The organism is Haemophilus haemolyticus M19501 (assembly GCF_000222025.1).
In the GTDB taxonomy this organism is placed as follows: Bacteria; Pseudomonadota; Gammaproteobacteria; order Enterobacterales; family Pasteurellaceae; genus Haemophilus; species Haemophilus haemolyticus_G.
In genome coordinates this window covers 230,686-278,406 of record NZ_AFQO01000015.1, presented here as the reverse complement: position 1 = coordinate 278,406, position 47,721 = coordinate 230,686, and the positions used below count along the sequence as shown (strand labels likewise).

Annotated in this window: 38 protein-coding genes and 2 tRNA genes (1 of these 40 only partly in view); 29 read left to right on the top strand and 11 right to left on the bottom strand. The window is 39.0% G+C overall.

Features of this window, described 5'->3' with window-relative positions:
* The 5 genes from GG9_RS09205 to GG9_RS00970 form a co-directional block, all read left to right on the top strand.
* A partial coding sequence (locus GG9_RS09205; protein ID WP_192805826.1) for a YadA-like family protein occupies nucleotides 1-4,173 on the top strand: 4,173 nt, incomplete at its 5' end.
* Between the two features lie 232 nt (nucleotides 4,174-4,405).
* Nucleotides 4,406-5,047, top strand: coding sequence for a 5-oxoprolinase subunit PxpB (gene pxpB / locus GG9_RS00955; RefSeq protein WP_005632623.1), 642 nt, complete (start codon nucleotides 4,406-4,408; stop codon nucleotides 5,045-5,047).
* Nucleotides 5,044-5,973 carry a 5-oxoprolinase subunit C family protein gene (locus tag GG9_RS00960; protein WP_005632621.1) on the top strand — a complete coding sequence of 310 codons (930 nt, stop codon included), beginning with the start codon at nucleotides 5,044-5,046 and terminating at the stop codon, nucleotides 5,971-5,973. The genes pxpB and GG9_RS00960 overlap by 4 nt, the downstream gene beginning before the upstream one ends.
* Entirely contained in the window at nucleotides 5,960-6,697 is a 738-nt protein-coding gene (pxpA, locus tag GG9_RS00965) for a 5-oxoprolinase subunit PxpA (protein ID WP_005632619.1), read from the top strand. The genes GG9_RS00960 and pxpA overlap by 14 nt, the downstream gene beginning before the upstream one ends.
* Before the next feature lie 46 nt (nucleotides 6,698-6,743).
* A complete protein-coding gene (locus tag GG9_RS00970) occupies nucleotides 6,744-7,937 on the top strand; it encodes an NRAMP family divalent metal transporter (RefSeq protein WP_005632617.1) in 1,194 nt (397 codons plus the stop codon).
* A gap of 70 nt (nucleotides 7,938-8,007) precedes the next feature.
* Here GG9_RS00970 and argG read toward each other — a convergent pair whose 3' ends face one another.
* The 5 genes from argG to erpA all read right to left on the bottom strand — a co-directional run bounded on the left by argG (nucleotide 8,008) and on the right by erpA (nucleotide 13,644).
* Nucleotides 8,008-9,342, bottom strand: a complete 1,335-nt coding sequence (gene argG, locus GG9_RS00975; RefSeq protein WP_005632615.1) for an argininosuccinate synthase — start codon at nucleotides 9,340-9,342, stop codon at nucleotides 8,008-8,010.
* Between the two features lie 176 nt (nucleotides 9,343-9,518).
* Nucleotides 9,519-10,391: a phosphoribosylaminoimidazolesuccinocarboxamide synthase gene (locus tag GG9_RS00980; protein WP_005632612.1), complete on the bottom strand. Its 873-nt coding sequence runs from the start codon at nucleotides 10,389-10,391 to the stop codon at nucleotides 9,519-9,521.
* A 168-nt stretch (nucleotides 10,392-10,559) separates the two neighbouring features.
* Nucleotides 10,560-12,938 (bottom strand): penicillin-binding protein 1B, encoded by a 2,379-nt coding sequence (gene mrcB / locus GG9_RS00985; RefSeq protein WP_005632610.1) that lies wholly within the window; start codon nucleotides 12,936-12,938, stop codon nucleotides 10,560-10,562.
* 6 nt (nucleotides 12,939-12,944) lie between these two features.
* On the bottom strand, nucleotides 12,945-13,298 hold the full coding sequence (locus tag GG9_RS00990) for a YacL family protein (RefSeq protein ID WP_032825156.1): 354 nt from the start codon (nucleotides 13,296-13,298) through the stop codon (nucleotides 12,945-12,947).
* 1 nt (nucleotide 13,299) lies between these two features.
* Entirely contained in the window at nucleotides 13,300-13,644 is a 345-nt protein-coding gene (gene erpA / locus GG9_RS00995; RefSeq protein WP_005632606.1) for an iron-sulfur cluster insertion protein ErpA, read from the bottom strand.
* A gap of 136 nt (nucleotides 13,645-13,780) precedes the next feature.
* Here erpA and map point away from each other — a divergent pair, with 136 nt between their 5' ends.
* The 4 genes from map to wecA all read left to right on the top strand — a co-directional run bounded on the left by map (nucleotide 13,781) and on the right by wecA (nucleotide 21,300).
* Complete coding sequence (map, locus tag GG9_RS01000; RefSeq protein WP_005632605.1) at nucleotides 13,781-14,587, top strand: type I methionyl aminopeptidase; 807 nt, start codon at nucleotides 13,781-13,783, stop codon at nucleotides 14,585-14,587.
* A 93-nt stretch (nucleotides 14,588-14,680) separates the two neighbouring features.
* Entirely contained in the window at nucleotides 14,681-17,272 is a 2,592-nt protein-coding gene (glnD, locus tag GG9_RS01005; protein WP_005632604.1) for a bifunctional uridylyltransferase/uridylyl-removing protein GlnD, read from the top strand.
* 494 nt (nucleotides 17,273-17,766) lie between these two features.
* Nucleotides 17,767-20,079 (top strand): YadA-like family protein, encoded by a 2,313-nt coding sequence (locus GG9_RS01010; RefSeq protein ID WP_005632603.1) that lies wholly within the window; start codon nucleotides 17,767-17,769, stop codon nucleotides 20,077-20,079.
* Nucleotides 20,080-20,232: 153 nt separating this feature from the next.
* Nucleotides 20,233-21,300: a UDP-N-acetylglucosamine--undecaprenyl-phosphate N-acetylglucosaminephosphotransferase gene (gene wecA / locus GG9_RS01015; protein ID WP_005632602.1), complete on the top strand. Its 1,068-nt coding sequence runs from the start codon at nucleotides 20,233-20,235 to the stop codon at nucleotides 21,298-21,300.
* Between the two features lie 130 nt (nucleotides 21,301-21,430).
* Here wecA and GG9_RS0108965 read toward each other — a convergent pair.
* The 3 genes from GG9_RS0108965 to orn form a co-directional block, all read right to left on the bottom strand.
* Nucleotides 21,431-21,506, bottom strand: a tRNA-Gly gene (locus GG9_RS0108965).
* Between the two features lie 24 nt (nucleotides 21,507-21,530).
* A tRNA-Gly gene (locus GG9_RS0108960) sits at nucleotides 21,531-21,606 on the bottom strand.
* Between the two features lie 93 nt (nucleotides 21,607-21,699).
* A complete protein-coding gene (gene orn, locus GG9_RS01020; RefSeq protein WP_005632601.1) occupies nucleotides 21,700-22,248 on the bottom strand; it encodes an oligoribonuclease in 549 nt (182 codons plus the stop codon).
* A 70-nt stretch (nucleotides 22,249-22,318) separates the two neighbouring features.
* Between orn and rsgA the strand changes: the two genes are divergently transcribed.
* The 7 genes from rsgA to GG9_RS01055 all read left to right on the top strand — a co-directional run bounded on the left by rsgA (nucleotide 22,319) and on the right by GG9_RS01055 (nucleotide 29,225).
* Nucleotides 22,319-23,359 (top strand): small ribosomal subunit biogenesis GTPase RsgA, encoded by a 1,041-nt coding sequence (gene rsgA, locus GG9_RS01025; protein WP_005632600.1) that lies wholly within the window; start codon nucleotides 22,319-22,321, stop codon nucleotides 23,357-23,359.
* 163 nt (nucleotides 23,360-23,522) lie between these two features.
* Nucleotides 23,523-23,780 (top strand): phosphocarrier protein Hpr, encoded by a 258-nt coding sequence (gene ptsH / locus GG9_RS01030; RefSeq protein WP_005628404.1) that lies wholly within the window; start codon nucleotides 23,523-23,525, stop codon nucleotides 23,778-23,780.
* 79 nt (nucleotides 23,781-23,859) lie between these two features.
* Nucleotides 23,860-25,587: a phosphoenolpyruvate-protein phosphotransferase PtsI gene (ptsI, locus tag GG9_RS01035; RefSeq protein ID WP_005632598.1), complete on the top strand. Its 1,728-nt coding sequence runs from the start codon at nucleotides 23,860-23,862 to the stop codon at nucleotides 25,585-25,587.
* Between the two features lie 60 nt (nucleotides 25,588-25,647).
* Nucleotides 25,648-26,148, top strand: a complete 501-nt coding sequence (crr, locus tag GG9_RS01040; RefSeq protein WP_005632596.1) for a PTS glucose transporter subunit IIA — start codon at nucleotides 25,648-25,650, stop codon at nucleotides 26,146-26,148.
* 341 nt (nucleotides 26,149-26,489) lie between these two features.
* Nucleotides 26,490-27,689 (top strand): mannose-6-phosphate isomerase, class I, encoded by a 1,200-nt coding sequence (gene manA, locus GG9_RS01045; RefSeq protein WP_005632594.1) that lies wholly within the window; start codon nucleotides 26,490-26,492, stop codon nucleotides 27,687-27,689.
* Nucleotides 27,690-27,768: 79 nt separating this feature from the next.
* A complete protein-coding gene (locus tag GG9_RS01050; protein ID WP_005628412.1) occupies nucleotides 27,769-28,686 on the top strand; it encodes an SPFH domain-containing protein in 918 nt (305 codons plus the stop codon).
* Between the two features lie 83 nt (nucleotides 28,687-28,769).
* Nucleotides 28,770-29,225: an NfeD family protein gene (locus tag GG9_RS01055; RefSeq protein ID WP_005632591.1), complete on the top strand. Its 456-nt coding sequence runs from the start codon at nucleotides 28,770-28,772 to the stop codon at nucleotides 29,223-29,225.
* Between the two features lie 89 nt (nucleotides 29,226-29,314).
* On the opposite strand, the gene GG9_RS01060 is transcribed toward GG9_RS01055, so the two are convergent.
* Complete coding sequence (locus tag GG9_RS01060) at nucleotides 29,315-30,082, bottom strand: TOBE domain-containing protein (protein ID WP_005632589.1); 768 nt, start codon at nucleotides 30,080-30,082, stop codon at nucleotides 29,315-29,317.
* Between the two features lie 137 nt (nucleotides 30,083-30,219).
* On the opposite strand from GG9_RS01060, the gene modA reads away from it, so the two are divergent.
* The 10 genes from modA to GG9_RS01100 all read left to right on the top strand — a co-directional run bounded on the left by modA (nucleotide 30,220) and on the right by GG9_RS01100 (nucleotide 42,390).
* Nucleotides 30,220-30,984 (top strand): molybdate ABC transporter substrate-binding protein, encoded by a 765-nt coding sequence (gene modA, locus GG9_RS01065; RefSeq protein ID WP_005632587.1) that lies wholly within the window; start codon nucleotides 30,220-30,222, stop codon nucleotides 30,982-30,984.
* Nucleotides 30,985-31,105: 121 nt separating this feature from the next.
* Nucleotides 31,106-31,834, top strand: coding sequence for a molybdate ABC transporter permease subunit (gene modB / locus GG9_RS01070; RefSeq protein WP_005632585.1), 729 nt, complete (start codon nucleotides 31,106-31,108; stop codon nucleotides 31,832-31,834).
* Nucleotides 31,821-32,876, top strand: a complete 1,056-nt coding sequence (gene modC, locus GG9_RS01075; protein WP_005632583.1) for a molybdenum ABC transporter ATP-binding protein ModC — start codon at nucleotides 31,821-31,823, stop codon at nucleotides 32,874-32,876. Before modB ends, modC begins: the two co-directional genes overlap by 14 nt.
* Before the next feature lie 252 nt (nucleotides 32,877-33,128).
* On the top strand, nucleotides 33,129-33,734 hold the full coding sequence (locus GG9_RS01080; protein ID WP_237702627.1) for a fimbrial protein: 606 nt from the start codon (nucleotides 33,129-33,131) through the stop codon (nucleotides 33,732-33,734).
* 78 nt (nucleotides 33,735-33,812) lie between these two features.
* The gene (locus GG9_RS01085) at nucleotides 33,813-34,520 is read left to right on the top strand and encodes a fimbria/pilus periplasmic chaperone (protein ID WP_005632579.1); all 708 of its coding nucleotides are present in this window, start codon (nucleotides 33,813-33,815) and stop codon (nucleotides 34,518-34,520) included.
* 234 nt (nucleotides 34,521-34,754) lie between these two features.
* The gene (locus GG9_RS01090) at nucleotides 34,755-37,337 is read left to right on the top strand and encodes a fimbria/pilus outer membrane usher protein (RefSeq protein ID WP_005632577.1); all 2,583 of its coding nucleotides are present in this window, start codon (nucleotides 34,755-34,757) and stop codon (nucleotides 37,335-37,337) included.
* Nucleotides 37,338-37,352: 15 nt separating this feature from the next.
* The gene (locus GG9_RS0108955) at nucleotides 37,353-37,973 is read left to right on the top strand and encodes a fimbrial protein (RefSeq protein WP_237702626.1); all 621 of its coding nucleotides are present in this window, start codon (nucleotides 37,353-37,355) and stop codon (nucleotides 37,971-37,973) included.
* A gap of 13 nt (nucleotides 37,974-37,986) precedes the next feature.
* Nucleotides 37,987-38,619, top strand: coding sequence for a fimbrial protein (locus tag GG9_RS0108950; RefSeq protein ID WP_237702625.1), 633 nt, complete (start codon nucleotides 37,987-37,989; stop codon nucleotides 38,617-38,619).
* Nucleotides 38,612-39,847: a fimbrial protein gene (locus GG9_RS01095; protein ID WP_005632574.1), complete on the top strand. Its 1,236-nt coding sequence runs from the start codon at nucleotides 38,612-38,614 to the stop codon at nucleotides 39,845-39,847. The genes GG9_RS0108950 and GG9_RS01095 overlap by 8 nt, the downstream gene beginning before the upstream one ends.
* Nucleotides 39,848-40,362: 515 nt before the next feature.
* The gene (locus GG9_RS01100; RefSeq protein ID WP_005632572.1) at nucleotides 40,363-42,390 is read left to right on the top strand and encodes a BCCT family transporter; all 2,028 of its coding nucleotides are present in this window, start codon (nucleotides 40,363-40,365) and stop codon (nucleotides 42,388-42,390) included.
* Nucleotides 42,391-42,426: 36 nt separating this feature from the next.
* On the opposite strand, the gene GG9_RS01105 is transcribed toward GG9_RS01100, so the two are convergent.
* Nucleotides 42,427-43,902, bottom strand: coding sequence for a leucyl aminopeptidase (locus tag GG9_RS01105; protein WP_005632570.1), 1,476 nt, complete (start codon nucleotides 43,900-43,902; stop codon nucleotides 42,427-42,429).
* A 106-nt stretch (nucleotides 43,903-44,008) separates the two neighbouring features.
* On the opposite strand from GG9_RS01105, the gene lptF reads away from it, so the two are divergent.
* From lptF to GG9_RS01120, 3 genes are all read left to right on the top strand, one after another.
* Complete coding sequence (lptF, locus tag GG9_RS01110; RefSeq protein ID WP_005632568.1) at nucleotides 44,009-45,103, top strand: LPS export ABC transporter permease LptF; 1,095 nt, start codon at nucleotides 44,009-44,011, stop codon at nucleotides 45,101-45,103.
* Nucleotides 45,104-45,108: 5 nt separating this feature from the next.
* The gene (gene lptG, locus GG9_RS01115) at nucleotides 45,109-46,185 is read left to right on the top strand and encodes an LPS export ABC transporter permease LptG (RefSeq protein WP_005632566.1); all 1,077 of its coding nucleotides are present in this window, start codon (nucleotides 45,109-45,111) and stop codon (nucleotides 46,183-46,185) included.
* An 86-nt stretch (nucleotides 46,186-46,271) separates the two neighbouring features.
* Nucleotides 46,272-47,114 carry a patatin-like phospholipase family protein gene (locus GG9_RS01120; protein WP_032825170.1) on the top strand — a complete coding sequence of 281 codons (843 nt, stop codon included), beginning with the start codon at nucleotides 46,272-46,274 and terminating at the stop codon, nucleotides 47,112-47,114.
* A gap of 44 nt (nucleotides 47,115-47,158) precedes the next feature.
* Here GG9_RS01120 and GG9_RS01125 read toward each other — a convergent pair whose 3' ends face one another.
* Nucleotides 47,159-47,721, bottom strand: the 3' portion of a protein-coding gene (locus GG9_RS01125) for a PqiB family protein (protein ID WP_005632561.1). 2,080 nt of this gene lie beyond the right edge of the window; the window shows 563 of its 2,643 coding nt (coding positions 2,081-2,643); its start codon lies beyond the right edge, outside the window — the gene reads right to left on this strand; its stop codon occupies nucleotides 47,159-47,161.

Sequence of the window (47,721 nt, the reverse complement as noted above, 5' to 3'; positions counted from 1 at the left end):
GCTCAAGGTGGAAATACCAATACTGCCGACCGCGGTAAAGTAACTGTTAAGGCTTCAAATGGCGGACAAGCAACCGCAGATGACAAGAAAAAAGTGGCGACTGTTGGCGATGTTGCAGATGCTGTCAATAGTGCTTCAACTTTCGTGAAAGTGGGAAGTACAACTGATGATATTGAAAATGATGCAGCAGGCGAAAATGAAACTGAAGACCAAGCTCTCAAAGCAGGCGACACCTTAACCTTAAAAGCGGGTAAAAACTTAAAAGTTAAACGTGATGGGGCTAATGTAACCTTTGCTTTGGCGAAAGATATTACTACGGAGAATGCGACTTTTAGTAACAAGTTATCTATTGGTGGTGCTACTACCGCTGGAACTACAACACCAAAAGTAGATATTACTAGCACGGCTGACGGCTTGAAGTTCGCTAAAGAGCCTGCGGGTGTGAATGGCGACACTAAAGTTCACTTGACTAATATCGCTTCAACTTTAGATGACCATCGTGTAGGTGGAAATACAACGCATCTAGATAAAGAGGTTAATGAGGCACATCGTAATCGTGCAGCAACTGTTGGCGATGTGTTAAATAGTGGTTGGAATATTCGCGGTGTTAAACCGATGTCTACAAGCAATCAAGTAGAAAGTGTTGATTTTGTTGCAACCTACGATACGGTAGATTTTGTTAGTGATGGAGAAACAACAACTGTAACGGTAGCTCAAAAAGATAATAAGAAAGGTGCTGAAGTTAAAATCGGTGCGAAGACTTCTGTTATCAAGGAAAAAGACGGTAAGTTGTTTACTGGAAAAGAAAATAAAGATACAAACAATGTTGCGAGTACTACGGCGAGTGATGATACAGACGCAGGTAATGGCTTAGTGACTGCAAAAGAAGTGATTGGTGCTGTAAACAAAGCTGGTTGGAGAGTTAAAACAACAGGAACTCCTGCTGCAGGTAAAGATGGCTTTGAAACTGTCACATCAGGCACAAATGTAACCTTTGCTGATGGTAATGCAACAAAAGCGACTGTAAGTAAAGATGATAAAGGTAATATCACTGTTAAGTATGATGTAAATGTTGGCGAAGTCTTAAAAGACAATGAATTCCTCACACAAGATGGCAAAAAACTTGTGAAGATTAATGATGAATACTTCAGCGAGGAAGATATTGATCCTGCAACAGGTAAGCCAAAAGAAACTAATGGTAAGAAAGTTGCTGCTAAATATAAAACAGTGGGTAATCAAATCTTAACCGTCGGTGCTGATGGTAATACTTCGGGAAGTGCCGTTACTTTAACTAACCAAAATCAAGGTGTGGTTACAGGTAGACAGGTGGCAGAAGCCATTGCGAAGTCTGGTTGGAATTTAGGCTTGGCGAATGATAAACAAGCTGTTTCTGCCTTTGCTACTACTGGTGGTGGCAAAGCCTTATCAGATGTTACGCTTGAGCGTGTTAATGCAAACGACAATGTGCGTTTTGCAAATGGTAAAAATACCGTAGTGAAAGCGGCTGTTGTGACAGATGTGGATAAAGAGGGTAATCAAGTTACGAATACTTATGTCCGCACAGATGTAACTGGCTTGCCTGTTCAATACACGACAGCAGATGGCAAAGCAGTAAGTAAAGTGGGGGATAAATACTACACTTTAGATGACAAAGGCGAGCCAGCTACTGAAGTAACAGAAGTTGATAAATTAAGTGTGAATTTGGTAAGTCCAACTGCAGATAGCAATAAGCCAACGGCTTTAGGCAATCTTGCAAATGGTGCGAAAACCTTTGATGCTCCAAAAGCTGAAGATGGCAAAGAATTGGCATTGGCAAATGATGGCAAGTATTATCCGAAAGAGAAATTAGGGGCTAATAATGCGGCACCGACGGATGGTACAGCTTCTGTGAAAGTGGCTAACCCAGGCAAGGCAGGATTGGCAGACTTGGCAAATTCAACATCAAGCAATGCTGCAACTGTGGGCGATTTGAAAAACTTGGGCTGGCAGATTTCTGCAGGCGATAGCTACAATGATCAAGTGAGAAATGCCGATAAAGTTAATTTCAAAGGTAGTAACGGTATTAGTGTTTCTGGTAAAACACTAGATGACGGTACGCGCGAAATTACCTTTGAATTGGCGAAAGGCGAAGTGGTTAAATCGAATGAATTTACCGTTAAGAATGCCGATGGTTCTGAAACTAACTTGGTTAAAGTTGGCGATAAGTATTACAGCAAAGAGGATATTGACTTAACAACTGGTCAGCCGAAAGTGACAGCTGGCAATACAGTTGCTGCGAAATATCAAGCTCAAGGCGATAAAATTGTTTCTACTGACGGAAACAATACCGAAGTTACTCTAACCAACAAAGGTTCTGGCTATGTAACAGGTAACCAAGTGGCTGATGCGATTGCGAAATCAGGCTTTGAGCTTGGTTTGGCAAGTGAAGCTGATGCGAAAGCGGCGTTTGATGATAAGACAAAAGCCTTGTCTGATACTAAAGCGGAAACTGTAAATGCCCACGATAAAGTCCGTTTTGCTAATGGTTTAAATACCAAAGTGAGCGCGGCAACGGTGGAAAGCACTGATGCAAACGGCGATAAAGTAACCACAACCTTTGTGAAAACCGATGTGGAATTGCCTTTAACGCAAATCTACAACACCGATGCAAACGGTAAGAAAATCGTTAAAAAAGCTGATGGAAAATGGTATGAACTGAATGCTGATGGTACGGTAAGTAACAAAGAAGTGACACTTGGTAACGTGGATGCAAACGGTAAGAAAGTTGTTAAAGTAACCGAAAATGGTGCGGATAAGTGGTATCACACCAATGCTGACGGTACTGCGGATAAAGATAAAGGGGAAGTGGAGAGTAATAAAGTTTCTACCGATGAAAAACACGTTGTCCGCCTTGATCCGAACAATCAATCGAACGGTAAAGGCGTGGTCATTGACAATGTGGCTAATGGCGATATTTCGCCAACCAGTAAACAAGCAGTAAACGGCAGCCAGATTTTCGCATTGACCGGCAATAAAGCTCCGAATATCACTAATGTGACGGTAGAAAATAAAGTTGATGGTAAGACTACGACTAAAGTCTATAACAATGTTGTAGTGGGAGACGACGGTAAACCATTATTGACCACTTATAATGTGGAGGGCAGAAAAGAAGTCATCACTAATTCAGTGGTTGAAGCCATCTACAATATGAATGAACAAGGGATTAAGTTCTTCCACTCCAACGACGGCACTGCCAAACGCAGAGAGGAACGAAGCAATGAAATCGATTCCAGCGCAAGTGGCATATTCGCGACAGCGATTGGCGCGAAAGCCGACGCGGCAGGCAATAATGCCATTGCCTTAGGCTATGGCTCAAAAGCCTTACGCGATAACACGGTGGCGATTGGTACGGGCAACGTTGTGAATGCGGATAAATCTGGTGCATTCGGCGATCCGAACTACATCGAAGATAAAGCCAGCGGCAGCTACGCTTTCGGTAACGATAACCGTATTACTTCTAAAAACACTTTTGTGTTGGGTAATAGTGTGAATGCGAAACGTGATGCAAATGGCAATGTACTGACCGAAGAAAAAGAAGTGGTTGGAAAAGACGGTACGAAGACGAAAGTAACCGTGCCGCAAGCCTTAGGCGAAACCGTAGAAAATTCTGTTTATCTCGGTAATGCTTCAACTGCGACAAAAGATAAGGGTAAAAACCTGAAATCCGACGGTACGGCGGGTAACACTACAACTGCTGGCGCAACGGGTACGGTAAAAGGCTTTGCTGGCGCAACGGCGCACGGTGCGGTTTCTGTCGGCGCAAGCGGCGAAGAAAGACGTATCCAAAACGTCGCGGCAGGCGAAATCTCTGCTACTTCAACCGATGCGATTAACGGAAGTCAATTGTATGCCGTGGCAAAAGGGGTAACAAACCTTGCTGGACAAGTGAATAAAGTGGGCAAACGTGCAGATGCAGGTACGGCAAGTGCATTAGCCGCTTCACAGTTACCACAAGCCTCTATGCCAGGTAAATCAATGGTTTCTATTGCGGGAAGTAGTTATCAAGGTCAAAATGGTTTAGCTATCGGGGTATCAAGAATTTCCGATAATGGCAAAGTGATTATTCGCTTGTCAGGCACAACCAATAGTCAAGGTAAAACAGGTGTTGCAGCTGGTGTTGGTTACCAGTGGTAAAGTTGGATTATCTCTCTTAAAAAGCGGCATTTGCCGCTTTTTTTTATGGGAAGTATTATTGTTTCAAGTAAATGAATTTGTGTTAAATTTCCTTTTGATGGTTAAAGTGCAATGTTTTTAAATTGAATTAAAGAGATGAAAATAAAGACTTGACAAAACCTATAAATATCCTTTAAAAGAGAGCTGTAACAAAAAAATAACAAATCACATAACATCATATAAAGGGTATCTTATGAATATCGTTCCGATCAGTGAGTCGGCGGTGGTTTGCTCTTTGCCACCTCCAGCTTCCATTCAACAACAACGCCAATTATGGGCGTTTGCTCGTCAATTGCAATTAGAACAAGATATTGTAGAAGTTGTCTTGGGAATGAATAATCTTACGGTTTTTACCGATTTTTTCGTGGATTTTAAGCCACTTGTGCAACGTTTAGAACAACTTTGGGCTGAATTGAAAGTATCGGATTTTCAAGGGCGTCATATTGAAATTCCTGTTATTTATGGGGGAGAGCGAGGTCAGGATTTATCTGACGTTGCGAAATTTCATCAGACGACACCAGAGCGGATTATTCAGATGCACAGTGAGCCCATTTATACTGTGTATATGATTGGCTTCCAAGCGGGCTTTCCTTATTTGGGTGGTTTACCTGAAAACTTACACACGCCACGCCGCGCTACGCCAAGAACGGTTGTGCCTGCCGGTTCTGTTGGTATTGGGGGCGCGCAAACGGGGATTTATCCTTTTTCTTCGCCAGGTGGGTGGCAGTTAATCGGTTATACTAAACAAGCACTTTTTGATAAAAATCAAGCACAACCAACCTTATTACAAGCTGGCGATACTGTGAAATTTATTGTGGAGGGGATTGAACTATGATTGATATTCTTGATGTGAAATCCCACGCGACCATTCAAGATTTAGGGCGTTTTGGTTTACGCCGATTTGGCATTAGCCATTGTGGGGCAATGGATAAATTAGCATTACGTGCGGGCAATATTTTATTGGGCAATGCAGAGAATGTTCCTGCCATTGAAGTGCCTTTAGGCGGTATTACATTGCAATTTCAGCAAGATATGAATTTTTGTGTGACGGGTGCTTTTTATGAAATGATGTTAGATGATAAGCCCGTTTTTGCTTATTGGCGTTATCAAGCGCGAGCAGGTCAAATATTAAAAATGGCACGTGCAAAAATTGGAATGTATGGTTATTTATGTGTTCAAGGTGGTTTTGTTTTGCCTCAAGCATTGAATTCTTGCAGCACGGATTTGAGAACGCAAATAGGGGGCATTGAGGGGCGTTGTTTGCATGTGGGCGATCAACTACAAACGGCAAATGATCATATTTTGCGTAGCGAAATTGGTATTGCGCCGATTCCGCTTCGAGATGTTATTCGTGCTTTGCCATCTTCTGAATATCAGGCGTTTAAACGAAAATCCCAATATTATTGGTGGCGAAATGAATGGACGTTACAAACTAACAGTGATCGTATGGGTTATCGTTTTCAAGGTCAGACATTAGAATTAAAGCAGCCGTTGGAAATGCTATCTCACGCCATTCAGTTTGGTAGCGTGCAAGTTCCACCAAGTGGTCAGCCTATTATTTTGATGGCTGATGCGCAAACCACAGGCGGTTATCCTAAAATCGCTAATGTGATTGATGCTGATCTTGGGGCTTTGGCACAGGTGCGTTTAGGTTCAACGATTAAATTTGAAGCGGTTAGCTTACAAGAGGCTGCTAAATTACGCCGTAAAAATGAAATATACCTTGATCAAATTAGGAGAATTGTTGATGAAAAAAATTGATTTAAATGCAGATATTGCAGAGGGTTTTCCTTTTGATGAAAGTTTATTGAAGTTGCTTTCTTCTGCAAATATTGCCTGTGGCTTACACGCTGGGGGCGCAAAGGAAATGCAAAGTGCGGTCAAATTTGCGAAAGAAAATAAGGTGCGTATTGGCGCGCACCCTAGTTTTCCTGATCGCGAAAATTTTGGTCGTACGGCAATGGCGTTGTCTTCACAGGAATTAATCGTATATTTGCGTTATCAATTGGGGGCATTAAAAGCGATTTGTGATGGCGAGGGGGCGGTAATTAGTTATGTTAAACCTCACGGTGCGTTATATAACCAAGCAGCAAAAGATGAAAAAATAGCGCGTGTAATCGCAAAAACTGTTTATCAATTTGATCCGAATTTGAAATTAATGGGGTTAGCGGGCAGTTTAATGTTGCGCATCGCAGAGGAAGAAGGGTTGCAAACCATTTCTGAAGTGTTTGCCGATCGACATTATATGCCTGATGGGAGCTTAGTGCCTCGTTCTCAACCAAATGCAATGGTAAAATCTGATAAGGAAGCCATTCAACAAGTTTTACAAATGGTAATAAAGGGGCAAGTCAATGCCATTGATGGAAGCTTTGTGCCTGTAAAAGCAGAAAGTATTTGCTTACACGGCGATAATCAACATTCTTTACATTTTGCTAAACGCATTGTGGAAGAATTAGAAAAAAATCATATAAAAATAACGGCATAAGCAGCCGAATAAACACATAACATCAACTTAACAATGGAGGTGCTTTATGGCATCAATTACTCACAGACGAAATGCGGTTTTAGGGGCGGCTTTTTTAATGGCGACATCCGCTATTGGGCCTGGGTTTTTAACTCAAACCGCAACCTTTACCAATACTTTATTAGCGAGTTTTGGCTTTGTTATTTTATTATCAATTTTGTTAGATATTGGTGCTCAACTTAATATTTGGCGAATTGTTATTGTGTCTGGAAAACGTGCGCAAGATATTTCTAATGCGGTTTTTCCGAAAGCAGGGTATTTTCTTGCTACGCTGATTGTGATGGGCGGGCTGGCTTTTAACATTGGTAATGTTGGCGGCGCGGGGCTTGGTTTAAATTCTATTTTTGGTATAGTACCAGAAATGGGCGCAGTGATTAGTGGCATTATTGCTATTTTGATTTTTTTGCGTAAAGAAGCGGGCTTATTAATGGATCGTTTTGCGCAATTAATGGGCTTTATTATGGTTGCGCTCACGTTTTATGTCATGTTTAAAACTGAACCACCTGTGGCTGAAGCAGCCTATCATTCCTTTATTCCAGAACAAATTGATCCTATTGCTATTGTTACATTAGTGGGGGGAACCGTAGGCGGTTATATTACTTTTGCAGGTGCGCATCGTTTATTAGATGCGGGCATTCAAGGCGAAAAAGCAATGGCTGAAGTGAGCCGTAGTTCTGTTTCAGCCATTTTAATTGCTTCAACAATGCGTGTTGTATTATTTCTTGCGGTGCTTGGCGTGGTGTCAAAAGGTGTGTCTCTTAATCCTAAAAATCCAGCTGAAACGCCTTTTGAATATGTAGCAGGCAATTTTGGTCAAGTATTATTTGGAGTGGTTATTTGGGCTGCGTCTATCACATCGGTTATTGGTGCGGCTTATACTTCAGTTTCTTTCTTAACGACCCTTTGCCCAACCATTGAACGCAATCGTAATCGTTGGATTATTGCTTTTATTGTGATTTCTACTGTTGTTTTAGTCACAGTGGGAAAACCTGCTGCGGTATTAGTCTTTGTGGGAACATTAAATGGCTTAATATTGCCAATTGCATTGGCATTAATTTTGTTAGCCGCTTATCGAAGTGATATTGTTGGCACTTATAAACACCCTGTTTTTTTAGCTTTTTCAGGCTGGTTTGTTGTGATTATTATGGCAATATTAAGTGGAAAAACGATTATTTCTTATATTTCTAGTTTTTTTAGCTAACTAATATTTTGTGAAAGGATCTGCATTTCATGATGTTAAATATCAGTCATTGAAATGCAGATTTTATTATTTATTTTTTGCCTAATTGTGGCAATACGGAATCTTTAATTGCGCTTAATAAACCTGTTTGAGCATAGATACCAAGTTTACCTCGGGTGTCTGATACATCTAAATTACGCATAGTTAATTGACCGATACGATCAATTGGATCAAATGGCGCATCTTCCACTTTTTCCATACTTAAACGCTCTGCTTCGTAGGTTAAGTTTGGTGATTCGGTATTTAAGATAGTGAAGTCGTTACCACGACGAAGTTCAAGCGTTACCGTACCCGTAATTGCTTTTGCCACCCAACGTTGTGCTGTTTCACGCAGCATTAATGCTTGCGGATCAAACCAACGACCTTGATATAACAAACGGCCTAAACGGATGCCATTAATACGATATTGTTCGATGGTATCTTCATTGTGAATACCGGTTACTAAACGTTCGTAAGCGATATGCAATAATGCCATCCCTGGTGCTTCATAAATACCACGAGATTTGGCTTCAATAATACGGTTTTCGATTTGGTCAGACATCCCTAAGCCATGACGACCACCGATACGATTGGCTTCTAGAATAATATCAACTGCATTATCAAAACGTTTACCATTTAATGCGACAGGGACGCCTTCTTCAAAAGTAACGGTGACTGTTTCTGGTTTAATTTCTACATTGTCATCCCAAAATGCGACACCCATAATTGGTTTAACAATTTTCATGCCTGTGCTTAATTGCTCTAAGTCTTTTGCTTCATGGGTTGCACCCAGCATATTGGAATCGGTCGAGTAGGCTTTTTCAACAGACATTTTGTAGTCAAAACCATTTTCGATAAGGAATTGAGACATTTCTAAACGACCGCCAAGTTCTTCAATGAATTGCGCATCTAACCAAGGTTTGTAGATTTTTAAATTAGGGTTTGTTAATAAGCCATAACGATAGAAGCGTTCGATATCGTTACCTTTGAATGTAGAACCATCCCCCCAAATATTCACATCATCTTCTTTCATTGCTGCAACAAGCATTGTGCCTGTTACTGCGCGACCAAGAGGCGTTGTATTGAAGTAAGGAATGCCGCCTGTCGAAATATGGAATGCGCCACATTGAATCGCTGCAATACCTTCGTGAGCAAGTTGAGCACGACAATCAATTAAGCGAGCATTTTCTGCACCATACGCCATCGCTTTTTTAGGGATTGCGCTGTAATCATCTTCATCGGGTTGCCCTAAATTGGCGGTGTATGCATAAGGCACCGCGCCTTTTTGACGCATCCAAAGTAATGCCGCGCTGGTGTCTAAGCCGCCAGAGAACGCGATACCGACTTTTTGCCCTTCAGGTAAATGTTGTAGAATTGTATTTGACATATCTTTTCCTTGTTTATAATTTAGATTGAATAATTAATCACTTTATTTGAATAAAAAGTCATTTAAATATAACCGCACTTTTTATGTTTGTCTAGCCTTTTATGTATTAAGACTAAAAATCTTTAGTTGTCATCATGCATAAAAATCCCCGCTGTAAATAGCAGGGATTTTGATCTCTATTTTGTTAATAAATCCAGCGCTTCCTGATATTTATCAACTGTTTTCTGAATAATATTTTCTGGCACTTTCGGTGCAGGAGCTTGTTTATTCCAGCCGCTATTTTCTAACCAATCGCGTACAAATTGTTTATCGAATGATGGAGGATTAATCCCTTCTTGGTAAGTATCGATAGACCAAAAACGGCTAGAATCTGGTGTTAATACTTCATCCATTAAGGTGAGCGTGCCATTTTCATCTAAACCAAATTCAAATTTTGTGTCGCAAATAATAATACCTTTAGTCAGTGCATATTCTGCAGCAGCAGTATAAAGTGCGATAGCTTTTTCTTTTACTTGTGCGGCTAAATCAGCCCCGATGAGTTTTTCACATTCTGCATAGCTGATATTTATATCGTGATTGCCGACGGCTTCTTTACTTGATGGGGTGAAAATAGGTTCTGGTAATTTACTGGCTTCAACTAAGCCTTCAGGTAATTTTAATCCGCAGATGGTTCCAGTTTGTTTGTAATCTTTTAAACCACTGCCAGTTAAATAGCCACGTACGATAGATTCAATTTTAATGGGATTCAAACGTTTACACACTACAGCGCGATCTTTGATTAAATCAGCTTCTTCTTTTGGTAACACATCATAAACACTCTCGCCAGTGAAATGATTCGGCATAATGTGAGCAAGTTTGTTAAACCAAAAATTGGAAATTTGTGTCAGGATTTCGCCTTTTCGTGGAATGGGATCATCTAAAATAACATCAAACGCGGATAAGCGGTCAGAAGCAACCATTAGCATGCGTTTATCATCGATTTCATAGAGATCACGTACTTTACCTGAATAGATTTTTTTTAGACTTAAAGTGGGGAGTTGTTGTGTCATCGTTTTGCACCTGTATGAAAGTAAAAACTGGCGCGTATTGTACCGCACTTTTAAATCAAATAAAGCAAACGTTTGACTATTTTTAAAAAGAAATAAAAATCCCTGAAATTTCAGGGGAAGTATAGGGGGCAAAATGTTTATTATTGGAAATTTAGTAAATCCTATTAATTATTGAGCGGGTGGATTGGGATTATCCAATACGTCCCACAGACTTTCTTGTGGTGGTGTAGTTGTTTCTGTTTCTGTTTCTGTTTCTGTTTCAGTTTCTGTTTCAGTTGGCGTAAAAGACGGAGAGGCTATTTCGCCACAGAAATTCTGACCATTATTTAGCCAAACAGGAATTGTTCGATAACTCTCGCAATCCCAGCCACCGTATTGATTTATCCCCACCCATTTCACTGTTGCAGGAGGCTTAATTGCTAATTTTTCAATATTCGTACGGCTTAAATAATCTTTATAAATTTGCAATGCACCAGAAGCACCAGTGAGTTTGGTTTCGCCATTATCATCGCGACCAAGCCAAACTGTGCTGATATTTTTTCCGTCAATTCCCACAAACCACGTATCGCGAGCTTCATTGGTTGTGCCTGTTTTGCCTGCTAAATGTAAATCAGCGTAATCTTTTTGCAAACTACGTGCAGTGCCTCGTTCAACAGTTTGTTGCATTGCAAATAATGTTTGGAATGCCGCTTCTTGTGGCACCACTTGTTTTACGCTTTTATCGTGTTGAAAAATTAGGTTACCTTGACGATCAGTAATGCTATCTACGGTTGTGAGCGAAATTCGCCCCCCTTGATTGGCAATAGTTTGATAAAGTTTTGTGACATCATAAGGCGAGATGGTATAAGAACCGAGCAACATCGCAGGCACTTTAGGAATTTCCACATTATCCCAGCCCATCGCTTTTTGTGTGTTAATAATTTTACTCAAGCCGACTTTCATTCCAATATTCACTGTCGGAATATTTAAAGAACGGGCTAAGGCATCCATTAACATTACCGAACCGCTATATTTTTTGTCATAGTTGCGTGGCTGCCACGGCGGGCTACCTTTGACATTAATCGTAATTGGCTGGTTATTAATTGGGGTATTTAAACGGAACTGTTCTGGATTAGAAAGTGCGGTCAAATAAATCGATGGTTTTACTAAAGAACCAATCTGACGTTTTGCCATTAATGCACGATTAAAGCCTGCATATTGCGTTTGCAAACCGCCAACCACGGCACGAATTTCACCTACGCGGTAATCCGCAACAATCATGGCGCCTTCTAAATATGGATTTTTAGTTTTCAGTTGTAGTTGTGAAACTGTGTTCACCACTGCATTTTCTGCTTGAGATTGTTGTTTTAAATCCATTGTAGTGAAAATCCGTGCACCAAGTAAACTAGATATTTTATGTTCGCCCAGTTCACGGCGTAAATCTGCTTGTAAAGTTTGAATAAACGCAGGATATTTACGCGAGATTTGCCCTTTTTTTTGTACGCCTAAAGGCCGCTGACTTAATAATTGATAAAGTTCATCGCCGATCATTTTATGCTCAAGCATGAGCTTTAAAACAATGTTGCGACGTTCGAGCGCGTTTTGTGGATTTCGCCACGGATTATAAAGTGAAGGCCCTTTGACCATACCAACTAAAAGGGCAATTTGATCTAAGCTAATTTCACGAATCGAACGACCAAAATAAAATTGGCTAGCTAATTCAAAACCGTGAATTTGCGTATCGCCATTTTGCCCGAGATAAATTTCATTGAGATAGGTTTCGAGAATACGGTTTTTATCGTAACGCCAATCTAATACCAATGACATCAAGGCTTCGTTGGCTTTGCGTGTAATGGTGCGTTCGCGCGATAAAAATAAATTTTTTACTAACTGTTGAGTGAGCGTACTGCCGCCTTGTACAGTTTGACCTGCTCGAATATTGGCAATTAATGCGCGGAAAATCCCCACTGGATTAATGCCATTATGTTCATAAAAGCGGCGATCTTCCGTTAAAATTAATGTATCAATTAATAAACGGGGGTAATTTTGCAAAGGAATGGCTAAACGATCTTCGTTGTCTGATTGCAACATCGCAATCAACTTTGGCGCAAGACGAAATTCATCAACAGTTTTGACTGTGACTAAATCTTCAATGCGAGATAACTTATTATTGTTAAAACGCAAGCGCAAAACTCGCTGTGGTTCTGCTTTATCGGGGAAAGGAAAAGCGCGGCGAAGAACTACAATGGTATCATCTTCCAATTTGAAATCACCCGGTGCGGCTACCATGGTCGTTTGGCGATATTCGTTATCTAATAAAATTTGAATCACTTCATCGAAAGCGAGATTATCTGAAATTTTCACACTTTCAATGCGACTATACACTTCAGCAGGCAGACGCCAAATTTGCCCGTCCATTTTCGAACGGATTTGCCAATCTAAATATCCGCCATAAAATACGGTTAATACCGCACCAGTAAACGCGACTTTTAATAGAAAGTTTCTGAAAGAACAGCGTTTTTTCGGTGTTTTTTCTTCGGGATTTTTTGGAACGTTTTCGGTGGTCATAGTCGGTTAAGAGATAAAATCAACATAAGCTTCAAGGAAATGGATAAAATCTTGTGTGCCACAAAAAGCAATGCTTTCTTCATCATAATAATGAAAATCGTCTTCCAGAATTTCATCTGTTTCAATGGCGAGATTATTCGCTCGTACCATTACTTCATCAGTATCTAAAAACAATGTATATTCTGCGCCGATTAAGATCTCTTCTTGATTTTCAGAGAGTGATTGCGCAGTAGAAAGTGCGGTCAAAATCGCTTTTGGATTTGACCGCACTTCTGTATTGAACCAGTTAGCAAGGGCAATGTGTTCCATCGAACATTTTACGGATACATTGCCTTGATAATGTGTAAATTGAAAATCCATCTTAGATACTAAAGGATGAACCACAGCCACAAGTGCTGGTAGCATTTGGATTATTTACAGTAAAGCGTGAACCTTCTAAACCTTCTGTGTAATCAACGGTACCACCGATTAAATACTGTAAACTCATCGGGTCAATCACAAGTTGAACCCCTGATTTTTCAATCGTTAAATCGCCTTCATTCACTTTTTCATCAAAAGTAAAACCATATTGGAAACCGCTACAGCCACCACCCGTGATATACACGCGTAATTTCAAATTAGTATTTTCTTCTTCGCTGATTAAACTTTTTACTTTATTCGCTGCTGCATCAGTAAATGTCAATGGTACTGCAATGTTATCTGTCATAATTATTTCCCGCTTCCCGAAAATTTGAATTTCGTTATTATCTAATAACCATTTACTCCATTCAAGTGTAATCCAGTTTTTTCCTAGAAATCGTGCTATAATCTGGCAAAATTTTTTTCAAAAAAGGTGAAATAAAATGGCTATTCCAATTAGAACAGAAAAAGAAATTGTAAAACTACGTGAGGCCTGCAAATTGGCTTCGGATGTGCTGGTGATGATTGAACCTTACGTAAAAGCAGGGGTAACTACGGGTGAACTTGATCGAATTTGCCATGAATATATGGTGAATGAACAAAAAGTTATTCCCGCTTGTTTGAATTATCACGGTTTCCCAAAGGCTACCTGTATTTCCATTAACGAAGTCGTCTGTCACGGTATTCCAAGTGACGATAAAGTGCTTAAAAATGGCGATATTGTGAATATTGATGTCACGGTGATTAAAGACGGTTATTTTGGTGATAACTCAAAAATGTATATCGTGGGCGGAGAAACGAATATTCGTAGTAAAAAATTAGTGGAAGCGGCACAAGAAGCCCTATACGTGGGATTGCGCACAGTAAAACCGGGTATTCGTTTAAATGAAGTAGGTAAAGCTGTGCAAAAATATACAGAAAGTCAAACTTTCAGTGTTGTGCGTGAATATTGCGGACATGGTGTCGGTACAGAGTTTCACTGCGAACCTCAAGTATTGCATTATTACGCAGATGATGGCGGTGTGATTTTAAAACCAGGTATGGTGTTTACCATTGAGCCAATGATTAACGCGGGCAAAAAAGAAGTGCGCGTGATGGGAGATGGTTGGACAGTAAAAACCAAAGATCGCAGCCATTCAGCACAATACGAACATCAACTTGTTGTCACCGAAACTGGTTGTGAAGTAATGACTATTCGTGATGAAGAAATTGCAGAGGGTCGAATTTCACGGATTATGGTGAATGTGTAATTGACATTAAATTATAAGATAAGGGCGTAGATATACGCCCTTTTTGTTTTTCTTTATAATAAAACGACTTCAATTTAACAAAAGGCAATTAATATGCTGTTTTCTCCGACACTATCTTCTCCTTTAACGCCAAGTGCGGTCAAAATTGAGCGAGAAAATCTCAAGCAATTTGAGCTAGAGAATTTTTCTCGTTATTCCATTTTTGAGCTTATTGAAAATCGCTGTGATTTTTATGATGCCTTATTGATTCAACTTTGGCAGGAAATGGGATTAAGTGAACAGCAAGGCATTTCTTTAATTGCTGTGGGCGGTTATGGACGGCGTGAGATGTTTCCTTTGTCGGATTTAGATTTTTTGATTTTAGTCGAGCAAACCCCAAGCCCTGAGATTGAAGAAAAAATTACTCAACTTATCCAGTTTTTATGGGATTGCGGTTTTGAGGTGGGAAATAGTGTTCGAACCTTAGCACAATGCGAATCGGAAGGAAAACAAGATATTACGATTGCCACCAATTTATTAGAAGCCAGATTTCTTGCTGGAAATCGACCGCACTTTGATGCGCTAAATGAATTGGTAAAACGTGCTGATTTTTGGTCGAAAGAAGATTTTTTAAATGCCAAAGTGCAAGAGCAAATAGAACGTTATCAGCGTTATCACAATACGGCTTATAACCTTGAGCCAGATATTAAGTACAGTCCTGGTGGTTTGCGTGATTTGCATTTGTTGTATTGGGTGGCGTTGCGCCATTCGGGGGCTTTGACCCTTGAAGCCATTTTACAAAGTGGTTTTATTTATCCTCAAGAATATCAGCAACTACAAGAAAGTCGTGCATTTTTATTTAAAGTGCGGTTCGCTTTGCATTTGATTTTGAAACGTTACGATAATCGTCTGTTGTTTGATCGCCAAATTAAAGTTAGTGAATTGTTGGGCTTTCTAGGGGAAGGCAATCAAGCTGTGGAAAAAATGATGAAATGTTTTTTTCAGGCATTGCACCGAATTTCGCTTATTAGTAATTTGTTGATTCAGCATTATCGAGAAAATGTGCTTTCATCAAATCAGGCTACTGTGATTGACCAATTAGACGATGATTTTCAACTGATTAATCAATGTTTATGTTTGCGTAATAGTCGTGTTTTTCAAGAAAAACCAGAGCGAATGTTAGATCTATTCTTTTATTTAACGCAGTACGAACAGGCCAATATTCATTCTGATACCTTGCGTCAATTACAAATTTCCTTAGAGCAATTACCACAAAAATTATGCGAAATTCCTGCAGCTCGAGAAAAATTTCTACGTTTGTTTAATCAACCTAATGCAATTAAGCGTGCGTTTATGCCGATGCACCAATATGGCGTATTAACTGCGTATCTTCCTCAATGGCAAGCCATTGAGGGCTTAATGCAATTTGATTTGTTCCATATTTATACGGTGGATGAGCATACATTACGCGTGATGTTGAAATTGGAAAGTTTTCTGTCACAGGAAAGTGCGCAAGAACATCCCATTGCCCATCGAATTTTTAGTCAACTTTCTGACCGCACTTTGCTTTATATTGCGGCGTTATTCCACGATATTGCAAAAGGGCGGGGCGGCGATCACGCAGAGCTTGGCGCAGAAGATATGGCAGACTTTGCGCAATTACATGGTTTAGATCGTCGAGAAATTGATACCCTTGCTTGGCTCGTAAAATCCCATTTGCTGATGTCAATTACGGCGCAACGTCGTGATATTCATGATCCTGAAGTCGTCATGAATTTTGCGGAAGCCGTGCAAAATCAAGTTCGATTAGATTATCTCACCTGTTTAACGGTGGCGGATATTTGTGCTACCAACAGCAATTTATGGAATAGCTGGAAACGTTCGCTTTTTGCCTCTTTATATGAATTTACCGAACAGCAATTTGCACAAGGCATGAAAGAATTGCTTGATTACTCAGAAAAATCGGCAGAAAACCGAAAACTTGCACAACAAATTTTAACGCAGGATTATTCCGATATTACGCCAATCTCAATTGAGCAATTATGGGCTCGTTGTCCTGAAGATTATTTTGTGCGTAATACGCCAAAACAAATCGCGTGGCATACTAGTTTGCTAGTGGATTTCGCTGAATCATTATTAGTGAAAATTAGTAATCGCTTTTCACTTGGCGGCACGGAAGTGTTTATTTATTGCCAAGATCAACCGCACTTATTTAATAAAGTGGTGAGTACCATTGGGGTAAAAAAATTCAGTATCCACGATGCGCAGATTATTACGACACAAGATGGTTATGTTTTTGATAGCTTTATCATCACAGAACTTAACGGAGAATTGGTTGAATTTGATCGTCGCCGAGAATTAGAGCAAGCTCTAACAGTAGCCCTTCAAAGCGAAAAATTGCCCGCACTTTCTATTACGCCGAATCGTCAGCTTCAACATTTCACTGTAAAAACCGATGTGCGTTTTTTACATGAAAACAAAAAAGAGCATACTGAAATGGAACTGGTTGCGTTGGATAAACCGGGTTTATTAGCCCAAGTGAGCCAGATTTTCAGTGAGTTAAATCTCAATTTATTGAATGCAAAAATTACCACTGTGGGCGAGAAAGCGGAGGATTTTTTTATTTTGACGAACCGATTTGGTAAAGCACTTGCGAGAGAGGAAAGGGAAAGATTGAACCGTGTTATTATTCAGCAAATTAGGTAAATATCTCTATTTTATCAATGATATAAAATAACAAAGCAAAGGTTTCTTTTAATGAATAGAAATAAAAAGTGAATTAAAACACATTTTTTATTCAGTTTTATGTTAGAATTCGCAACCTTATTTTTACTTGACACAGGAAAATTTATTATGAAAATCGAAGCAAGCAAGCAAGCAAGCAAGCAAGCAAGCAAGCAAGCAAGCAAGCAAGCAAGCAAGCAAGCAAGCAAGCAAATAGTAATCGACTTTTAACTCGTCCACATCAATTATTTTCATTTATTGCAGGTATTTATGCTCTAAGCCTGCCCCATCTCGCCCTTGCTGACACCACAAGTGATTTAACAAAATATGTAAAAATTACCAATGATACTGATGTAACAGCTAGCGGAACAGCTCAAAATAATGACGCTAAAATTGAGAATTCTCGGTTAAGTATTGCTATTGGTCCTAATGCGTTAGTTAAAGATTCAGATACGAAATATACACACCCAAAGGATATGACAACTAATAATCCTGCTGCATCAATAGCTGTGGGGGCAAATGCTAATGTAACAGTATCTCCATACTCAATAGCCTTAGGTAAGAATGCCAAGGTTCTTAATTCTGAGTATAGTTTAGCCGCAGGAACTAATGCAAAAGTAGAAAAATCTGGAAAAATAGTGGCTTTAGGCTTAGATGTTAATGTAACAGATTCTCAAAATTCCGTTGCAATAGGCTGGAAAGCAACTTCTAATAAATCTTCTAATGCCTTTATTGGTGGTTATAACGCAACATCTGTTAATTCTGATAACACTGTAGTAGTGGGGGTTGGAGCTAATATAACAGGCTCTCACAGAGCAATTGCAACTGGTTCAAATGTAACCATTAGTTCATCAAAAAATGCGATTGCCACAGGTGTAAATGCAACCGTTAGTTCATCAGAAAGTGCTTTAGTATTAGGAGATACAGCCAAAGCAAAAAATTCAGAAAAAGCGATTGTAAGTGGCTTTAAGGCAAATGCAGATCAATCAAAGCGTGCAATTGTGCAAGGGGATCGAGCTAATGCAACAAGTTCAAATTATTCGATTGTTAATGGCGTATTAGCAAAAGCAACAAAATCTGATGATGCGATTGTATCGGGTAGTAGTGCAAAAGCAGATCAATCAAAAAGTGCGGTGGTTTTAGGGAATGAATCTAACGCAACAAAATCTGATAGTGCTTTTGTTGGTGGCGATCACGCTTCAGCGACAACTTCTGCAGGGGCTGTAGTATTAGGAAATAGTGCTAAAGCGGAAAATGCAGCAGGTTCTGTTGCTTTAGGCGAAGGAGCCAAGAGTTCGATTTCAAATGGGGTGGCATTGGGGAGTACTTCGACTGCACAGGTGGATAAGTTACAAACAGGTAATGGATTAACTGATAATGAAATTCAAACTAAAATTGATACTTTTAAAGCTGTTGAAGCACAGTTACTAACCGAATTACAAGCCGCTAAACAAGATTACGAAACCAAAGAAAAAACTTATAAAGATGCAAAACAAGCTGAATTATTTAAATCATTAGGTTTGCTGAATATAGGGCTTAGCACCGCACCTACAGTAGATAGTGCAACAGCAGAAGCACAAGCTAATGAAGCGAAACGTAGCTATGAAGCGAAACAAGCCGAATTGAAAGCCAAACGTAAAGAAGTTAGCACTTGGCTTTCTACTGCTGCGGCAGTTTCTCTCGGCGATGAAGAAGAAGGAATTACTCGCCAATTAAATAACCTTGCTGCAGGGACAAAAGACACCGATGCAGTGAACGTGGCTCAATTAAAATCATTAAAAAACGCAGGTCTACAATTTGCAGGGAATGATTATGATAAAACTAAAGATAGCACCCAAAATAAACTAATTAAAACAGAAATTGGTAATATTTTGCAGATTCAGGGCAAAAGTGGTTTGGTTTATAACGATGATAATAAAGCAAAGTACACTTCTGATAATTTAGTGACATTTAACGATAGTGGCGTATTGCGTATTGGAATGTTGAAATCCCCAAGTTTTACTGGTGTTACATTGGGAGATGGCGATAAAACCGTTTCACTTACCGCTGATGATGGTGTGTTAAAGGCTAGCGGTAAAACCATTTTTACAGAAGATAACTTTAAAACGTTTTTTACAAAACTTTATACTTTTGAAGGCGGTTTGAAAGCAGAAGAAAAAGATGGAAAAACCGTTGTTTCATTAGATAAAGAAGCCATTAAGCAAATGCCTGAATTAAAAGGCGAACAAGGCGAACAAGGCGAACAAGGAGAGCGAGGGCTTCAAGGAGAACGAGGAGAAAGAGGTCTTCAAGGAGAACGAGGTCTTAAAGGCGAGAAAGGCGATCAAGGAGAACAAGGTCTTCAAGGCGAGAAAGGAAAATCTGCTTATGAAAGTTGGAAAGAACTGCCTGCTAACCATGGGAAATCCGAAACTGAATTTGCTGAGATGTTAAGTAGCGGAGCGAGTAAAGCAGAGTTACAACAGCTTCGTACTGAACACGATAGTTTGAAAGCGCAAATCCGTAAAGATCAGCAATCTATTCAACAACTCGATCGCAATATGCAAAAAATGAACAAAGATTTGCGGGCAGGGATTGCGGGTGCGACAGCGATTGCTTTCTTGCAAGGGGGAAATTTTGCTGGAGAGTCTGCGGTTTCTGTGGCAGTAGGCACTTATAAAGGCGAACACGCATTAGCGGTCGGTTATGGCAGACGTTTAACCAATAACAAAATTGAGGTTAAATTGGGAGCGAGTGTCAATAGCCGAAGTGATGTGAATGCGGGGGGAAGTGTAGGATTCCACTGGTAAAATAAAGGATAAGAGTAAAAGTGCGGTCAATTTTGACCGCATTTTTTTATAAAAATACGGGTGTTGAAGTGAAAAATAGTGGTTCTTGAAAAATATATTTTTAGGTAAATTTGCCTTATGTTATCCTTTGCAAAAATTTTTTAGGATCACATTATGTTGAGTATTTTTGTTACTTTTTTTGGCGCGTTTTTAACATTGATTGTGATGCGACCCGTTGCCAATTGGATTGGATTAGTTGATAAGCCAAACTATCGTAAACGTCATCAAGGTGCAATTCCGTTAATTGGTGGCGTGTCGCTTTTTGTTGGTAATCTTTGCTATTACCTGATGGTATGGGATCAACTTCGATTACCGTATCTCTATTTGTTCAGTATTTTTGTTTTATTGGCGATTGGGATTTTAGATGATCGCTTTGATATTAGCCCTTTTTTAAGAGCAGGCATTCAAGCAATATTGGCGATTTTAATGATCGATCTTGGGAATGTGTATCTTGATCATCTTGGTCAAATTTTAGGGCCTTTTCAATTAACGCTGGGGTCTATTGGGCTGATTATCACTGTATTTGCTACTATTGCGATTATTAATGCCTTTAATATGATTGATGGTATTGATGGATTGCTCGGTGGGCTTTCTTGTGTTTCTTTTGTGGCGATTGGTATTTTAATGTATCGAGATGGACAAATGGATATGGCGCACTGGAGTTTTGCTTTAATCGTATCGATTTTACCTTATTTGATGCTAAATCTAGGGATTCCATTTGGGGCTAAATATAAGGTGTTTATGGGCGATGCGGGGAGTACATTAATTGGCTTTACCATTATTTGGATTTTGTTATTGAGTACGCAAGGAAAAGGGCATCCGATGAATCCAGTAACCGCACTTTGGATTATTGCGATTCCTTTGATTGATATGGTTGCAATTATTTATCGCCGTGTACGTAAAGGTAAAAGCCCATTTCGTCCAGATCGTTTACACGTTCATCATTTAATGGTGAGAGCTGGTTTAACATCAAGACAAGCCTTTTTATTGATTACGTTTGTTTCGGCAGTTTGTGCAACTATCGGTATTTTAGGGGAAATTTATTATGTGAATGAGTGGGCGATGTTTGTCGGCTTTTTCATTTTATTTTTCCTTTATGTCTATTCAATTACGCGTGCATGGCGAATAACTCGTTGGGTAAGAAGAATGAAACGTCGCGCAAAACGATTGAAGAAAGCATAAAAAATAAAGGCTTGTGTTATTAAATCACAAGCCTTTATTTTTGAGAAAATTCACCGCACTTTTTAACATTTTGACGATCTATTCTTACAGATAGAAAAAATCCCCAGCCTTTTGGCTAGGGATTGAAATTTGGAGCGGGAAACGAGGCTCGAACTCGCGACCCCGACCTTGGCAAGGTCGTGCTCTACCAACTGAGCTATTCCCGCAATAATGCTTCTATAATGTGAAATTGGAGCGGGAAACGAGGCTCGAACTCGCGACCCCAACCTTGGCAAGGTTGTGCTCTACCAACTGAGCTATTCCCGCAGTTCACATCAGTGAATGAGGTCGCATTATACAAATATTTTTAGGGCTTGCAAGGGCAATTTCATAAAAAGAAATTTTTTGTTGAAGTTTTCGTCAATCTAGTTTCATAAAATGTTCGCGATAATAAGCCAGCTCTTTAATCGATTCTCGAATGTCATCTAGCGCCAAATGCGTATTATCTTTTTTAAATCCTTCTAAAATTTCAGGTTTCCAACGTGCAGCAAGTTCTTTTAACGTACTTACGTCTAAATGACGATAATGAAAATAATCGGCTAAATCAGGCATATATTTCACTAAGAAGCGTTTATCTTGGGCAATGCTGTTACCGCAAATTGGCGATGCACCTTTGGGAACCCATTTTTTTAAAAAGTCTAAGGTTTGTAATTCTGCTGCACGTTCGGTAAGTTTGCTGCCTTTTACGCGTTCAATTAAGCCGTTTTCACTATGTGTTTTTTGGCACCAATCATTCATTTTATTGAGTAATTCATCTGACTGATGAACGGCTAATACTGGGCCCTCTGCCAAAATATTTAAATTTTTATCTGTTACGATAGTGGCAATTTCAATAATACGTTCTTTTTCCGGATCTAAACCGGTCATTTCTAAATCAATCCAAATAAGATTTTGTTTATCGAATGGCATAATATCAGGTATCCTATGCAAAAATTTTTTTCATTTTACCAAAAACAAGGGAAAAAACGACCGCACTTTTATGGCTAAACGTAAATTAACTCAGAACCAAACCAGAAGAATTCAATCGAATAATGCGAAAACATTACATCGCCATAAGAAGAAAGAGATTGAATGGTCAGATGAAATGCTTGGCGAATCACAAGAAGGGGTTGTGGTCACGCGTTATTCGATTCATGCTGATGTCGAAAATGAACAAGGCGAAATTTATCGTTGTAATTTGCGTCGTACCTTGTCGAGTTTGGTGGTGGGAGATAAAGTCGTTTGGCGTAAAGGCAATGAACAATTACAAGGTGTGAGTGGCGTGATTGAAGCGATTCACCCTCGAGAAAATGAAATTTCCCGCCCTGACTATTATGATGGTTTGAAACCCATTGTGGCGAATATTGATCGTATTATTATTGTATCAGCGGTGTTGCCAACGCTTTCCTTAAATATTATCGATCGTTATCTTGTTGTGTGTGAAATCGCGGGAATTACGCCTCTCATTGTTTTGAATAAAGTGGATTTATTGACGCAGGAACAGCGTCAAGAAATTGAAGAACAACTTAAAATTTACCAAGATATTGGCTATGAAATTTTAATGATTTCAGCAAAGAGCGGTGAAAATATGGAAAAATTGACCGCACTTTTGGCACAAGGCACGGCGATTTTTGTTGGGCAATCTGGTGTTGGTAAATCGAGTTTAATTAATCATATTTTGCCTACCGTAAACGCTCAAGTAGGGGATGTGAGCGAAACATCAGGGCTAGGGCAGCATACGACGACATCATCGCGTCTTTACCATTTGCCACAAGGCGGTAATTTAATTGATTCACCAGGAATTAGAGAATTTGGGCTTTGGCATTTAGATGCCGAGCAAATCACAAAAGGGTATCGAGAGTTTCAATATGTTTTGGGCACCTGTAAATTCCGTGATTGTAAACATTTGAGCGATCCTGGGTGTGCATTGCGTGAAGCAGTCGAGCAAGGGAAAATTTCGCCAGTGCGTTATGATAATTATCACCGATTAATTGAAAGTTTAAGTGAAACAAAATCACAGCGTCATTTTTCAGCAGTTTAACGATTGCGCAAGCTGGATGATAAATAAACAAATCCTGCGTTTTTTTATGATCTAATTCAATTTTTTTAGTGTTTATTCTTGATTATTTGCTTTTGAACAAGGATACTGAGGCGAATTTTATCTTTGTATTTTTTTAACTATTATTTAGTAGAGAGGTAGCATTATGTACTCAAAAGATGTTGAAATCACCGCGCCAAACGGTTTACACACTCGTCCTGCAGCACAATTTGTGAAAGAAGCCAAAGCATTTTCTTCCGATATCACAGTAACATCTGCTGGTAAGAGCGCAAGTGCAAAAAGTTTGTTTAAGCTACAAACGCTAGGTTTAACACAGGGTACGGTAATCACCATTTCTGCTGAAGGCGAAGATGAGCAACAGGCTGTTGAGCATTTAGTCGCTTTGATTCCAACTTTAGAATAATTCTTACTTAGCCATAAAATTGAGAAATTTTATGGCTATTGTTTATCTATCTCTTTTTTAATTATTTCGGAAGGTATCTATGATTTCTGGCATTCTCGCATCCCCAGGTATTGCCTTTGGTAAGGCACTTGTTCTTAAAGAAGAAAAGATTGTTCTTGATACACAAAAAATTACTGATGATCAAATTGACGCAGAAGTCGCTCGATTTTATGAAGGTCGTGCATTGGCGGTGGAACAACTTAATTCAATCAGAGAGCGCGCATTAATTTCTTTAGGCGAGGAAAAAGCCGCGATCTTTGAAGGCCACTTGATGATTCTTGAGGATGAAGAATTAGAAGAAGAAATTCTTGATTATCTTCGTTCAAATAAAGTGAATGCAGGCGTTGCGGCGAGTAAAATTTTAGATCAACAAGTGACAATGTTATCTGAAATTGATGATGAATATTTGAAAGAACGTGCAGGCGATATTCGGGATATTGCTAACCGTTTAGTTAAAAATATTTTGGGCATGTACATAGTAGATCTTGGCGATATTCAAGAAGAATCAATTCTTGTTGCTTATGATTTGACTCCATCAGAAACTGCTCAACTTAATCTTGAAAAAGTATTAGGGGTTGTCACTGATATTGGTGGTAGAACGTCTCATACTTCTATTATGGCGCGTTCTTTAGAATTACCAGCGATTGTAGGCTCAAATAATGTGACCGAATTAGTCAATACAGGTGATTACTTAATTTTAGATGCGATAAATAATCAAGTTTATATCAATCCAACACAATCTCAGATTGATGAATTAAAAACACTTGAAGCTAAAATTTCTGAGGAAAAAGCAGAGTTAGCTAAATTAAAAGATCTCCCCGCAATCACCTTGGATGGACATAAAGTTGATGTGGTCGCGAATATCGGGACAATCCGTGATTGTGAAGGGGCTGATCGCAATGGTGCGGAAGGTATTGGTTTGTACCGAACTGAATTCTTATTTATGGATCGTGAACAGCTTCCGACAGAAGAAGAACAATTCATTGCCTATAAAGAAGTGGTAGAAGCAATGAACGGGCGTTTAACCGTGCTTCGTACTATGGATATTGGTGGCGATAAAGAGCTTCCATATTTAGATTTACCAAAAGAAATGAATCCATTCTTGGGATGGCGTGCGATTCGCATTGCGTTAGATCGCCGTGAAATTTTAAATGCACAATTACGCGCGGTGTTGCGTGCTTCAGCGTTTGGTAAATTGGCGGTGATGTTCCCGATGATTATTTCTGTAGAAGAAATTCGAGAATTAAAAGCGGTTATTGAAACATTAAAAGCGGAATTACGTGCAGAAGGCAAAGCTTTCGATGAGCATATCCAAGTGGGTGTCATGGTTGAAACGCCGTCTGCTGCCGTAAATGCAAAATTCTTAGCAAAAGAAGTGGATTTCTTCAGTATCGGTACTAACGATTTAACCCAATATACTTTGGCGGTGGATCGAGGTAATGAGTTAATTTCGCATCTCTACAATCCTATGCAGCCATCTGTGCTTGGTTTAATAAAACAAGTAATTGATGCTTCTCACGCAGAGGGTAAATGGACGGGAATGTGCGGTGAATTAGCCGGTGATGAACGTGCAACCTTATTGTTACTTGGTATGGGATTAGATGAATTTAGTATGAGTGCTATTTCTGTACCTCGAATTAAAAAATTAATCCGTAATGTGAATTTCCAAGATGCAAAAGCACTTGCTAATGCCGCATTACAAAAACCGACCGCTTCGGAAATTGAGCAGTTAATCGAAGAATTTTTGGCGGAAAATGCATTAAATTAAACAAAAGTATTTGATTTTACGTTAAAATAACAGCCATCTATGAATTGATAGGAGATTAAAATGGGCTTATTTGACAAGTTATTCGGTTCAAAAGAAAACAAATCTGTGGAAGTTGAAATTTATGCACCTATCTCTGGTGAGATTGTTAATATTGAAGATGTTCCAGATGTGGTTTTTTCTGAAAAAATCGTGGGTGATGGTGTTGCTATTCGTCCTACCGGTAACAAAATCGTTGCGCCAGTGGATGGTGTGATTGGTAAAATTTTTGAAACCAACCATGCTTTCTCAATGGAATCAAAAGAAGGTGTAGAATTATTTGTACACTTTGGTATTGATACCGTTGAGCTGAAAGGTGAAGGCTTTACTCGTATTGCGCAAGAAGGCCAATCTGTTAAGCGTGGTGATACCGTGATTGAATTTGATCTTCCTTTATTAGAATCAAAAGCAAAATCTGTATTAACACCAATCGTGATTTCAAATATGGATGAAATTTCTTGCATAGTGAAAAAATCAGGTGAAGTGGTTGCTGGAGAGTCAGTGGTATTAGCCTTAAAAAAATAATTTGTTTACGATAAAAAAGTCCGCCTTTGTGCGGATTTTTTATTTATTATAGTTACCTAGGGTAAGTATACCCTAGGCTAATTTAAGTGCTACCCCGTTGGGGTAGTGTAAGGTTCCTCAAAGAGGAACAACTATAACTAACCGTGGGTATACTTACCCACGGTAAAAAATAAATTTCAGCAGAAGAAAATCTTAGGGTAAGTATACCCTAGGCTAATTTAAGTGCTACCCCGTTGGGGTAGTGTAAGGTTCCTCAAAGAGGAACAACTATAATTAACCGTGGGTATACCTACCCACGGTTACACAGTAAAAAATTACGTTAGTTAAAATGGAAATAAACAATGATCTATAAACTTACTGGCTCACTCCAAAATTACGTATGGGGAGGGCATCAATATATTCCTCAATTACTGAATATTCCTGCAGAAGAAAATCAATATTATGCTGAATGGTGGTTGGGCGCCCATAATTCTGCGTCTTCAACCATTGAAGTCGATGGTAAAAATGTATTACTTACTGAATTTTTACAGAAAAATCCTACCGCACTTGGCGCACAAAGCCGAGCAAGTTTTGGTGATGAATTACCGTATTTATTAAAAATTCTTGATGTTGCCCAACCCCTTTCTATTCAACTTCATCCAACAAAAACGCAAGCTGAAATAGGTTTTGCGGAAGAAAATGCGAAAGGCATTGATTTAAAAGCATCAACACGGACTTATAAAGATAACAATCATAAACCTGAAATGATGATTGCTTTATCTGATTTCTGGTTGTTGCATGGTTTTAAAAATAAATCGGATATTATCGAAACTTTAGAGGTACGCTCATCTTTAGTCCGGCTTGTAAAAAAATTGCATGAACAAGATTTACATGCTTTTTATGCCGATATTATGCAAGCAGAACAAGCTCAGCTACATCAATGGCTTTACCCAATTCTGTTAGAGAATCAAGCAGCTTATGAGGCTAATAGTCTTGATTTAGCTAATCCAGATTATTGGGTGCTTTACACCATTGATGCAATGAATATTTCTTTAGATAAATTAGATGCTGGTTTAATCTGCTTCTATTTGTTTAATATTGTTCATCTCAAAAAAGGTGAGGGAATTTACCAAGATGCTGGCATTCCGCACGCTTATTTACGTGGGCAAAATATCGAACTGATGGCTTGTTCAGATAATGTGATTCGCGGTGGTTTAACGCCTAAATATGTGGATATTCCAGAATTGCTTAAAATTGTAGATTGTCGTGAAGTAGAGCCTAAAATTATCCCGTCAGCACCTCAAGACGCGCGTATATTTACTTATGCTACGCCTGCGCAAGATTTCGCTTTGCAAAATATTCAATATGAATGTGGCGAAACTCATCATTTAAAAGCACAAAGTGCGAGTATTTTATTGGTGATGAAGGGCCGGTTAAATTTACGCTCAGAAACGACCGCACTTTCTTTGAAACAAGGTGAGGCAGCTTTTATTACTGCAGGTGCGGCTTATGAAGTGGAAGGCTTAATTGAAGGCTATGCAGTGGTAGCAAAATTGCCTTAATTTTATATAAAATAGGCTATAAAAGTGCGGGTGGATTTGATAGACTTTTTATTCAATCTATCCAATAAAGGAGAAAAATATGCTTGATGGATTCGCGATTTCTACATTAATTTTTGTGATATTAGTCGCATTAATTTTGTTTTCTACAGTGAAAACCGTACCACAAGGTTATAACTGGACAATCGAACGTTTCGGTCGTTACACAAGAACATTAATGCCTGGGCTAAATTTAGTGGTGCCTTTTGTTGATCGTATTGGCCGTAAAATTAATATGATGGAACAAGTTTTAGACATTCCTTCACAAGAAGTGATTTCTAAAGATAACGCCAATGTTTCTATTGATGCGGTTTGTTTTGTGCAAGTGATTGATGCTCGAAGTGCGGCTTATGAAGTAAACCATTTGGAACAAGCTATCATCAATTTAACCATGACAAATATTCGAACCGTGCTTGGCTCGATGGAGCTTGATGAAATGCTTTCCCAACGTGATTCTATTAATAGTCGATTATTGGCTATTGTGGATGAAGCGACAAATCCATGGGGGATTAAAGTAACGCGTATTGAAATTCGTGATGTTCGTCCGCCTCGTGAACTGATTGATTCAATGAATGCTCAAATGAAAGCGGAACGAAATAAACGTGCTGAAGTATTAGAGGCAGAAGGGATTCGCCAAGCTCAGATTCTCCGTGCTGAAGGTGAAAAACAAGCTAGAATTTTAAAAGCGGAAGGGGAGCGACAAGAAGCCTTTTTACAAGCTGAAGCTCGAGAACGTGCCGCGGAAGCTGAAGCAAAAGCAACGCAGATGGTATCAGAAGCAATTACCAGCGGTGATACCAAAGCAATTAACTACTTTATCGCTCAAAAATACACGGAAGCATTGAAAGAAATCGGTAGTTCAGGAAACAGTAAAGTCGTGCTTATGCCATTAGAAGCGGGCAATTTAATTGGTTCTGTTGCTGGTATTGCAGAATTATTAAAGGGCGATAAAAAATCTTAATTTAGATAAAGTGCGGTGATTTTTTTAATCGTTTATCACCGCACTTTTGTAATAAAAAGCCCTTACAACAAATAGGAGAGTCTATGGCGGATTGGTTAATAAATTGGACGCTTTGGCATTGGCTGATTTTAGGCTTTATTTTGCTTATTGGTGAAGTGCTTACACCAGGGATATTTTTGCTATGGTGGGGATTAGCGGCTTTAGTGACGGCATTTGTACAATTTCTTTTTCCAAGCCTTTCTCTTGCCTCACTTGCTATTTTTTACGCGCTATTAGCTTGCATACTTTCTGTGATTTGGTGGAAATATCAACATGGTAAAGATCGCCATGATCAATCTCATTCAACATTAAATCAACGTGATCATGCCTTACTTGGTAAACAAGGCATTGTTCAAGATCTTGGCGCAAATGGAATTGGTCGAGGTGCTTTTGGTGATACAACTTGGCGTATTCAAGGAGATAATCTCACGGTTGGCGCATTGATTGAAGTTGAACGTGTGGATGGCATTACGCTGATTGTAAAAAATCTTTCTAATTAGTTTTGGGTTTTATTCAATAAGAAAAAACAGGCATTAAGCCTGTTTTTTTATAGGATAAATCTTCCTTCAGAATTTACCGCACTTTGGGATTAGCCCAGCGTCGCTAAAATAATTTGCTCTTGATCAATATGAATCCAAACTTGTTGTCCGATTTGCCATTGATGCGGCTGGTGGACTGTGGCACAAAATTCAATGTCGCTTTCAGCAAATTGAAGGATGGCTTCTTCTTCATTGAGTGATTTGATATTTACAGGGAACTGATTAGATTGATTCTCCAGTGGTTTTTCACTAATTTTCACCCAAGGTGCTTTGAACATCAGCATCACTTCTTTTTCTGTAATCAGTTTCAAATGAGCCGAGCTTTTTGTGGTAATAGAAACTTGCAACGGCGTTGGTAATCCTTGCACATTCACATCCACAACACAACGGGCGTCAATAATTCTCTGTTGTGCCACTCGTCCAAAAAATTGATTGCGTGCGCTACTTTGTAAAGAAAAACGTGCAGTTGCCGTGAGTAAACTATCTAACGGTACGGATTCATCTTGTAGAATATGAAAAGCGTGTTCTTGCGTACGTTCTAATAAATCATAAAGTTGTAGCAAGCGCTCGGCATAAGTGGTAAGCGCCGTGCCTCCGCCATTTTTTCCACCTGTATTTCGTTCAAGCAATGGGCGAGGGCTGATTTTATTCATCGCTTCTAAATGATCCCACGCACTTTTATAGCTCACTTTTGCATTTTTCGCTGCTTGATTAATCGAACCGCATTGTTGAATTTCTTTTAGTAAACGCACGCGTTTTGGATCGATAAAAAGTGCTTGTTGAAGTTTAATGGTGAGTAAAATTTCGGTGTTTTTCATTTTGCTGTCCCTAAGTAATCCTAAGTGGTAAGCCTAAGCGTTATATATTTTACTAAATAATTTTTCTTTTGCTATATGATTGTTATTTATTTCAATATATAATTAAGTAGATAACGTTCAATCATAGGAGATGATTTATGAAAAAATTAACTAAAATTTCAACCGCACTTTTAATAGCAGGATTAGGATTTTCCTTTGCGGCATCCGCTAAAGTGACTGTATTTGCAGCTGCTTCAATGACAGATGCTTTACAACAAGTAGCAAAAGATTACGCAAAACAAAATCCGAAAAATGAAGTAGTGTTTTCTTTCGCGTCTTCTTCAACTTTAGCAAAACAAATTGAAGAAGGCGCGCCAGCAGATATTTTTGTCTCTGCAAGCAATAAATGGATGAAATATCTTTCTGAAAAAGATTTAACGGTGAAAGAAACCGAAAAAGTTTTAGTGGGCAATGATTTAGTCTTAATCGCACCAGCAAAAAGTGCGGTAAATTCTGTGGATATTGCAAAAGGCGAATGGATTAATGCATTAAAAGATAGCTATTTATCTGTTGGCGATCCTGCGCACGTACCAGCAGGTCAATATGCAGAAGAAGCATTAACCAAATTAAATTTATGGGATAAAGTGCAAGATCGTTTAGCGCGTGCTAAAGATGTGCGTGGCGCATTAGCTTTAGTTGAACGTGCAGAAGCACCTTACGGTATTGTGTACAGCACTGATGCAAAAGTTAGCCAACAAGTTAAAACGGTTGCGGTTTTCCCAGCGGATAGTCATAAACCAGTTGTTTATCCTGTTTCTATTGTGAAAGGTCATGATAATGCGGATTCTCGCGATTTCTTGAAATATTTAGAATCAGATGCAGCGAAGAAAGTGCTTGTAGGGTATGGTTTCTCTGCAAAATAAGGTGGCATTTTAACATTTATTAAGGGCAGATATTTCTGCCCTTTGTTATTAGCGTTATTATATCTCTCGTAAATGTGGGATTTTTCCCATCAATCAGACATTTAAACAGAGGCTATTCATTTTGCTTACCCAAATTTTTTCATTTTTCAATTTGACGCCAATGGAAATCTCAGCGATTAATTTAAGTTTGAGTGTCGCTATTAGTTCCATGCTTTGGAGTTTGCCGTTAGCCATTTTTGTCGCGTGGCTCTTAGCGCGCAAAAACTTCTATGGCAAATCCCTGATTACTGGCGTAATTCATTTGCCTTTAGTGTTGCCTCCTGTGGTTATCGGTTATCTATTGCTTGTGGCAATGGGGCGCAATGGTTTCATTGGCAAGTATTTATATCAGTGGTTTGGCTTATCTTTTGGTTTTAGTTGGAAAGGTGCGGTGCTTTCCTCCGCAGTGGTTGCCTTTCCATTGGTTGTTCGTGCGATTCGACTTTCTTTAGAAAATATTGATATTAAATTGGAGCAAGCAGCACAAACATTGGGCGCTTCTGCTTGGCGTGTATTTTTTACAATAACCTTGCCACTTTCTTTACCTGGGGTTTTAGCTGGGCTTGTTCTTGGTTTCGCGCGATCATTAGGAGAATTTGGTGCGACTATAACCTTTGTATCGAACATTGCAGGCGAAACTCAAACCATTCCCCTTGCGATGTATTCTTTTATTCAAACACCTAGCGCAGAAGAACAAACTGCTCGCTTATGTTTATTTGCTATCATTCTTTCATTGATTTCTTTGCTATTGTCAGAGTGGTTGAGCAAGCGAATGCAGAAAAAATTAGGACAAGGAAATGTTGCAGATTAATGTGAAAAAACAGCTCGGGCAACTTGCCTTGCAAGCGAATATACAAGTGCCAGATCAAGGTGTGACAGCTATTTTCGGTTTGTCTGGCTCAGGCAAAACATCGTTGATTAATCTCGTCAGTGGTTTGATACAACCAGACGAAGGATTCATCCGTTTAAATGACCGCACTTTAGTGGATATGGAAAGCCAAGAATCATTGCCGACTCACTTGCGTAAAATTGGCTATGTATTCCAAGATGCGCGTTTATTTCCTCACTACACCGTGAAAGGTAATTTGCGCTATGGCATGAAAAATGTCTCGCAAGATGATTTTAATTATATTGTCGATCTTCTCGGCATTACTCACTTATTAAAGCGTTATCCGCTCACGCTTTCTGGTGGTGAAAAGCAGCGTGTAGCAATTGGTCGAGCATTATTGGCTGAGCCCGACATTTTACTGATGGACGAACCACTTTCTGCCCTTGATGTTCCCCGCAAACGCGAGCTAATGCAATATTTGGAACGTCTTTCTAAAGAAATTAATATCCCGATTTTATATGTTACACATAGCTTGGACGAATTGTTGCGTTTAGCTGATCGCGTTGTGCTGATGGAAAACGGCATTGTGAAAGCCTATGACAGCGTAGAAAAAATTTGGAATAGTTCTATTTTTGCCCCTTGGAAAGGGGAAAGTGAACAGAGTAGTGTACTTGCTTTGCCCGTTCATTTGCATAATCCACCTTATAAAATGACCGCACTTTCGCTAGGCGAACAAGCACTTTGGATTCATCAAGTACTCGCTAATGTAGGCGAGCGAGTGCGAGTTTGTATTTATAGTTCAGATGTTTCTATTACACTGCAAAAGCCAGAACAAACAAGCATTCGTAATATTTTACGTGGCAAAATTACACAAATTGAGATACAAGATTCTCGAGTGGATCTTGCTGTATTAGTGGAAGGGCATAAGATTTGGGCAAGTATCAGTAAATGGGCGCAAAATGAACTGCGTTTTGTTGTTGGGCAAGATATTTATGTTCAAATTAAAGCGGTGTCGGTGATGTAGTAAACGCTTTACTGAATAAAACACTAATATGACATAATATAAAAAACGCTTGTAGTGTATATTACAAGCGTTTTTTTTTGTCTTAATATCTAGAAAAATAAAGAAATTCATCAAATCACCCTGATATTTATACAGCTTGCATTTTTTTTTTTTTTAGAATGGGTTAGTTTTTACTCTAAAAAATCGGGTTTAAACGTGGTCATCCGATCTAGGATGAAATTTATTCTAAAGTTTTTATATAGGATGTTTAAAATGAAAAAAACAATCTTAGCTTTATTAGCATTAGGGGTATTTGGTGCTAATAGTGCGTTTGCAGCGGCGGTACAAACACAAAACCAATCCGCAACTCATGCAAAAATTACCGTTAATGGTGAAGTTGTGACTCAAACTTGTGAAATTTCTATGAATGATAGAGATAAACATGTTAAGTTGGATACAGTAGGTACAAATAGTTTAAAACAAAAAGGTGACGTGGCAGCTCAACAATTAGTTACTATTCATTTAGTAAACTGTCTCACTACAAATGGCGTTCATGATCCACATACAGGTACAGAGAATCAAACTACTAAAAATAAAGTCTCTGTTACCTTTAACCATACTGAAAATGTAGATACTGCTAATCAGTTTACATTAAAAAATATCGAGAAGAATGATCCAGCTTCATTTGTTAATATTCAATTTGCTGATACTAACGGCAATGGATTAAAACTTGGACAAAATGATGTAGATGCTAAATTACGCGTAACTAATCTTTCTACAACGCCAGAGATAAACTTCCTTGCCCGTTACTACGCAACAGGTCAATCTACAGCAGGTAAAGTAAAAGCCGAAGCTGAATTAGACTTAGCATACGAGTAATCAAAATATTACGTTTATTCCCTTGCCCACCTTTTGGTGGGCTTTTCGGTATCATTATTTATGCTAAGAGAGTGATGTATGTTGTCCTGTTCTAAAAAGTCTATTTTTATTTCTGCGATTTTATCCTGTTTATTTGCCACTTTTTCCGCTCACGCTAGTGTGATTATTCTTGGTACGCGTTTAATTTACCCAGGGAATCAAAGCAGTCTCAATGTGCAATTGAATAATCAAGATAGTTCCCCCGCTTTGGTGCAAAGCTGGATTGAAGACAAACAAGGCAGCCAAGCACAGGTGCCATTTATTATTACGCCACCCGTCACGCGTGTGGAGGGGAATCAAGGGCAAACCTTGCGTATCACCTTTACTGGCACACAAGCTTTACCACAAGATCGTGAATCGCTTTATTATTTTAACTTATTGGATATTCCACCTAAACCAAGTAAAGCCTATTTAAAAGACAACCCGAATTATTTGCAGTTTTCGGTGCGTAGCCGTTTAAAACTCTTTTACCGTCCAAGCAATTTGCCTTATCCACCAGCAGAAGCCTACAAAAAAGTCAAATGGCTTGCCAAAGGCGGCAAACTTTGGGCAGACAACCCAACACCTTATTATTTAACCTTTACCCAAGCCACAGTTGGTGGTAAATCCGCCCCTGAAGCTGTGATGGTTGCCCCTTTTAGCCAAGGCGAATTTGACGTAAAAGGTGTAAATAACGGACAAAAAGTAAAATGGTCGTTAATTAACGATTATGGCGGCGATGTAGCTGGCGAATCAACCATCAATTAACCGTACGCTGAGCTAACGTAGGGTGGGCTTAAGCCCACGCGTTTAACTCAAATGGTTATGATTGGTCATATTCACTTTACCGTGGGCTTACGCCCACCCTACGAGGTTTTGGGGTGATGCGATGAATATATTCATTTGACCGTGGGCGTAAGCCCACGCGTTTAATTCAAATTGTTATCGTTGGTTATATTCATTTTATCGTGAGCGTAATCCAATAATTATTAACGAGATATTATGAGAGAATTTTCTTTTAATCCGCGTTTAAGTCTAATTGGTTTTTTAATTGGATTGGCTTGTTTTCCCTTGTATGCAAAGGCGGAAAACGTGCCAAATACACCAAAAGAAAGCTTGAATGTAGAAGATGAAGATGTGGAATTTAGTGCTGGCTTTTTGAATATGGGCGGTAATGGTTCTAACATTGATGTTGCACGTTTTCAACAAAAAAACAGCGTATTACCTGGAGAATACCCAGCTGCTGTTTGGGTAAACGGCAAAGAAAAAGGCGAAATGACATTGCGTTTTCGTGATAATGAAAATGCAGATATGCCTTTTGCACAGCTTTGTTTTACCCCTGAATTAGAAGCTTTGTTGGATCTAGAATCAGCTGCTATTAAACGCTCCCCAAGTGAGAAAGAGTGTGTGTTTATTCAAGACGCAATTCCTGATGGGAAAGCGGTATTTAACACAGGGCAACAGCGTTTAGAATTTACGATTGCACAAGCCTTAACCATCAATCGCCCTCGCGATTACATTTCGCCAAGCCGTTGGCAAACAGGCGATGTGGCAGCGTTTGCTGATTACAATATTAACCACAGTCGTTATGCAAACCAAGGTTCGCAATCTTCGCAAATGTTTTTAAATTTGCGAACAGGGGTTAATTTAGGTAATTGGGCATTTCGTCATTCTGGTTCAAAAAGTTGGAGCCAAAGTGAAGGGCAAAGCTACAATACGCCGTACCAAACTTACGAAACCTATGTACAGAGAGATTTTGCACCGATTCGTGGGCTGGTTACTTTAGGCGATTTTTATACATCTGGACAAGTGGTCGAAGGGTTTGCATTACGTGGTATTGATATTTCCTCTGATGATCGAATGCTCTCGCCATCACAACTTGGCTTTGCGCCTCGTGTGCAGGGTATTGCAAATAGTAATGCCGTAGTGAGCATTTATCAAAATGGCAATATCATTTATCAAACTAATGTTACGCCTGGGCCTTTTGTGATCGATGATCTTTATTCTAGTGGCTATAACGGCGATCTCACGGTGGAAATCAAAGAGGCAGACGGCAAAGTGCGGTCATTTATCGTGCCGTTTTCTAATGTTGCCCCTCTAATTAGAATGGGACAATTCCGCTATCAAGTCGCTGCTGGGCGTTATCGCAGCGGGGAAGAAATCTATCCTGATAATGTCGCGCAAAGTATGTTGCAATATGGTTTGTATAATAATATTACTATTAATACAGGTGTGACTTATAGTAAAAATTATTTGTCAGGTGCGTTAGGGTTAGGATTGAATACCCCGATTGGTGCGTTTTCTGTAGATAGTACTTGGACTCGTAGTACCTTTTTGCCGCACAGTCTTGTGGATGAAAATGGTGCAATGAACACACAGCCAAGCGTGCGAAAAGGTTATAGTTTACATGGTAATTACAGTATTAATTTTAACCGCACTCGCACCAATATTACGCTAGCAGCCTATCGTTATTCTTCTCGTGATTTTTATAGTTTAAGTGACGTGATTAATGCGAATCATTTCATTGGTAAAAGCTTTTTTTCTGTGTTATCGCCTCGCCCTAAAAATCAGTATCAACTATCCATTATTCAAGATTTTGATAAATGGGGAAGTTTATATTTAGTTGGCGCAACACGTAATTATTGGAATAAATCAGGCAGTTATCATCAATATCAACTCTCTTATGCGAATCGTTTTAAATGGCTAAGTTATCAAATCGGCTTTTCACAAACGATTGATCGACAAAGTGGGCAGCGCGATAACCAAATTTATTTGAGTATGAGTGTGCCGTTAGGTCATAACCATTCACTTTCGTCTAATTATGCACGTAATTCGGCAGGTAATAGCAGTAGCCAAATTGGTATCAATGGAAGTTTTGGTAAAAATAGTCAATGGAGTTATGGCGTATATGGCAACTCAGGACAAGAGGGATATCGCAATATGTCAGCAAATATGAGTTATCGTAATTCTTATTTCGACTTTGATGCTTCTGCTTCTAGAGATAATCGTGGATCTCGTCAAATGAGTTCTAATTTATCTGGTGTCGTGGTTGCACATCGCCACGGAATAACTTTTGGCGAATCTGTTGGCGACAGTTTTGCGGTGGTGCATGCAGATGGTGCAGCTGGTGCAGAAGTGAATAGTGGACAAGGGCAAACGTTGGATTGGTTCGGTAATGCCATTGTGCCTTACACCCAGCCTTATCGCATTAATGAAATTGGTATCGATCCGCAAAATTTACCGCTAAATATTGAATTTGATGGTACGGAGAAAAAAATTATTCCGCGAGCAAATAGTATTCACGTGATTGATTTTGAAACTAAACGTAATCGCCTCGTACTGTTTAACTTAACCCGTACGAACGGCGAATTATTGCCAATGGCATCAGAAGCTTATGACGAACAAGGGCAATTTGTCGGTTATGTGGTGCAAAATGGTGTGCTGTTTGCTGGTGGTTTACAACAGCCAAAAGGCACAATCAAAGTCAGCTGGGGAAATGGCGAGCAAAACCAATGCCATTTTGATTACAGCGTGAATTTAGACAATGCCACCCAAATGCAACAATATGAAAAAGTCTGTCAATAAATGGAGGATAAACCAATGAAAAAAGTGAAAAAGCAGCGTTTATTCCGCCAAATGATAGGCTTATTCAGCTTGTTATTTGTGACACCTTTTAGCTCTGCATCTGATGGTAGGGTAACATTTACTGTAACGATTAAAAATGGCGGTACTTGCCAAGTGCGTAGTGGCTATGAAAATAAACAAGTTGATCTCGGCACAGTGTATGCCAATGAACTTAGCACAGCCACCCAAACCGCAGGCGAAACAGCTTTCGATCTTTGGGTGGAAGAATGCGGCGATTTAATCAATGAAACCAATAAACTGAAATTTGTGTTAATGAATACCGCAAACAAGCCTAGTTTATTAGACAAAGGTGTGTTACCAAATCTTGAAACGGGGGCAAATAAAGATAGCGTTGGGGTGCAATTATTAACCAAAACAGGCAATCCTATTGAAATTAAATACAATGCATTACCACTTCCTACTGAAGCACTTGTTTCAAGCCCGAATGGGGATACTCTCGGGGCAGAGGCTGTAACAGGGCAAAAGCACGCTTTTAAATTGCCTTTAAAAGCACGCTTTTATGCCATTACAAATGGCAAAAATGATAAAGCAGGCGATGTGCGGGCAGAAGTGATTTTTGCTGCCTTTTATGAATAAGCAAGGAGTTAAAATGAAAAAAACGAGCTTATGGGCAGGCGTGCTATTTTTGCTATTCGGCTTGCCACAAGGCTATGCTGCAAATCACGGTAAAGTGACTTTTTCAGGCAAGGTGCTTGCAGCTAGATTATGTAATATTACCACCGAAACCGCGGGAAAAACCGTCAATTTAGGTCGGGTAAGAAGCCATCAGTTTACAGGCGAAGGAACAACTGTTGGTGGAACCGACTTTACTCTTTCTGTAAGAAATTGTGGCGAAACGCCGAATACGAACCACGCAAATCGCTTGAAATACTATTTTGTTTCGCCTGATGCAACCGTTCAGATAGTTAATGGAAATTTTGCGAATATACAATACTATTTAAAAAATACGCTAGATTCAGGCAATAAAAATAGTGTTGGCATCCAAATTTTTGCTAAAGAAGGCAGTGAGGCAGGAAAAGTGATTAAGATAATACAATCATCAACCTTACCGACAGATACTTCCACTGGTAATGTATACACTGGCACTCAACTTGGGGCAAAAGCAAATGGAGACACTTTTGAGATTACCCTGACAGCCAAATTCTATGCTCTAACCGCTGGATCTGCAGACAAAGCTGGCAAAGTCGCCAGCGAAATGACCTTTGAGGTATTCTATGAATAAATTTGTAAAAACATTTCAAAAATTGACCGCACTTTTTATTATTCTCAATGCTATACCTAAAGAGGTGCAGGCGGATAAGCAAGGAGAGTGGCATAATGAGTGCAATACAGGAGGAAATCACGGGTGTATTCGTTTTCCCGGTGGGCAGTCTGTAACACATTATCCTAAACAACCAATAACAACAGAACGTTATCTTTTTCCACGAGATAATCCTGTTTCGGCTTCAAAACCTATTGATATGACTAAACTGATCCAAGCTTTAGGTAAACACGAAATTGCAATGGAAACTTATCGGATCCCAGGAAAATCAAGCTCAAGAAATAATTCCTGTTTTTTATCTGAATTACATTTAGATCGTTCTATTTGGAATACGATTCCTAATACATCTCCGACTATTTTTCAGCTAAAAGAATTCCCTTATTTAGGCTTTACTTTTAGAGTTAGATCTAGCTTATCAGGTCAGCCTGCAAGGGTTGGGGAAAACAATTTTCTTCAAGGTTGGCATAATATAAATGATTATGAGAATGAATTTAGAAGTGGTTGTGGATTTACAACAGAGTTACGCATAACACCGATAATGGAAATTACACCGAAAGATCTTAGTCATTTAGTACATGATTTTCAATTTCCAAGCGGAGATATTGATCTCAAATTACAAAACGCGTTCTTCGGGGCATTTTCTTTAGATGGATACAGCCGTGCAGGACCGAAACCAGTAGTTACCGAAGATGCGGGGACAACAATTAACGGCAATAACGTAAACATCCGCCTTTCTGCGGTAACCTGTCTGATTAATGGGCAAGCTAATCACGAACGGGATTTTGGCACGAAAAAGAGTTCAGACATTACCGCACCTATTACAACAAAACCTGTAGATATTCGTGTAGACTGCGGTGCAGCTACCTATATTGAGCCGTGGATTGTATTTACCGATAATAATGATACTGGTAACGTTAGCAGCACACTCAAAATGGTTTATACCGATGACAGAGCAAAAATTGCCAATGTTGGCATAAAACTGAAACAAAAAAATGGTAATTACATCGAATTCGGGCCTGATAGCCCTAAAAAAGGCACTCAAAACCAAATTAAATTAACCAAAGAGTTTCCACAACGAAATGAGTACATTATTAGTTTTACTCCCGAGTTAATTAAATTGAATGCTTCCCAAAGAATCGAAGGCGGAAGATTAGAAGGCCTCGCGACTTATACCTTGTCATATCAATAACCAAGCCCGTAGGGTGGGCGTAAGCCCACGAAAAAATAAATATGCCTAAGGATAATTATTTGGGTTAAAAGCGTGGGCTTACGCCCACCCTACACTGGATTATATGTTGTCATATCAATAACCCAGTTAAAACAAGTCTGTAAGGTAGGCGTAAGCCCACGAAAAAATAAATATGCCTAAGGATAATTATTTGGGTTAAATACGTGGGCTTAAGCCCACCCTACATTGGACTATATGTTGTTATATCAATAACCCAGTTAAAACAAGTATAAAATGCGGTGAATTTTCACCGCATTTTTATCGCCTTAATCTTCACTAATTTGAAATAATAACTGTATTTTGCTATTATATATTGGCTTTTAGGAAACAAACCTTCAATTCCTACTGAACGTTTCCTTCAAAATCGCACTTCTATGTGCTGTCATTTGTAGTGGTTCCATTACACATTTTTGCCTCTAGGCAATGTTTATTAAATCTATTTTTAATCTATTCACTTAATCGTTAAGGGGAAAAGTTTGTCTTTATTTCAATTTATGACAAAGCGAACGTCATTTAATCCTTTGGTAATTGGCGTTACATTATTTTTTATATTGTTACTGATGGCGATGATTTTAATTGCGCCAGTACAAACTCAATTATTATTAAATCAAGCTAAAACCAGCATTTTTGCCAATTTTAGTTGGTTTTATGTACTCACTTTTTCAGTGTTTTTAGGATTTTTATTAATTTTATCAGTAAGTAGTCTTGGCAATATAAAATTAGGGCAGGATGAAGAAGAACCTGAATTTAGTTTCTTATCTTGGCTTGCGATGTTATTCGCCGCAGGAATGGGGGTTGGTCTGATGTTTTTTGGCGTAGCAGAACCATTAACCCATTATCTTTCTGACATTACAACAGGTTCAGCTGAACATAAACAACAAGAGGCTTTACTTCATACCCTGTTCCACTGGGGCATTCACGCGTGGGCAGTATATGGCACCATTGCTTTAGCATTAGCTTATTTTGGGTTTCGTTATAAATTACCTTTAGCATTGCGCTCTTGTTTTTATCCTTTATTAAAAGATCGTATTAATGGCAAAATCGGCGATGCGATTGATGTTATGGCGTTACTTGCCACATTATTTGGGATTATTACCACATTAGGTTTCGGTTCATCACAGCTTGGTGCTGGGCTTGAACAAATAGGTTGGATAAGTCAGAACAGCTTTGGTTTACAAGTTGGCGTTATTGTTGTGGTGATGTGTTTAGCGGTGTTTTCTGCCATTTCTGGTGTTGGAAAAGGCGTGAAAATATTAAGTGAAATTAACTTAACTTTAGCATTTTGTTTACTTCTTTTTGTTTTAATTGCAGGACCTACGTTATACCTTTTATCTGCATTTAGCGACAACATTGGTAATTATTTCAGCAATTTAGTGCAACTCAGTTTTAAAACCTATGCTTATGAACAAGAACATACTAGCTGGTTTAGTGGATGGACTGTGCTTTATTGGGCTTGGTGGTGTTCTTGGGCTCCGTTTGTGGGTTTATTTATTGCCCGTATTTCTAAAGGGCGAACTATCCGTGAATTTATTTTTGGTGTATTAGTTATTCCAAGTTTATTTGGTATTTTATGGTTTACTGTTTTTGGTAATACAGCGGTATGGCTAAATGATGGCATTGCTGCAGGTGGGCTTGGCGAATTTATTTCTTCCCCAGAAATTTTATTATTTAAATTTTTAAATTATCTGCCTTTACCAACAATAACTGGTTTTGTGAGTTTATTAGTGATTTCATTGTTTTTTATCACTTCAGCGGATTCAGGCATTTATGTGTTAAACAACATTGCATCTCGTGATAAAAGTTTAGCTTCGCCTGCGTGGCAAGCCATAATGTGGGGAACTTTAATGTCTGTTGTTGCAATTGTGCTTATGCAGTCTGGTGGACTTGCTAATTTGCAAACAATGACATTAATTGTTGCTTTGCCTTTTGCTTTATTGATGTTGGTAATGTGTTTTAGTTTATGGAAAGGCTTAATTGCGGATAAAAAATATTTTTCTACTAAAGTCAATCCAACTAGCATTTTCTGGAGCGGCGATAAATGGAAATCACATTTAGAGCAAATGATGAACCAAACGCAAGAGAAAGATATTTTACGTTTTCTTAAAAATACGGCGTTACCCGCTATGCGAGAATTACGTCAAGAATTAACAGGAAAATATAATTTAAGTGTAGAAATCAACACATTATTTGAACAAGAAGAGCCAGCTTTAGAATTGGTAATTCATAAAGAATCAATGCGAGATTTTATGTATGGTATTAAATCTGTTGGGCGAGAAGTGTCAGAGCAATTAATTAACGATGAAAATCTACCGCACATTCAGCATAGTGTTACTTACGAGCCTTACACTTATTTCTTTGATGGACGAGTCGGTTACGATGTTCAATATATGGATCAAGATGAATTGATTGCTGATATGTTGAAACAATATGAACGTTATTTAAGTTTGCTTGATGATGTGGGTCAGGAACTAATGGCACACGAGCAAACCGAATTAGCAGAGTAATCGATTTAAAGGTGCAACGTGTGCCTCGTTTTTTGGTTATTTAACTTGATTAATCAAAAATTGGGTTAATAGCGAAACTGGGCGACCAGTTGCACCTTTATTTGCGCCTTGTAACCAAGCCGTACCTGCAATGTCTAAATGTGCCCAGCGATATTTTTTCGTGAAGTTAGACAAAAATGCACCAGCTGTAATTGCGCCACCCCAGCGACCGCCAATGTTGGCAAGATCAGCGAAAGGCGATTTCAGTTGCTCTTGATATTCTTCGCTTAATGGTAAACGCCACGCTTTGTCTGTGGTTTCTGTTGCGGCTTGGAGTAGTGCATTGGCAAGATCGTTATCTGTAGAAACTAAGCCACTGTTGTGTTGACCAAGGGCAACTACACAAGCCCCCGTCAAGGTTGCAACATCAATAACAAGCTCAGGTTCAAAACGTTCAACATAAGTAAGGGCATCACAAAGGACTAAGCGACCTTCCGCATCGGTGTTGAGCACTTCTACGGTTAAACCGTTCATGGTGGTCAGAATATCGCCTGGGCGATAAGCATTGCCATCAGGCAGATTTTCACAACCTGCTAAAACACCAATAACATTTAATGGCAAGTTCAACTCTGCAATGGCTTTCATTGTGCCGAAGACTGAAGCTGCCCCACACATGTCATATTTCATTTCATCCATGTCAGCGGCAGGTTTAAGTGAAATACCGCCTGCATCAAAGGTTAATCCTTTGCCGACAAGTACAATGGGTTTGGCGTTTTTATCTGGCGCATTATTGAATGTTAAAACAGACATATAAGCTCTGTTTTCAGAGCCTTTTGAGACGGCAAGATAAGCATTCATTCCAAGTTTTGCCATTTCTTCTTCATCCACAACTTTTAATGAAAGTGCGGTAGAATTTTCTGTTAAATTTTTTGCTTGCTCAGCAAGATAAGCTGGATTGCAGATATTGGGTGGCATATTTGCGATATCGCGTGCTGCTTTTATGCCAGAGCTAATCGCATTGGCGTGAGCAATGGCTTGTTGTGCTTGATCACAATCTGTATTGAAGATGAAGGATTCTAAAACAGAGGCTTCCGTTTTTTGAGATTTGAAATGATCAAATTGATAATTAGTGTGTTCAATCGTTTCAATGGCAAAGCGAATATTCCAATAAAGATCGCGATCTTTTAATTCAATTTCAGTTAAATAAGAAATGACTTCACGAGTGTTGGTTTCTTTTAGTGTTTTTAATACAGCTTGGATGATTTGTTTATATTGACGCTCGGTGAGTTCTCCTTTTTTGCCACAGCCAACGATTAAGACGCGTTTAGCGGATAAACCTTGAAGATCACGAAGTAAAACAGTTTGCGCTAATTTGCCTGTTAGCTCACCTGATTTCACTAAATCGTTTAAATAGCCTTGGGTTAATTGATCGATTTCATTAAAACTTTTTGAAAATTCATTATTTTCATAGACGCCTAAAACAATGCAATCAGTGGTTTGAGAAAGTGCGGTATTTTTTGCTTGATATTTCATTTGTTGTCCTTAAATTTCTGTTTAATTCAGCGAAAATAAGGTATCATACGCGACCGCTTTTATCCAGTTTTCCCCGTTTTAGATTTAGAAAAACAAACGAAATAAGATGATTTTAATTCGATATTTAACGAAAGAAGTATTTAAGAGCCAAGTCGCCATTTTGTTCATTTTATTGCTGATATTTTTCTCTCAGCAGTTAGTGCGCGTACTTGGATCTGCGGCTAATGGTAAAGTGCCAGCTGATTTGGTATTTTCCTTGCTTGGGCTTGGAATGCCTGCTATGGCGCAATTAATGTTGCCATTATGTTTGTTTATTGCGATTTTACTCACTTTTGGTCGTCTTTACGCTGAAAGTGAAATAACGGTGATGCGTGCTTGTGGTGTCGGACAACGTGTTTTAGTGCGTGTGGCGTTAATGCTTTCATTGATTACTGCGGGACTTGCTGCTTATAACGTCTTGTGGCTTTCGCCTTGGTCAATTCAAAAACAAGCGGCAATTGTGGAAGATGCCAAAGCGAATCCAACAATGGGTGCGCTTGCTTCTGGTCAGTTTATAGCAACGAATAACAACAATTTTGTTTTATTTATTGATAGTATCAAGGGAAACCAAATTAATGACGTGTATTTGTTCCAAACGGCACCAAAAGGACAAACGAAACCGTCAGTTGTGACTGCTGAAAAAGGCGAACTAAAATCACTGCCAAATGGCGATCAAATTCTGAATTTACAAAATACGCAACGAGTTGAAGGTACGTCTGTTTTGCCTGATTTCCGCATTACGCATTTTGATGAATATCAAGCCTATTTAGGTCATCAGGAAACAGAAAATACGAATGATGAAGTCGCAGAATTAACATTGTCTCAACTTATCGGTTTAGATTCTCCTTCTGCGAAATCTGAATTGCATTGGCGTATTACATTAATCCTAGCTGTTCCACTCATGGCGTTAATTGCTGTGCCATTAAGTCGTGTTAATCCTCGACAAGGTCGATTTGCCAAAATTTTACCCGCACTTTTACTCTATTTAATTTATTTTTTATTACAAAGTTCCTTTAAATCTGCGGGGGCAGCAGGAAAATTAGAGGCTGCTATTTTTATGCCTCTTGTTAATATTGGCTTTTTGTTGCTTGGTATCGTGTTAAACGGTTGGGATAGCACGGCAATGTATAAATTCCGCCATTTATTCAGTAGAAAAGGATAAGCAAAATGATGAATACCCTAGATCGTTATATTGGAAAAAGTATTCTTGGCTCGATTTTTGCTACTTTGCTTACATTGGTTGGACTTTCTGCCATTATCAAATTTGTGGAACAATTTCGTAGCGTAGGTAAAGGTACTTATGATATTTGGCAAGCGGTGGCTTTTACTGGGTTAACCATTCCAAAAGATATTGAAACTTTCTTTCCTATGGCAGCATTGCTTGGCGCACTAATGGCTTTGGGTAACCTTGCAAGTCGAAGCGAACTCATTGTTATGCAAGCTGCTGGATTTTCTCGTTTTAAAATTGGTATGGCAGTGATGAAAACCGCATTACCACTAGTGTTGTTAACCATGGTGATTGGTGAGTGGGGGATTCCGCAAACAGAACAGTTCGCTCGTGATATGCGTGCTCGAGCGCTTTCTGGTGGTTCAATGCTTTCCATGAAAAATGGGGTTTGGGCAAAAGATGGTAATAATTTTGTGTTTGTTCGACGTGTGACGGATGACGCAAAATTAAACGATATTTATATTTATACTTTTGATCAGCATCGTAATTTGACGGAGTTGAAACATGCTAACCAAGCAAGTTATTCGGAAGATGAAAGTAAATGGACTTTACGTCAAGTGAATCATTCTATGATTAGCAAAGATGAAATCACGACAAGTAATCGCTTATCGGAAAAATGGGAAACAAATTTAACGCCAGATAAATTAGGCGCTGTTTCTTTACGTCCTACATCACTGTCTATTTCAGGTTTGTATAATTACATTTCATTTTTACGTGAAACAGGTCAGGATGTGAGTCGCTTTGAACTCACATTCTGGCGGAAAATTTTCCAACCTGTATCTGTTGGTGTGATGATGTTATTGGCGTTATCGTTTATTTTTGGATCACTACGCAGTGTGACGGCGGGGGCAAGAATTGTAACGGGCATCTGTTTTGGCTTTTTGTTTTATGTCGTAAATGAAATTTTCGGGCAAATGAGCATTGTTTATAACATGCCTGCTGTTTTCGGTGCGCTCATGCCAAGTTTACTATTTATCGTGATGATTTGGTGGTTGCTGAGTCGGAAACGGGATTAATCCAGATTGTTCAAATAATTGCGTGTTCAGAAATGGCACGCAATATTTTTATGTGTTGTTTTTAAATGAAAGAAGTTAAAAAATCAATGAAAATTGGCTTAGTATTAGAAGGTGGGGCGATGCGAGGTATGTACACCGCGGGAGTACTAGATACCTTCTTAGATAAAGATTTTTGGGTGGATGGTATCATTTCTGTTTCTGCAGGTGCATTGTTTGGTGTTAATTATCCTTCTCGGCAAAAAGGGCGTGCAATTCGTTATAACAAGAAATTTATATCAGATAAGCGTTATATCAGTTTTAAAAGTTGGGTGAACACTGGAAATATCGTGAATAAAGACTTTGCTTTTTATGAAGTACCTTTCAAATATGATGTGTTTGATAATAAAACGTTTAAAGAATCAGATATCGATTTTTATGTAGCTGTGACTAATTTACAAACCGCTCAAGCGGAATATGTCAAATTAATAGATCCTTTGGCGCAAATGGAAGTGTTGCGTGCTACTTCCGCTATGCCTTATGTTTCTCGGCCAGTTGAGATAGACGGGATTCCTTATTTGGATGGTGCCATTGCGGATTCTATTCCTGTCGAACAAATGCAGAAGCTAGGATACGATAAAATCATTGTTATTCTTACCCGCACTTTAGATTATAGAAAATCTAAGCCAATGGCTTGGATTGCCAAATGGTTTTATCGACGTTATCCATATTTTGCAGATGCCGTAAATCAGCGTTATGCCATGTATAATCGACAAGTTGAAAATGTGATTAAGCTAGCAGAAAAAGGCGATATTTTTGTTATTCGACCTTCAGTTGATTTGAAGATTAAGCGTATTGAAAAAGATCCGAATAAATTGCAGGCAATGTATGAGTTGGGTATAAAAGATATGCAATTACAGTGGAAAAATTTATTGGGTTATTTAAATCGATAATAAAAAATGGATTTAAACCTTTTACCGTTTAATCCATTTTTTATTTATTGTGGTAATGCGCCGCTTCCCCAGGTTTGTACTTCTTCAGGGCGTTTTATTTGAAGTAAGAAACGTTTGTTTGGCTGCGCCTGTGGTTGAATTTCTTTTTCTGCTGGTGTGGAGAAAGAAATACCACCTTTTAGCAACTGTTGAACACTTCCTGTATTAAATGCCGCGCCTTTCCAGCCTAAGGTAAAGTCATAGCCCGATGCAATCCAAAACTCTGTATTTTGTCGAATAAGATGACTATATTTCGGCATAATGGCAATATGCACTAAGACGCGATCACCAAGACTGTTAAGCTCAAATTTTTTCACGGTACCCACTTCTACGCCTCGATAAAGAATCGGTGAACCTTCACTTAAATTCATTGCATCGCGTGTTTCTAAAATAAATGGCGTACCATTACTAAATTTATTACGTTGTGGAGCTGTTTGCACTAAATTGAATTGCGTTTTTGCTTTACCATTCCCAATTTCAATATCGATATAAGGCTGTAATAGGCTATCAAGGTTATCTATTCCACCGGCTGAAATTTGTGGTGAGATAATCGTAAAGTTAGAACCTT

Excerpts from the sequence above, each read along its gene's own strand:
- GG9_RS00970 (WP_005632617.1), top strand. The coding sequence starts at position 6,744 with ATGGCATCAATTACTCACAGACGAAATGCGGTTTTAGGGGCGGCTTTT.
- GG9_RS0108950 (WP_237702625.1), top strand. The coding sequence starts at position 37,987 with ATGAAAAAAACGAGCTTATGGGCAGGCGTGCTATTTTTGCTATTCGGC.
- GG9_RS01105 (WP_005632570.1), bottom strand. The coding sequence starts at position 43,902 with ATGAAATATCAAGCAAAAAATACCGCACTTTCTCAAACCACTGATTGC.
- pxpA (WP_005632619.1), top strand. The coding sequence starts at position 5,960 with ATGAAAAAAATTGATTTAAATGCAGATATTGCAGAGGGTTTTCCTTTT.
- GG9_RS00990 (WP_032825156.1), bottom strand. The coding sequence starts at position 13,298 with ATGGATTTTCAATTTACACATTATCAAGGCAATGTATCCGTAAAATGT.
- ptsH (WP_005628404.1), top strand. The coding sequence starts at position 23,523 with ATGTACTCAAAAGATGTTGAAATCACCGCGCCAAACGGTTTACACACT.
- glnD (WP_005632604.1), top strand. The coding sequence starts at position 14,681 with ATGCTGTTTTCTCCGACACTATCTTCTCCTTTAACGCCAAGTGCGGTC.
- modC (WP_005632583.1), top strand. The coding sequence starts at position 31,821 with ATGTTGCAGATTAATGTGAAAAAACAGCTCGGGCAACTTGCCTTGCAA.
- lptG (WP_005632566.1), top strand. The coding sequence starts at position 45,109 with ATGATGAATACCCTAGATCGTTATATTGGAAAAAGTATTCTTGGCTCG.
- GG9_RS01050 (WP_005628412.1), top strand. The coding sequence starts at position 27,769 with ATGCTTGATGGATTCGCGATTTCTACATTAATTTTTGTGATATTAGTC.
- erpA (WP_005632606.1), bottom strand. The coding sequence starts at position 13,644 with ATGACAGATAACATTGCAGTACCATTGACATTTACTGATGCAGCAGCG.
- GG9_RS01010 (WP_005632603.1), top strand. The coding sequence starts at position 17,767 with ATGACAACTAATAATCCTGCTGCATCAATAGCTGTGGGGGCAAATGCT.
- GG9_RS0108955 (WP_237702626.1), top strand. The coding sequence starts at position 37,353 with ATGAAAAAAGTGAAAAAGCAGCGTTTATTCCGCCAAATGATAGGCTTA.
- ptsI (WP_005632598.1), top strand. The coding sequence starts at position 23,860 with ATGATTTCTGGCATTCTCGCATCCCCAGGTATTGCCTTTGGTAAGGCA.
- GG9_RS01060 (WP_005632589.1), bottom strand. The coding sequence starts at position 30,082 with ATGAAAAACACCGAAATTTTACTCACCATTAAACTTCAACAAGCACTT.
- rsgA (WP_005632600.1), top strand. The coding sequence starts at position 22,319 with ATGGCTAAACGTAAATTAACTCAGAACCAAACCAGAAGAATTCAATCG.
- GG9_RS01090 (WP_005632577.1), top strand. The coding sequence starts at position 34,755 with ATGAGAGAATTTTCTTTTAATCCGCGTTTAAGTCTAATTGGTTTTTTA.
- map (WP_005632605.1), top strand. The coding sequence starts at position 13,781 with ATGGCTATTCCAATTAGAACAGAAAAAGAAATTGTAAAACTACGTGAG.
- manA (WP_005632594.1), top strand. The coding sequence starts at position 26,490 with ATGATCTATAAACTTACTGGCTCACTCCAAAATTACGTATGGGGAGGG.
- wecA (WP_005632602.1), top strand. The coding sequence starts at position 20,233 with ATGTTGAGTATTTTTGTTACTTTTTTTGGCGCGTTTTTAACATTGATT.
- argG (WP_005632615.1), bottom strand. The coding sequence starts at position 9,342 with ATGTCAAATACAATTCTACAACATTTACCTGAAGGGCAAAAAGTCGGT.
- GG9_RS01080 (WP_237702627.1), top strand. The coding sequence starts at position 33,129 with ATGAAAAAAACAATCTTAGCTTTATTAGCATTAGGGGTATTTGGTGCT.
- modA (WP_005632587.1), top strand. The coding sequence starts at position 30,220 with ATGAAAAAATTAACTAAAATTTCAACCGCACTTTTAATAGCAGGATTA.
- GG9_RS01095 (WP_005632574.1), top strand. The coding sequence starts at position 38,612 with ATGAATAAATTTGTAAAAACATTTCAAAAATTGACCGCACTTTTTATT.
- GG9_RS01085 (WP_005632579.1), top strand. The coding sequence starts at position 33,813 with ATGTTGTCCTGTTCTAAAAAGTCTATTTTTATTTCTGCGATTTTATCC.
- GG9_RS00980 (WP_005632612.1), bottom strand. The coding sequence starts at position 10,391 with ATGACACAACAACTCCCCACTTTAAGTCTAAAAAAAATCTATTCAGGT.
- orn (WP_005632601.1), bottom strand. The coding sequence starts at position 22,248 with ATGCCATTCGATAAACAAAATCTTATTTGGATTGATTTAGAAATGACC.
- GG9_RS01120 (WP_032825170.1), top strand. The coding sequence starts at position 46,272 with ATGAAAATTGGCTTAGTATTAGAAGGTGGGGCGATGCGAGGTATGTAC.
- GG9_RS01055 (WP_005632591.1), top strand. The coding sequence starts at position 28,770 with ATGGCGGATTGGTTAATAAATTGGACGCTTTGGCATTGGCTGATTTTA.
- pxpB (WP_005632623.1), top strand. The coding sequence starts at position 4,406 with ATGAATATCGTTCCGATCAGTGAGTCGGCGGTGGTTTGCTCTTTGCCA.
- GG9_RS00960 (WP_005632621.1), top strand. The coding sequence starts at position 5,044 with ATGATTGATATTCTTGATGTGAAATCCCACGCGACCATTCAAGATTTA.
- mrcB (WP_005632610.1), bottom strand. The coding sequence starts at position 12,938 with ATGACCACCGAAAACGTTCCAAAAAATCCCGAAGAAAAAACACCGAAA.
- lptF (WP_005632568.1), top strand. The coding sequence starts at position 44,009 with ATGATTTTAATTCGATATTTAACGAAAGAAGTATTTAAGAGCCAAGTC.
- crr (WP_005632596.1), top strand. The coding sequence starts at position 25,648 with ATGGGCTTATTTGACAAGTTATTCGGTTCAAAAGAAAACAAATCTGTG.